The sequence below is a fragment of the Bradyrhizobium sp. WSM4874 genome, assembly GCF_055811835.1.
The window spans coordinates 22865-80535 of the sequence record NZ_JBVVPR010000016.1 but is presented as its reverse complement, the minus strand read 5'-3'; the positions used below and the strand labels follow the sequence as shown (position 1 = coordinate 80535).

Below are 57671 nucleotides of genomic sequence, written 5' to 3'. Positions count from 1 at the left end.
CGCGCGCCAGGCGCTTGCCATGCTCGATCATCTCGTGGTGCAGGATCTCTTCGTCACCGAGACCGCGTTCCACGCCGACGTCATCCTGCCGGCCTCGGCGTTTGCCGAAAAGGAAGGCTCCTTCACCAACACCGATCGCCGCGTGCAGCTCGCGCGCCAGGTAATCAAGCCGCCGGGCGACGCGCGGCAGGATCTCTGGATCATCCAGGAAATCGGCAAGCGCATGGGCCTGCCGTGGAATTATGCCGGTCCCGGCGAGGTCTTCACCGAGATGGCAGAGTTGATGCCGTCGCTGAAGAACATCACCTGGGAGCGGCTGGTGCGCGAAGGCGCGGTCACCTATCCCGTCGACGATCCGGACAAGCCCGGCAACGAGATCATCTTCACCACGGGCTTCCCGACCGCGAGCGGCCGCGGCAAGATCGTGCCGGCTCATGTCATCCCGCCGGACGAGATCCCCGACGCCGAATATCCGATGGTGCTCTCGACCGGCCGCGTGCTGGAGCATTGGCACACCGGCTCGATGACACGCCGCGCGCAGGTGCTCGACCAGATCGAGCCCGAGGCGGTTGCGTTCATGTCGCCAAAGGACATGCACAGGAAGAAGCTCGCGCCCGGCGATTTTATCCGGCTCGAGACCCGCCGCGGCGCGGTCGAGGTAAAGGTCCGGTCCGACCGCGACGTGCCGGAGAACATGGTGTTCATGCCGTTCTGCTACGCGGAAGCGGCGGCGAATTTGTTGACCAACCCGGCGCTCGATCCGTTCGGCAAGATTCCGGAGTTCAAGTTCTGCGCGGCCCGGGCCGAGCGGGCCGAGTTACGGGACGCGGCCGAGTAGGGCTGCGCGCTCGCCAGTTATTTGGCGGCACAATGGCTCCTAATATGCGGTGTCGTCCCGGCGAAGGCCGGGACCCATACCGCGAGGTGTCTCGTTAGCGGATGGTGGGCGTACCGAACGACGAGTCTTCGCCAAACTCCTGCCTGTGGTTATGGGTCCCGGCCTTCGCCGGGACGACGCTGAGGCTGTGGTGCATGTGTGCACCCGTGTCGCGTCTCTTCGCTCCTCGCGATGGTGGTGCTAGACATCGTCAATGTCCAAAGCCACCCCAGCCACACACGCGCTCATAGCCGCCAGTGTTGCCTTCACCGTCCACGCTTACGACTACAATCCCGATGCCGAAAGCATCGGCCTCCAGGCGGCTGCCGCACTCGGGGAGGATCCCGCGCGCGTATTGAAGACGCTGATGGCGCTCGTCGACGGCAAGCCGGTCTGCGTGATCGTCCCATCCGACCAGGAAGTCTCGATGAAGAAGCTGGCCGCTGCTGTCAGCGGCAAATCGGCGCAGATGATGAAGCCGCCTGAGGCCGAGCGCCTCACCGGCTACAAGGTTGGCGGCATTAGCCCATTCGGGCAGCGAAAGCCGGTGCGCACCGTGATCGAGCAGAGCGTGCTCGCGCATGACTATGTGTACGTCAATGGCGGTCAGCGTGGGCTGCAGGTGCGGCTCAGTCCAGCCGATGTCCGGGACGTGTTGAGCGCGATCGTCGCGGAACTGGTCGCCTGAGCGCCGCGCCCTGCTACTGCTTTTGCAACAGCTTCAGCCGGCAGCGCAGCGCTTCGCGGATGTGCGTGCGCGCGAGCTGCTCCGCTTTGCCGCCGTTGCGAGCCGCGATGGCGTCGATGATGGCCTGGTGCTCGCCGTGGCTGGTCGAAGGGCGGCCTAGTACGGTGAATGTGGTTGGACCGAGCAGGGCGATCCAGTCCTGCAATTCCCGCGAAGCGTTGTCGAGATAGCGGTTGCGCGCGGCGCGGCAGATCGCTTCGTGGAAGGCGCGGTTGAGCCTTGCCATTTCTCCTGTCATCCCGGCCGTGTCGGCTTCGGACGCTTTGACAAAGGCCTGCTCGATATCCCTGAGTGCATCGATCTCGGGCGCCGAGGCGTGCTCGGCGGCAAGTCGGGCAGCGGCGCCCTCCACGATCTCGCGCATGGCGTAGAGTTCGAGCACCTCGGAGATGTCGAGGTTGCGTACGATCAGGCCGCGGCCGCCGGCAGGTTCGACGAACCCGCGTGCGGCAAGCCGCCCCAGAGCCTCCCGCACCGGCGTGCGGCTGACCTTCAGCCGCTGGGCGACCTCCTCCTCGCGCAGGCGGTCGCCAGCGCGGTAGCTGCCGGCCTGCAGCGCCTCGCAGAGCGAGCGGAACACGGCTTCGCCGAGCGCCACGCCGCCGCCGCGCGCGATCGAGCCGCCTGCCTTGGTCGGGCGTCTTGCCATGCATCCTCGTGCTCGCCACGCGCATCCTGCCTATGCAGCGATGGCGCTTGCTGGATCTCTGTATATCTTTGTATACAAAAGTGCGCAATACCCAGCCGGATTGACCCAGGCCGCCGGCGAGGCAGAATGTCTCCAACTTCGTCGCATCGGGCAGACGGCATGAGCAGCAAATACGATGTGCTGGTGATCGGCGGCGGCAACGCGGCGCTGTGTGCGGCGATCAGCGCGCGACGCGGTGGGGCGTCGGTGCTGGTGCTCGAAGGCGCGCCGAAATTCTATCGCGGCGGCAACACGCGCCACACCCGCAATATGCGTTGCGCCCATGACGACGCGACCGAAATCCTGACCGGCCCCTACACCGAAGAGGAGTTTTGGGAGGATCTCCTGCGCGTCACCGGCGGGCAGACCGACGAGGTGCTGGCCCGGCACATGATCCGTGAGTCCAAGGACATTTTGAACTGGATCGTGGAGCAGGGCGTGCGCTGGCAGCCCTCGCTCGGCGGCACGCTGAGCCTCGGTCGCACCAACTCCTTCTTTCTCGGTGGCGGCCGCGCGATGCTGAACGCACTTTATCTCACCGCTGAGAAGCTCGGCGTCGAAGTCGAATACGACGCCGAGGTCAGCGACCTCGTGATCGAGGACGGCATGTTTCTCGCCGCCCGCCTCAAGCGACCGATCAAGGGCGACACCGAGATCCGCGCGACGTCGCTGGTCGCTGCGGCCGGGGGGTTCGAGGCCAACATCGAATGGCTGAAGCAATATTGGGGCGAGGCCGCGGACAATTTCCTGATCCGCGGCACGCCTTATAACCGCGGCTCGATCCTGAAGATGCTGCTCGACAAGGGCGTGCAGGAGGTCGGCGATCCCACCCAGTGCCATGCGGTCGCGATCGATGCCCGCGCGCCGAAGTTCGACGGCGGCATCATCACAAGGCACGATTCGGTCGTGTTCGGCATCGTCGTCAACAAGCATGCGCAGCGCTTTTACGACGAGGGTGAGGACATCTGGCCGAAGCGCTACGCGATCTGGGGCCGGCTGGTGGCCGCGCAGCCCGATCAGATCGCCTACATCATCTTCGATTCCGCCGTGGTCACGAGCTTCATGCCGACGCTGTTCCCGCCGATCGCCGGGCAGACCGTGGCTGAGCTCGCCGGCAAGCTCGAGCTCGATCCGGCCGCGCTGGCAAAGACCATCACCGAATTCAACGCCGCGGTGCGGCCCGGCACTTTCGATCACACCATCCTGGACGACTGCCGCACCGAAGGCATCACGCCGCAGAAGTCGCATTGGGCGCGGCGGATCGAGGCGCCGCCCTATCTTGCTTATCCGGTGCGGCCCGGCATCACCTTCACCTATCTCGGCACCCGTGTGACCAGGGAGGCGCGCATGCTGATGGCTGATGGCAAGCCGTCGGCCAACATGTTCGCGGCCGGCGAGATCATGGCCGGCAACGTGCTCGGCAAGGGATATGCCGCCGGCATGGGCATGACCATCGGCAGCGTGTTCGGGCGGATTGCAGGACGGGAAGCGGCGAAACATGCACGGAACTAGGATTCTGGACGAAGCGGACCGCCTGATGACGGTCTGCAATTCCTGCCGTTACTGCGAAGGCCTTTGCGCGGTATTTCCCGCCATGGAGATGCGCCGCGCCTTCTCCGACGGCGATCTCAATTATCTCGCCAATCTCTGCCATGGCTGCGGCGCATGCTACGTCGACTGCCAGTTCTCGCCGCCGCATGAATTCAACGTCAACGTCCCGCAGACGCTGGCGATCGCGCGCGCGGAATCCTACGCGGCCTATGCCTGGCCGCAGGCGCTGTCCGGTGCCTTCGCGCGCAATGGCCTCGTCATCAGCATCATCGCCGCGCTCAGCATGGCTGCCTTCATCTTCGGCTTCGCGGCCCTGAACGACCGCAGCGTGCTGTTCGGCGTGCACACCGGCCCCGGCGCGTTCTACAGGTTGATGCCGCACAACGCGATGGCGGCGTTGTTCAGCGCTGCCTTCCTTTATGCGATCTTCGCGCTGGTGATGAGCGTGCGTGCGTTCTGGCGGGACATCGGCCCGCCGATCGGCGGCCGTGCGGACGGCGACTCGATCTTCCAGGCGATGCGCGACGCTGGTGAGCTGCGCTATCTTCATGGTGGCGGCGTCGGTTGCTACAATGAGGATGACAAGCCGACCGACCGGCGCAAGCTTTTCCATCACCTGACCTTCTATGGCTTCCTGCTCTGCTTCGCCGCGACCTCGGTCGCCACGCTGTATCACTATCTGCTCGGCCGCGAGGCGCCGTATCCGTGGTGGGATCTGCCCGTGGTGCTCGGCACGCTCGGTGGGGTCGGCCTGATCATCGGGCCAATCGGCCTGTTCGTCGCCAAGATGCGGCGCGATCCGGCACTGCTCGACGAGCAGCGCTACGGCATGGATGTCGGCTTCATCGCCATGCTGTTCCTGGCCGGCTTCACCGGCATGCTGCTTCTGCTCTTGCGGGAGACCGCCGCTATGGGCCCGCTGCTGGCGCTACATTTGGGTGCAGTGTTCGCGCTGTTCATCACAATGCCCTACGGCAAATTCGTGCACGGCATCTATCGCTTCGCGGCGCTGGTGCGTTACGCGCAGGAGCGGCGCGGAGAAGCCGGGTCTTAAGAGTCAGACGAGAGTCAGACGAGAGTCAGACGGTGCGGAAGCGGCCGTCGCGCAGGAAAGCGATCGTCTGTTCGATCGCGGCGGCGTGACGCGGAAGTCCGGTATGGGACGCCTTTACGACGATATGGTCGGCCATGCCGGCTACCATCGTGCTTTGCACTGAGACCCGTCCGTCATTTGGCTTCGGCAGAACGATGAGACCGGCGATGGGATCGATGAAGCGGTTTCCCGCGATCACACCGACGGGATAGTCCACGGCGGGCAGGGCGTCGGTCCGGGGGGTGGACGTGGTGGTGAGCTCGAGTCCGGCGGGTCCGTAGAATGTGCTGTAGAGGCGATATCCGCTCAGGAGATCGGCGACCTCGCTGCCGCCGTTCGGCGTGCCCAGCATCACCACTCCGGCAAGCCGGTCCGGACGATATTTTGCGATGTAGGCGCGCACCACCAGACCGCCCATCGAATGCGCAACGAAGTGGAGCGGCGCATCACGTTCGGCGAAGCGGGCGACTTCTGGGTGAATATCGTCCGCGAGCGCGGTGATCGGCTTGCGGCGACTGGCATAGTCGATGTTGCGCGTTGCGAAGCCGCTGGCCCGGAGCGCCCGTTGCAGTCTGGTCAGCGACGCCGAGGTTCGCGCGATGCCGTGAAGCAGAACCACTCCCGGGCATCGCGCCTCGCCTGATTGAGGCGCTTCGTGTATCTCGCTTACGCCACCTCGCGCTCTGGCCCAGACGCCTGCTCGCGGGCCATCGTCGTCGCGGTGACGTAGTCGGTCTTGCCGGTGCCGAGCAGTGGCACCTTGTCCACCACCATGATCGCCGCGGGAACGGTCAGCTCGGACGCGCCGATCGCCTTGGCCTGGCCCTGCATCGCACTGCGCTCTGCAACCTTCTCCGTCGTCAGGAGGACGATGCGCTCGCCCTTGCGCGGGTCCGGGATCGACACCGCGACCGATGCGGCCTGCGGCCACAGCGTCGCCGCGATGTTCTCGACCGCGGACAGCGAGACCATTTCGCCGGCGATCTTGGCAAAGCGCTTGGCACGACCCTTGATGGTGATGAAGCCGGCCGGGTCGATCGCGACGATGTCGCCGGTGTCGTGCCAGCCCTCGGCGAGCGGTTCGAGCACGCCGGGGTTTTCGGCCCGCAAGTATCCGAGCATCACGTTCGGTCCGCGCACCGAGAGGCGTCCGCCGTCCTCGATGCCGGGGACCGGATCGAGGCGGCTTTCCATCAGCGGCGACAGGCGGCCGACCGTGCCGGGACGATTGGCCATCGGCGTGTTCATTGCCAGCACCGGCGCGGTCTCGGTGACGCCATAGCCTTCGAGGATGCGGATGCCGTAACGCTCCATGAACACCTGCCGGGTGCGATCCTTGACCGCCTCCGCGCCGGCGATCACCAGGCGCAGGGTGCGGAAGTCATAGGCATGCGCCGAGCGGGCGTAGCCGGTGAGAAAGGTGTCGGTGCCGAACAGGATCGTGGCGCCGGTCTGGTAGATCAGCTCGGGCACGATCCGGTAGTGCAGCGGCGAGGGGTACATGTAGATCGGAATGCCCGCGAGCAGCGGCATCATCATTCCGCCAGTCAGCCCGAAGGAGTGGAACACCGGCAGCACATTGAACACCTTGTCATTGGCATTGGCATCGACCCGCGCCAGCGCCTGTGCGGCGTTGGCAAGGATATTGCGGTGGGACAGCACCACGCCCTTCGGCGTGCCTTCCGAGCCCGACGTGAACAGCACGACGGCCGGGTCGCTCGCCTGGCGGACGACGCGCGGCGTAGTACCGGCGAGCAGGCCCTTGATCTTGTCGGCCGTGCCGATCGAGGCGCGGACGTCCTCGAGATAGACGACGCGAACTTCCGCGGAGATCGCCGCCATCAGCTTGTCGAGCTTGCCTTTCTCGATGAAGGCCCTCGACGTCAGCACGGTCTTGACCTGTGCGGCTTTCATGGCGGCGAGCACATTGACCCGGCCGGCCGAGAAGTTGAGCATCGCCGGCACCCGGCCGATGTTTTGCAGCGCCATGAAGACGACGGCGACGCCTGCGGAATTCGGCAGCAGCACGCCGACATTCTCACCGATGGCGGTGCCGTTCTCCAGCTTCCGGCTCAAGACCTGCGCGCCCAGGATGAGCTTGCGATAGGTCAGCTTGGTGCCGAGCGCGTCCTCGACGATGACCTTACCGGTGTCGCGGTCGCGATAGGCGTGTCCGAGCGCCTCGAATAGGGTGTGATCGAGCATGGCGTTTTTCACCATGGCGTCGATCATCACGTCCTGAAGTGCTGCGCCTGCGGCGTTGCGGCGCGCTTTGCCCTTGAGCGATGGATCGACCGGCAGCTTGACCGGCGGCAGGATGGTGACGGTCACCCGCGGAAACCACGAGCGCTTGATCTGGCTGCCGTTGAGATAGCTGAGATGCGAACGCTGGGCGCCTTCGATGCGGACCGGGACGACGACCGCGTCGGCCTTGTCCGCGATCATCGCGGTGCCATCATAGACCTTCATCAGCGAGCCGGAGACGGTGATGCGTCCCTCCGGAAAGATCACCACCGGCTCTCCGGCGCCGACGAGCTTGATGAGGTCGCGCGCAGCCAGCGGCTTGGTGGGGTCCATGGTGTAATGCTTGACCACTCGCAGGAACGGCTTGGCCCACCAGGCCTTGGCGATGCCGGTATCGACCGCGAAGCTCGCGTCGATCGGCAGCACGGCGTGCAGCAGCGGGCCGTCGATCAGGCTGACATGGTTGGGCGCGATCAGCATGCGCGTGCCAGCGGGCGGCAGGTTCTCCAGTCCGCGGACCTCCGTGCGGAACAGCGCGCGGAACAGCAGCCCGCCGAAGTCGCGCACGCCTTCCTTGCCCCACTTCGTCAGCACGAACCAGACCGCGCCGAAGCTGGCGACGCCGAGGCCGAAGAAGATCCAGCCTATGTGCAATCCGCCGGCCTGCAGCAGTGCGACGAACAGCGAGCCGGCCACCATGAAGGCGGCCTGCAGCACGTTGCCTGCAGCGATGATGCGAGCGCGCTCGGAGGGAGCCGACCAGGCCTGGACAGCGGCGAAGGACGGAACGACGAACAGTCCGCCGCCGAATGCGAAGGCGACGAAGTCGACCAACATGCGCAGGCCCGCGAACGAGGTTGCGAAGTCGCCCGCGGTGATGTCCTGGCCCTTGGCGGTCACGCCGATCGCCCAGGCGAGGTCGATGCCGGCAAACCCCATCATGATGGCGCCGATCGGCACCAGCGCGAGGTTCGGGCGAACGTGGCTCAGATTCGCGGCGAACAGCGAGCCGATGGCAATGCCGATTGCGAAGATGGCGAGACACAACGTCACGACGCCCTCGGTGCCACCGATGACCTCCTTGACCAGCGCCGGCAGCAGCGAGAGCACGATGGCGCCCACCAGCCAGAACCAGGAGACGATCACGGTGCCGTCCCACAGCCGGTGGTCGGCGTGCAAGGTCTTCAACAGGCCGAGCGTCGAGGTCCAGGGATTGGCGTTGACCGGCAGATCGGGTGCAGACGGGGTCGTCGCGGGAATGCGGGAGGCGAAGGCCCAGGACAGCAGGGCCAGCACGACGACGGCCGATGCGACCCAGCCCATATGCGCGGAGCCGGCCACGAACTGGCCGCCGGCAACGGTGCCGAGCAGGATAGCCATGAAGGTCGCGCCTTCGACTAGCGCGTTGCCGGTCGCGAGCTCGCCGAGCTCGAGCTGATCCGGCAGCATCGCGTATTTCACGGGACCGAACAGCGCGGCGATGACGCCGAACAGTGCGAGTGCTGCAAACAGCAACGGCACCGAGTGCAGGAAGAAGCCGGCCGCGGCAAAGCCCGCCGCAAAGATCTCGGCGAATTTGAGCCGCCTTGCGACGACGGATTTGACGTATTTGTCGGCGAGCTGGCCGCCGAGCCCGGACAGGATGAAATAGGGGAAGATGAAGACGGCGCCCGCGACCGTCACCAGCGCATCTCCGTGGCCGGTCGCGGCACTGTAAAGCAGGATGATGACAAGTGCGTTCTTGAGCACGTTGTCGTTCAGCGCCGAGAAGAATTGCGCCCAGAACAGCGGCGCGAAGCGGCGTGACGACATCAAATCCCTGATCATGACTAGTCCTGTTTTGGAAAGGCTGCCTGAAGTTTCATTGTCGGATGGACGTTGGGTCCAGAGGATATGCGACGGGCTATTGTGGGTTGACGACAGTCGCCCCGGCCTGCTCTGCGCGCTTACCTTCCGATCCTGTTGGTCTCCGCGTGGCGTGGTTTGGTTCGCAATGGTTCGGTTGCGGCCTTATCCAGGCAGGCCGCGCCTGCCAGGATATTGCCCCGGGCGATGAGCGAAACCTGAACCGCATCGTCGAAGGCCGCGGCATCGGCTCGAATGTCGAGACATGGTAAGTCCTTCCTTGCGGCTTGATATTGCATTCGGGGCGACCCGAACGTCGCGGCTGCGCTCGCCTCAGGTGAGATGGGCGAGGCGGCGAAAGGGCGAGAGGCGGCCGAGCAGGCTAAGGCGGCGGCCCTCATGACGGGCACGGCCGCGGTTGGCCCGCCACATGCGGAAGGTCGCGCGGCGCTCGGTCAGGACGCCGGCAATATCGCAGGCATTTGCGATGCGATCGATTGGCCCCATCGCGAACCGCAGGAGGCCGCGGCCAAATCCGGTCACGAGAGCTGTGGCGTCATCGACGAAGGTGGAGGCGATATCAACAGTGAGGGTTTGCATTTTGCAGGTCTCCGGGTTAACTTGAACATTGTTCAAATGAGTATCCTGAAAATGAACAATGTTCAAGACGAATCATTGCGGGACCGAAAAAAATCTCGACGGCGGCAGCAGATCGTGGAGATCGCTCGCAGCATTATTGCAACTAAGGGCCTGAAATCATTGAAAGTCCGGGATGTCGCGGACGCCGCCAGCTGCTCGGTTGGGAGTGTCTATAATGAGTTCGGCGACTTCGACGGGGTGATCCTGACCGTGAATCGGGAGACGGTTGAGGCGCTGACGGTGCGGCTCGGCCAGGTTCCTGCCGAGGATCCCGTTCGCCAGCTCTACGGGCTGGCTGCGACCTACCTCGAATTCTTCGCGGGGCACGCCAATCTGCTGCGCTCGCTGTTCGAACATCGGATGGAGGACGACCGCCCTTACCCCGATGACATCCTTCAGATGGTGATGGACGCCTTCGCGTTGATGCACGCGCCCCTGGTGCGGCTGCTTCCGAATGCAGACGACGTGCAGATCGCGCTGCTGTCACGCACCCTGTTTTCCGCCGTGCACGGGATCATCTCGCTCGGCCTCGAAGAGCGCATGCTGGCCGTGCCACCGCAGATGCTGCGCCAGCAGGTCGAGCAATTTCTGGATGCGCATCTCGCGGGGCTCGGGATTCTGCCACTACGATAAAGCGCTGAGCGCTGCTAAGCGCTGGCGGCCTTGCGCTGCCGCGAGGTGACGACGACGACGTCCGTCGTCCCGTTGTCGACCTGAACACGGTTGCGTCCGTTCTCCTTGGCGCGATAGCAGGCGGCGTCCGCGCGCCGCATCGCGTCCTCGAGCGTGGTGTTGCCGTTGGTAATGCAGGCAACGCCGATGCTGGCGGTCACTGCAAAGCAACGATCGTCCCAGGCGAAGACGGATAGCTCGAGCGACCGGCGCAGCCGTTCGGCGATATCCACGGCGTCGTACGGCGTGCATTGCGGAAGAATTAAGCCGAATTCGTCACCGCCGAGCCGGGCCACCAGGTCATGCGGCCGCCGCTCCTGTTGCAGGAGGCGCGAAATCTGGCGGAGCAGGCGGTCGCCGGCGAGGTGACCGCAGCTGTCGTTGACGTCCTTGAATTGGTCGAGATCGAGCAGGATCAGGCCTAGCGAACCCGCCGCGGTGTCGTCCAGCTCGCTTTGCAGGCGCGCCTCGAAGGCACGGCGGTTGGACAGGCCGGTCAGCCAGTCGTGTGACGCCTGCCAGGCCAGGCGCTCTTTCTCGGCATGCAGGGCATCCTCGAACGCCTGTCGTTGCAGCACCAATCGCCGCGTGTGCCAGATGAGGAGCAGGATCAGCGTCACGGCCGTGACGATATTGACGCCAGTCAGCGTCATCTTGATGGCGCGCGAACCTTCGCCGAGAACGGTGGAGAACCGGTTGGCGTGCACCGTGAACTGAGTGTTGAGCTCCGAGAGCCGCGATGACAATAATTGCAGGCGGTTGCCGTCCTGAATCGCCCCGTTCTTCAATTCTGACCGGATGACCTCGCCGAACACGCTCAGCTCCAGCAGCATCGGGTCGGTGGCAGCCCACTCGCGGATCGCTTCCTTGAGAAAGCTGACCTGTTTGAAGTAGCGAAACAGCCAGATCAATCCCGGCACGTCATCGGCATGGTTGCCGCCTTGCAGGAAGCCGATGCGGGCGGCCTCGACGTCGACCGGATCGCGCTCAAGCGCCCAGCGCGCGAACTCGTCGCCGATGGGAACGGCCAGCGAGGCCTGATATTGCGCGAACTGGCCGGCGTCGCCCGAATGCAGATAGAGATTGAGGAAATAGACGGCGTTCTTCTGCGAGCGCGACCACAGCGCTTCGCCCGCGACATAGGCGCGGACCGAGGACATCACCTCCAGGCTGAAGCCGGCGATCGCAGCCTGCAGCAGAACGACCGTGACGAAAGGCGAGACGAGCTTGATGACATGAAGGAAGCTGCGTCCCTTCGTTGACGGCGCTGTTCTGCGAAACACTTTGCGTTCCCCAAGTCGCTCAACGACCCCAGCGGAGCGATCCGCTCATAACGCGGATTACCCACGAAAGGTGCTTAACTCGACTTGAAAATGCCGGGAGACTGCGTCGCAGGGTGAAGGCGCTGTGAAGTGGATGCTTGCAGATCGTTGCAAATGCCGTCGAACCGGAACTTACGCGGCATCGGAGAGCCGATGTCTCGCATGCGCCCCCAATGGTTTACCTGATGGAGAGAGATTGGTCTGGCGCTAGACCAGGACCGGCTTGCGCACGCGGCCGGCGTCGCCGAAGACGCGCAAATAACGTTCGATCTCCGAAGGCAGGCCGGTGGCCTTCTCGGGATTGTCGGACAGCTTGACGGCCGGATGTCCATCGACCGACGACACCTTGCACACCAGCGAAATCGGATCGAGATTGAACGAGCCGTCCGGCGTGCAGCCGACGAAATCATTGGTGAGATTGGTGCCCCAGCCGAACGAGAGCCGCACGCGCCCGGTGAAGTGATGGTAGGTCTCCTCGATCGAGCCCACGTCCATCGCGTCGGAGAAGACCAGCAGCTTGTCCCTGGGATTGCGGCCCTTCTGCTCCCACCATTTGATGATCTCCTCGCCGGCCTGGATCGGCGGCGCGCTGTCGGGACGGAAGCCGGTCCAGTCGGCGACCCATTCCGGCGCATCGCGCAGGAAAGCCTTGGTGCCGAAAGCGTCGGGCAGCGCGATCAGGAGGTTTCCGCCATAGGTCTGGCGCCATTGGTCGAGGATGCGGTAGGGCGCCCAACGCAATTCCTCGTCGTCCCTGGCCAGCGCGGCCGCAACCATCGGCAGTTCATGGGCGTTGGTGCCGATCGCTTCGAGATCATTGTCCATCGCGAGCAGCACGTTGGAGGTGCCGATGAAGGACGGGCCGAGGCCCTCCTTTACGGCCTCCACGCACCAGCGCTGCCAGAGGAAGCCATGGCGGCGACGGGTGCCGAAATCGGAGAGCCGCAAGCCATCCAGCTTGCGCAGGCGTTCCACCTTGGTCCACAGCTTGGCTTTGGCGCGAGCATAGAGCACGTCGAGCTCGAAGCGGCCGCGGCCCTTCATCGCTGCGCGCGAGCGCAATTCGTTGAGGATGGCGAGCGCAGGAATCTCCCACATCGTGGTATGGCTCCACGGCCCGTGGAAGTGCAGCTCGTACTGGCCTTCGACTTTGCGAAGCTCGTATTCGGGCAGCCGGAATTCGGCGAGCCAGCGGATGAAGTCCGCCGAGAACATGTGGGTCTTGCCGTAGAAAGTATTACCGGCAAGCCAGATCAGCTCTTTCTTGGTGAAGCGGATGGTGCGGGCGTGGTCGAGCTGAGCGCGCAGTTCGCCCTCGTCGATGATTTCGGCGAGCCGGACATGGCGCGACCGGTTGATGACCGAGAACGTCACCTGCTGATCCGGGTAATATTCCCGAATCATTTGCAACATCAATAGCTTGTAGAAGTCGGTATCAAGCAAGCTGCGGATGATGGGATCCAGCCGCCAGCTGTGATTGTAGGTCCGGCTCGCAATGTCGGTCACTGTCATGGGGGAATTCTAGCGTGGCGGCCCCGGCGCAACCAGTGGGTTTGACGGGGATCAGGTTTTCGCGGGGGCGGGGTGCGAGGCCTTTGCCGCCACGGTCTCGAGCTGGCTTCTGATCCAGCGATGCGCCGGATCTTTCTGATAGCGCTGGTGCCAGACCATGAACATCGGCAGCTCGGCCAGGGTTCGCGTGCGCGAGGCCAGCGGAATCCGCACCTGCGCGAAGCCGTGCATCACGCCGGGCGCCAGCAGGCTCGGCATGCTCGCCAGCATCTGCGAGCCACGCAGGAAGGACGGCACGCCGGAGAAGCTCGGCACCGAGATCGCGATGTCGCGGTGGAAGCCGTTGGCCGCAAGCCGGCGATCGAAGTCGAGCCGCTCATTGTCAGTGTAGACCACCGTGATGTGACGCGCCGCGAGATAGGCGCCGCGCGTAGCCGGCGCGGCACGCGCTTTGGGGTCGTAGTAACAGACATAATGGTCTTGCAGCAGACGCTTCTGCACGATGTCGACGCCGGACGGCGGCAGCGGCGTGATCAGCAGGTCGCAGCGGTTTTCGCGCAGCATCGCCGGCGAGGGCGACTGCGAGGGGATCACGCGCAGGTTCAGGCTCGTCACTTGCGCGGCGACGTGATCGAAGAACCGCGGCAGCAGCAGGTCGCGCTGAAAGTCGTTCGCGGCGATTGTCAGCGAAAGCTGCGCGCTCGCCGGCGCGAACGTGACGCCGCCGGCAAAGCTCCGCATCTCGTCGATCAGCGCCCGCGCCTTTGCCGCGAGTGCCTGGGCGTGCGCCGTGGCCACAATGCCGCGGCCGGATTTGGCAAACAGCGGATCGCCGACGATCCGCCGCAGCTTGTTCAGGGCGTGGCTGACCGCCGATTGCGTCAGGCCGAGCCGCGTTGCGGCCGCCGTCACCGAGCCTTCTTCCAGCACCGCCAGAAACAGCTCCAGCCCGTGGCCATCGAGCGCCAAATGATCGATTTTGTTCATAGAATTCATTATAATCGATCTATTTATCTTGAGAATAGCCCGGGTCATCATCTCCCGATAAGCCGTGCGCCCAACGGGGCGCCAGAGGGAGAGACAACGCCGATGCATGCCCAGGCGCCAGCCTTGCGGGATCCCCGCCTCAACCGCCCCGAGCCGTTCACGCCGCCGCTCGGTGACGGCGACTTCTTCCAGCGCGACCGTTCCATGCATCCGCCGGCGCACGCGCCAGGCTACAAATCCTCAGTGCTGCGCTCGCCGCGCCAGGCGCTGCTGTCGCTTGAGAACTCGGTCTCGGAGATCACGGGGCCGGTGTTCGGGCACAACGACCTCGGCCCGCTCGACAATGATTTGATCCGCAACTACGCCAAGGACGGCGATCCCGTCGGCGAACGCATCATCGTCCACGGCCGCGTGCTGAACGAGACCGGCCGCGGCGTACCGAATACGCTGGTCGAGTTCTGGCAAGCCAATGCCGGCGGCCGCTACCGGCACAAGAAGGACACGTATCTGGCGCCGATCGATCCGAATTTTGGCGGTTGCGGTCGCGCGCTGACCGACGACACCGGCTACTATTATTTCCGCACCGTGAAGCCTGGACCCTATCCCTGGCGCAATTACGCCAACAGCTGGCGTCCCGCTCACATCCACTTTTCGGTGTTCGGCTCGGGCTTCGCACAACGCCTGATCACCCAGATGTACTTTGAGGGCGATCCCCTGATCCCGGTCTGCCCGATCCTCACGACGATCCCGGAGAAGGATGCGCTGGAGCGCCTCGTCGCGCCGGTCGACCTCAACGCATCGACTCCGTTCGATTCGCTCGCTTACCGCTTTGACATCGTCTTGCGCGGCCAGCGCTCCACTTACTTTGAAAATCGCACCGCAGGGAACTAGGTCCATGCCGCAGCCGCTCAACTACCTCAAGGAAACCGCCTCGCAGACGGCCGGGCCCTACGTCCATATCGGGCTGATCCCGGCCATGGCCGGCTTCGACATTTTCGAGAAGAATTTTTCCAACGTGCTGGTGACGCCGAACACGCAAGGCGAGCGCATCACGCTGGAGGGCAGGGTGATCGACGGCAGCGGCACGCCGCTGCGCGACGTGCTGCTGGAGATCTGGCAGGCCAATGCGGCCGGCCGCTACAACCATCCGGCCGATCGGTCGACCGGCCCGCTTGACGAGGAATTTCGTGGCTGGGGCCGCGCCGGCTCCGACTTCGAGAGCGGTCTTGTCACCTTCGAGACCATCAAGCCGGGCGCGATCATCGACAAGACGGGCCGCAAAGGCGCGCCGCACATCAATGTCTGGATCGTCGCGCGCGGTATCAACATCGGTCTGAATACGCGCCTCTATTTCTCGGACGAAGCGGCCGCCAACGCCGCCGACCCCGTGCTCAACCTGATCGAGCAGCCGGTCCGGCGCTCGACGCTGATCGCAAAGCGCAGCGAACGCGCCGGCAAGATCGTGTATTCTTTCACGATCAATTTGCAGGGACCGGAAGAGACGGTGTTCTTCGACGTGTGATCGTCTCAGGTCTCGTCGCCGTGGAGCCGCGCGCGAAAGGCGCGCGGTGACACGCCCGTGGCGGCGGCGTAGACCCGGCTGAAATAGGCGGGGTCTTCGAAGCCAAGTGCATAGGCGATCGTCGAGACCGGCAAATTGGTGTAGACGAGGTTGCGCCGCGCCTCGCGGATCAACCGGTTGAGGATCAGGTTCGAGGCGGTGTCGCCGGTTGCTGCCCGCGTCACCCGGTTGAGATGGGTCGGCGTGATCGACAGCGCGCCCGCATAGTCCGCGACGCTCCAGCGTTCCAGATGATGCTGTTCCAGCAGCGCCTCGAAGCGGCGGAATAGTCCGCTTTCAGCCGTTCCGACGTCACCGCTCTCGCTGGTGAGCGCGCGGGCCACCAGCCCGATCATGGCCGCCGACAGCGCACGCAGCACATGCGCCCGGCCGAAATCGCGCGCGGCGTGTTCGGCAAAGATCTGCTTCATGGTGGTCCGGATCTGCGGCGTGCCGCGTATCACGGCCGAGCGCGACAAGGCACCGCGCAGTCCTTCGGAGGCGAGCAGCGCTTCGTCCAATATTTCCCCGGCGATGGTCAGCACCCAACCCTGGGTATCAGGCACGAAACGGAAGCCATGGACGTGGCCGACAGGCACGTTGACGATTTGCATCGGCTTCAGCTGCACCACGCGCCCGTCGAGCGTGGCTTCGCCGCCGCCGCGCTCGATCAGCAGCACCTGGTGCAGCCGGGCATGGCGGTGCACAGCCAGCGTCCAGTCGTGCAGCACCGAGCGCGACGCTATCGTCTCGCAATGCACGACATCGGGCAGATCGCCGGACTCGCCGAACAAATTGTAGACCCGGATTGCCGGGGCGGGGGCTGCGCTTCTCATGTTCGAATAGTACAAGACAAAGACGAAAGCCTCCATCGGTCAGCGGTGCTGAATCTGCAAGAAAGCGCCGAGGAGGATGCAAAAATGAAAGTTCAGGTCTGTATCATCGGCGGCGGGCCGTCCGGGTTGCTGTTGTCCCAGCTCCTGCACCTCAAGGGCATCGACACGGTCGTACTGGAAAAATACAGCCGCGACCACGTGCTTGCCCGGATCCGTGCCGGCGTGCTCGAGCACGGCTTCGCAAGGCTGATGCGCGAGGCTCAGTGCGGCGAGCGGATGGACCGCGAGGGCGAGATCCACAAGGGATTCGAGATCGCCCATGACGGCGTGCTCTCCCAGATCGACCTCCACAAGCATTCCGGCGGCAATTCGGTGCTGGTCTACGGCCAGACCGAGCTGACGCGCGACCTCTACGAGGCGCGCGACCGCCTCGGCGGCAACGTCGTGCACAATGCCGAGGACGTGACGCCGCATGACCTGACCTCGGACCGGCCTTACGTGGCCTATCGTTCGAATGGCGAGACGGTCCGGGTCGATTGCGACTATATCGTCGGCGCCGACGGCTTTCACGGTGTCAGCCGAAAGTCGATCCCCAAGGACGTGCTGCGGGAATACGAGAAGATCTATCCGTTCGGCTGGCTGGGCGTGCTGTCACGCACGAAACCGGTGTCGCCGGAGCTGATCTATGTGAAGCACGAGCGCGGCTTCGCGCTGTGTTCCTTGCGGTCGCAAGTGCTGAGCCGCTACTACGTCCAGGTGCCGCTCACCGACAAGGTGGAGGACTGGAGCGACGATGCGTTCTGGGCCGAGCTGAAGCGTCGTTTGCCGGAAGAGGTCGGCGGTCGCCTGATCACGGGACCGTCCATCGAAAAGAGCATCGCGCCGTTGCGCAGCTTCGTGGCCGAGCCGATGAGCTACGGCCGCCTGTTTCTCGCCGGCGATGCCGCCCACATCGTGCCGCCGACCGGCGCACGCGGGCTGAACAGCGCCGCCTCCGACATCTATTATCTCTACCACGCCATGCTCGCGCACTATCAGAACGGCGATGATTCCGGGCTCCAGGGCTATTCCGCCAAGGCGCTGGCGCGGATCTGGAAGGCGCAACGCTTCTCGTGGTGGATGACGATGCTGCTGCATCGCTTCCCCGACCGGCTCGACTACGAGGACCGGCTCCAGCAGACCGAACTGGAATATCTTCTCTCGTCCGAGACGGCACAGCGCCTGCTCGCGGAGAATTATGTGGGGCTGCCGTTTTAAGGATACGAACGCGGATGCTCCCTCTCGCGCTAGCGGTGAATACCTTTATTTCCCTTCCAGCGTATTGACCGGCGTCCATTCTGGCAGGGGAGGATTTTCGATGAGCACTCTCGCGCGTTTCGCGAACTTTGACGATGGTGGATCAGTCTTGGCTACGCCCTCGAACGCGTCAGCCGCCTTCGCGAACTCCCGCGCCCGCCAGCAGGCGAGCCCCTCCGCGTAAGCCGCAGCCACTTTTTTCTGCCCGGCGCTCTCCGCGCCTTTGTCCGCGAGCGGCTCGAACACCCTGATCGCCTCGCCACGCCCCTGCACCCGGATCGCATCGAGTTCACGCCAGGCGAAGCCGTCGCCGGTCTGGGCCATCGTCGATTCCGAGGCCATGATTGCGGTGCCGTAGTATTTGTTGGCGCCTTCGAGCCGCGAGGCGACGTTCACGGTGTCGCTCATCACGGTGTAGTTGAAGCGGCGGCGGGAGCCGATATTGCCGACCACGGCCTCGCCACTGTTGAGCCCAATGCGGTGCGACAGGCCGTGGCCGGCGAAAGCGGCGCTGCCCGCGTTGAGCTCTGCCAGCTTTTCGTGACATTTCAGCGCGGCATGGACGGCGTGGCGCGCATGAGCGGGATCGTCGGCGGGCGCGCCGAACATAGCGACGATGGAATCGCCGATATATTTGTCGACATAGCCGCCATGGCTCTCGATGATGTCGGTCATGGCCGACAGATATTCGTTCATCAGCGTCACCAGTTCGCCCGGCGTCATCGTCTCGGCGATGGAGGAGAAGCCGCTCAGGTCGGAGAAGAACATGGTGACGTTGCGCATTTCGCCGCCGAGCGCCGGCATCTTGCCGGAGGCAACCATGGTGTCGATCACTTCGGGGGCGAGATAGAACGCAAAGCTCTTGCGCAGGAAACGCTCGTCACGATCGGCCAGCACGAAACGGTAGCCGATCGTCATCGCGAGCGCGGCAAGGCTTGCGAGTGCCGGCTCTGTCAGCGGCAGCGCCAAGGCATGGACGAATGCACCAACGGCCACAGCGGCGTAAACGGCGGTGAGGCCGAACCAGGCGATCAGTGCGCCACCCGGTGCGAGCACGCAGGCCGCGCAGGCCACGATCGCTGCGAATACGATGGTAAGAATGCTCCGCAATGGAAAGCCGAGCTCGGTCACCGCATCGCGTTCGATCAGATTTCGTACCGCGTTGGCATGCACGAAGACACCGGCGATGTCGCTGCGGGCCTTTTGTGCGGTGCTTGCCGGGGCGGGCTGGGCGCATCGTGGTGCCGGCGTTCCGTCATATCCGCCGGACAGTCGCACCGAGGTGAGCTTGCGATCATCGAAATTCAGGGCGGAGCCTAGCAGCACGACTTTGCCGCCGAAGGCGCGGCGAAAGAAATCGCGATCGCCCTTTTCGACGCAGGCCCGAAGATCGGCGAAGGAGAAAGTCGGGATGTCGCGGCCCAGTCCTCGAAAATTGAGCGTCAGTGTGTTTGGTACCGCGCTCGGAATTGCATAACCGGACAATTCGGTCGCTCCGGACGGTCCAATCTCGGGCCTTCCAGCGAGCGCGCGCGCGGCGAGCTCGACCGCCATCGCGGGAACCGGCTTGCCGTCGATCGAGAAGCTCAGCGGCATCCGCCGGATCACGTCGTCGGTGTCGGTATGGACGTTGAGGGCGCGGATATTGTTTCTCACCGCCAGTTGCTGCGCGCGGTCTGGCCTTTCCTGATGGTCGTTGCTCAGGATCTCGCCGAGCACCAGCTTGCCGCTGTCGGAAAGCTTCCGCAGGGCGATAAGATAGTCCCGATCGAAGCCTCTCATGCGGCTGCCCAGCGACGCGTCGCCGAAGGGAATCTCCGACTGCTCGATCGAGCTCGGGAAGATGACGTCGAAGCCGATCGCCCGGGCGCCGCCGTCGTCGATGCTGCCGAGAACCCGGCCGATCTCGCGCGTCCAGGTCTGCGTTGGCGATCCCTTGAACGGCGGAGTGTCGTAGGTCTCGCCGTCGATGGCCACGACGACGACCGGTGATGTCGCGGGATCGCGGCGGTCGCCGACGAGTTTGCCGCGCAGTGCCGTGAGGATGTCGAGCGACAGGCCCTGCAGCGTCTGCAACGGCGGAGACGTGACGACGGCGCCTGCAAGAAGCGCAATCAGGATCGCTGCAACGATGTCCCGTCTGCCGATCCGCCGCATCGCCCCGTCGCTAGCCGCCTATTCGAGCCGCAGCAGGCGTCCGACGATCGGCGTCGGCGACGACGTGGCGCTGGGATCGACCTGGAAGGCGTAACGCTTGGTGCCGAGGATGGCGAGATAGCTGCCGCCCGGCGTCAGCGACTTTCCGGCCTTGGCGAAGTCATAGAACTTGCCTCCGACCATGGTCTCGCTCTTGAGCGGCACGCTGATCGTGGGCTCCTTGCCATCGGTGCGTTCGATCACCAGGGTGCTGCCGCTCTTGGCCTGCACCAACGGTGCGACTCCGTAGAGCGTCGGCAGCTTGGCCGGAGCGCCACCCTTGGCGTCCGACCGCATGGTGCGGAAGGTCGTCGCGGCACTCTGGTTCGCCTCGCGCTCCGACAGTTTTGCCGCGTTGGCATCGCAGGGCACCTTTTCCCGCTTGACCTCGCCGAGCTGCACGGTGCTCTGCTCGGTGCCGACCATGACGACGCCTTCGCTGATGGTCTCGCGCTGGCACGATTTGAGATAGCTGAGCGTAATGGTTGCCTTGGGCCCCAGCTTGATGATCTTGCCCGGCGCCACATAATCCATGAACGCGACACCGTCGACCTTGCCTTGCACGTTCTCGACGATGGCGGCCGGGCTCTCCGCCAAAGCGGGGGCAGCAAGACAGCACGCGCCGACAACAGCGCCGATCAGGCTTTTCATGGGAATTCTCATCCAATTCGACCGATACTTGCCCGGTCCCCGTCCAGGCCCGATGCTTAGCAGCGAAACGCCCAGGCAAGTGTGACCGGAATCACTCTTAGATATTGGTGCACTCTATCAGGAAGAGGTTCAAATCAGCGACCGGAGAAAACAGTGCGCCGGGAAGCTGTTGGCCGGATGGATAATTTCATTCGGCTGGGACGGCCTCGACCGGGTGGCCCTCCGCTGCACTCTCTATATCCACAATGGGCGGGAGCGTCGCCTCGGTCTTCTGATATGGCGTCGCCTGCTGACCGGCTGCAATCTCGACCACTTCCTCCCAGCGCGACAGGAAGGCTAGCTGTCACGAACTGGCTGAGTTGATAGCGGTTATATGCAAGCTGCCAAACGAGGTCGGCAAGCCGATCGTTTTTAGCGCGATATGCACGAGGTCCAGCTTTTTTGCCCGCTGCGCGGGGGAGCGTGCGCTCGCCCGCGTCGCTGCGCGTCGGCAGCAATTTGACTGGCTCGCTTTGCAGGACGTTAACCGTGGCGGAATGCTCCCCGCGCGGGTCATTGTCGCGCCCCAGAGTTGGTTGCAAATACGTTTGAGTTTTTACGGTGGATGTTTTCATGCTGAGAGACGGCAAATATGCTGCCTGGTTCAGGACCCCGCGCGGTCAGGGCACGGGCGTCGTGCATCTGGCGGAGGGACGAATCTCCGGCAGCGACAGCTTCTTCACGTATGGCGGCTCTTACCGAATCGACGAGCAGCGCTTCACGGCGGTTCTGACCACGCGGCGACATGCCGAGGGGCCGCCGACCGTGTTCGGGCTCGACGAAGTCGAGGTCAAGCTCTCGGGCGTGTGCAGCGGCGCGATGGCGACCTGTTCCGGGACGGCCGAGCAGGCGCCCGATGTGACCTTCGAGGCGACGCTCATCTACAGCCGGGACGAGGCGCCGGCCGTTGACGCCAGAGGTGCGGTCGTGAAGCTCAATGCCGACAAGCTGCCCAAGGGGCTCGACGGCCGTTCGCGATCGCGCCATCCGTTTGCGCCGGGATCGCTCGGGTCAGAACGGAATAGACCATAAGGCCACGTCTCACCCCGCCTGATCGACTTCGACGATGTCGTCAGGGCTGCTTAAGCGGATGAGCCTTCTGGTGCCAGGCCCAAGCGGTGCGGATCACGGTCGGCAGATCCGAATGTCTTGGTACGAAATTCAGCACTTTTCGCGCTGCAGAGGGATCGGCGACCAGATAGGTGGGATCGCCGGCGCGGCGCGGTTTGACGGTGTGGGGCACCTCGCGCCCGGTCTCCTGCCTGATAGCAGTCAGGATTTCCCGCACCGAAAAACCGGAGCCGGTGCCCAGATTGAAGCTGCCGCCGGCATGCCCTTGTTCCAGCAGTTTCAGCGCCGCGACATGCGCCGCGGCGAGGTCGGTGACATGGATGTAGTCGCGGATCGCGGTGCCGTCGGGCGTGTCGTAGTCTTCACCGAACACGGCAAAATCGACATGGCCCTGTAACGCCATCATGGCGCGCGGAATGAGATGAGTTTCATTGTCACGCAATTCGCCGATGCCGCCGGCAGGATCGGCGCCGCTGGCGTTGAAATAGCGCAGACAGAACGCGCCGAAGCCGTAAGCCGACCGGTAATCGGCCAGCATGCGCTCGATCATCCACTTCGATGCGCCATAGGGGTTAATCGGCGCGCAGGGGAAGTCTTCCGGCAGTTCCTTGGAATCGGCATTGCCGTAGACAGCACCGGTCGAGGAGAACACGATACGATGGCAACCCGCATTGCGCATCGCCTGCAACAGCGACAGCGTGCCCTGCACATTGTTGATGTAGTACTTTTGCGGGTCGGTCATGGATTCGCCGACGAGGCTCGCCGCCGCGAAATGCATGACCGCCGTGATTTTGTGCTCGCCGAAGGCGCGCGCCAGCGTGGCGCCGTCGAGCAGATCGCCTGTTACCAGCGGGCCGGCGACGAAGCCGCGATGACCTGTCGACAGATTGTCATAAACGACGGGCTGATAGCCGGCGGCGGTCAATGCGCGGCAGGCATGCGAGCCGATATAGCCCGCGCCTCCCGTAACGAGGACAGTCGGTCGGTCGGTCATGTGTGCTTACCTCAAAGCGAAATCAACGATCATCCATGCAGCCGCCGCCAGCACCAAATCGGCACACGGCACGAGCAACCCAAGCGTCGGCCATTCGAAACGCCTGCCGAAGGCGGGGACATGCCGAGTGGCGCTACGGGACACGACATCACTCAAGGAGAGGGTTTCCGAAGTGATCTGTCCCAATGTGATTGCCTCAGTTCAACAGTTGATCGATCGGGTGAGCATAGATCGATCTTCGCTGTATGCAACCCACCGGGGGCTCGGCACGATTGTCCTTCTTCGTTTAGCTCGCATTGACCCTATCGCTGCGAAACAGCCGGCGCGCGCATCGCGGCAACCGAAGCTTTAAGCACGAAAAATAAGCTGAGGCCGAGTAAAGGAGTGACTGAAACATGGCACAGATCTGGATGACTTATGACGAACTCGCCGGGCTGAGTGGCTGCACGCCTGCCGAGGCCAGAATGCGGGCCATCCATTTGTCACTTGACCGCCGCAAAAGCCGCGACGGCACCACCCGCGTTAAGCTCGATCTGGCGCTGACGGCTAAATTTTTCGCCTCCGTCCGAGACGCCGATTTTGATCTGGACGGCGCCATCGAGGCGCTCCAGGACACCCATCGCCAGATGGCAGAACTCCTGACGCCGAACCAATTCCCGGGCCGGCGCCGGTCGGCTTAGCCTCCCGCATGCTCCGAACAGCTCGCCTGGAACGGGCAAAGCCGAGGCGACCTACGATACCGAAGCGAAAACCCTGACATATACGGTCAGCTTTGCCGGCTTGACCGGGCCAGCCATGGGGCACATTTCCATGCCCCGTGGACTCCGGCAAGAACGGCGGCAGCGTGCTGCCGTTCAAGACGGTGCAAAGCCCGATTCAGCGGAGCGCAACGCTCACTGAAGCTCAGGCTGCGGATCTGCTGACCGGGAAATGGTACGCGAACATTCATACGACCGCGAACCCGGGCGGTGAACTACGCGGACAAATGATGAAATAACGACGGCAACTTCCGATGCGGACGTGCTGCTCAGGCGGGCGGTCTCGGTAAGAAGGCCAGGATTGTTTGAGCGAGGAGGACCCCGACGGTCCCGCCTGCTGCTTTTTGCAGCACGTCCAGGAAACCCGGATCACGATCGGGTGTCATTGCTTGCAGGATTTCGAGCCCCATTGCGACGGCCACGACAAGCGCGCATGCGAGGGTGAGCCGACCGGGCAACAGGAAGGACAAGAGAAATCCCAGCAACCCGTAGGCGCTGAAGCGCTCGATCACGACGACCCAATAAGCCTCGTGATGACCGATAAGCACGGGTCTTCCCGCCAGTCTCGCAAGCGTGGCATAGATGATGAGCGCGAAGCAGATGCCTGCGGCTGCGATGAGGTGGTTGCGGCGCATTGGACGACCATAGCGGGATGGGAGCCAAGCCGCGTTGAAAGATGAGAGTATCGTTAAGGCTGACCAACCCGTTGAATCTCGGGAACGGCCGTGGGGCGGAGACCCTTACTTCTCCGCTCTCAAGTTCTAGCGGCCCATTCGATGGCGGAGGGAAGCGGGTGCGGGATTGTAGGGCGCAATGGGAGCCTGCCGGGTGCTGCCACCATGCTGTGGCCGGGTGGCTCGCAAACGCAAGACCACGAAGGCGATATTGATAGCCAACCAGACCAGGATGACGGAAATGGCTAGATGTGCCACGGCCAGACCTCGCGATGAAGTTGAGATTAACGCAAAGGCGCGCGTTCTGTTCCCTGGCGAACAGGGCTAAAGCGCCTAATTCAGCCGCTGGAATTCAGGCCTCCCGCGCCAGCGGCCTCATTCCTGCAAGGCCATATGGTTTACCAGCAAGGTTCAACGAAGGAGAATTGTCTGATGGTTCGGGAATTGCCGACGATCCTAAAGACCGAGCATATGGTGGTCTCCCCCTGGCTCGAGGTCGTGGCCCGGGATGTGAGGTTCTCCGCGGAGTCTGCCGTTGAAACCTATTATGCAGTTGCGCAACCTGACTATGTAGTCATTCTGGCGATGACGCCGGACTCGCGCGTTCTCCTGGTGCGTCAGTATCGTCCGGCGATCGAGCGCTTCTCGCTGGAATTGCCAGCGGGCGTGGTGGATCCTAACGAAGACCCGCCGGAAACCGCCACGCGCGAACTCCTGGAGGAGACTGGCTATCCCACGATGAGCGTCGAGCTCATCGGCAGATGCGCGACCTGCTCCAGCCGGATCAGCAATACGACTCATTCGTTCTTCGTCAGAACCGGCGGTCGCGCGCCGGGATTTGTGGAAGAGCCAGGTGTCGAGGTCAGCTCCGCCTCGCCGGATGAACTTCGCAGCCTCATCCTGTCGGGCGAATTCGGCGAGCAGACCCATTTGGGGGTGCTGGCTCAGGCATCTGCGAGAGGGCTTCTGGTCCTCTAGCCGGTTTGGCGGCCTCGCAGTCATCGAGAGATCGTTGGTCGATCGTCGCGCGGTTGAGCTGCGCCCGAGCGGAGATGGAACGCTGCGCGCTCGACGCAACGCTTTCGCTCTAGCCCTTCTTACCTGTCTTTGGTTTCAGCGAAAGACCAAGGCGCAAGGCCATGCGCTTGATCGCATCGGGCGAGCGTCCGAGCTGTTTCGCCGCCTCCTCCAATGAAGCCGAAGACTTGGCCAACTCCATCAGCCGGCGGTCTTCCTTGAACGACCAGGGCTTGCGCGCCATAACCGAAATCATCCTCTCGTCGCGACAAAGACAAAGCCGCCAAGCGGACCCATGTCGCTCGACGGCTTTGCTTGGGTGGGGCCGAGCTTGGGGGAGCCCGGTGAGACGATGGATAAGCGATCGGTGAGACTTCGCAACAAACAACGCGGATTAAGCTAACCGCTCAACCTTACCGGGACAAAATCGGGGACCCCGTATAAGCGCGGAGGTTTCGTTCAGCAGAGCTGCGGCAAGCATCCTTTGTAAATACATCGAGGCTGATGCACAGCAACGTGCGTCGGCTGCACGAACCCGGAAGCCTGATGGCCAAGCGATCAGTCCACCATTGGTCGCTTGATCACGGCTAAGTCGTGACGGCATAAACGCGATGGGGCACAGGTTCTTCGCCTACAAAGCCAAGCGTGTCAGTTACGCCATCGAAGCGCTGCAGAATGGACTGGGTCTAATTGCCCGGCACTGCCCAGCGGCGACTCATTGTTGCCGCCCGATCCCAAGTTCGCGTTGCAGTTGCGGTGTGAGCCCCATAGCGCCTTCAGTTCGTCCTTGGCCCGTCCCCAGATTTCTTGGTGTAGGTGCGGGACTGGAAGGTGAGACTGGAGATGTAGTTGTCGAGATCGTCGAACGTGGTGCGCTGCCGGCATATCCGTTGCGACTCCCGTTTGAGTAGGTCCCCTGAGCATGAGCGGATGCGGAGGTGCCGAGGAGCGCGGCCCCCGCCAGAAGCACTGCGAAACGGTTCATTGAGTTTTCCATCTGGGTGATGCGCCACCACTATGAACCCAGAGCGCGGCGATGCCAAACCATACCTGGGCCTGTTGTGGAGGGGCACCACGGCGCTGAGAGCGCGACTGCGGTGAACAAAGCTACGGTTGATTGAGCAAGTAGAAATGAGGGATCATGCTTGGTGCCCGCCTGGCGACGGCCGCCGGAATGCGCAATCCCAGAATATCCCAGCGAAACGAACGACAATAAAGCCCACCAGCCTACGCGTTGAAGCACTCAATGCAAACAGCCACCAACTCAGCTGCCGCGACGACCACCGGACGCAAGTCTTTGGAGCGGTGGAGAGTTGCGATTGTCTGAACGCACCAAAAACGACGGAGGCTTCGATGGTCGTGACGGCCGAACGTAAGGTTCCAACTTGAGATAGTTCGCCCGCCGCCGCCGCGAGATCGCTGAACGGGTGACGTACCCCGCCGCAAATGAGGTCATCGCAATCAGAAATAAGAGCAGAAGACCCAGCATTGAGGGAAACCCCGTGAACGAGTTACCGACCATTGTACGCACGCGGGTCAGCCGAGATAAGGCAATTTCGCGGAATCCTTGTGACGTTTTTCGCCACAAAGAGAGCCAGCCGATAGGAGGCGGCTCTCCACTGTTCAACAAGGTGATGGAGGCGCAAGTGGATCCATGTTCGCGGGACGGCGCCGCCTCCGGTTCGCGCAAAACCGCCCCGTCTGCTCTCTCGTTAGAAATCTGGGTTGAGCAAAGGCCAACTTGCTTCGTGGCGAGGAGAGGCGCGTTGATCGAATGAAGTCGGTGGCTTTGAAGGATTTCTCCGCAGCGTCGTTTTCTGGAGTGTGTATCTTCGGAACCTGGTTGCGCGCAGGGTTAAACACGACTCGTCTAAGATCGTTCGGGAAGGTCGCATTCACACCGAGATTCTTGCTTCGTGTCTTTCGTGTCATGAGATCGCCGAATTCAATTTGATATGCTTGAGACCGGAGAGTGCAAGCACCGACATGCTACAAGAAACACAGACAATATCGCCGTTCGCAAGGCTTCGAGACCGTATGTTCGAGGTCGGATTTTTCAGCCTTGCGATGATCGCGATGGCAGGCTGGCTGTATTTCATCACGCTGTTGCTCGTGAGGCTGTCTCTATGGTGCTTCGGTTGAAGTGCGCGCGATCAGTTTCTAAGCACTGTGCTGCCCAAGATATTATCGCCGAGATGAGAAAATCAGCGACACTCATCACGATGTCGACACAACTGCGCGACCACAATGCTAGTAGTTGGAAACGTCTTGCATATGGAAAGATTGCCCAATGGTGCTAGTTGCGGTTTTGGCTTCGATCTTCTTTGCCGGTTTCGGCGGAGGCTACGCAACCCGGGCCTGGCGATCGCGCAAACGCAACGAGCGCCGCCGGCTGTACTCGCACTATCGTTCCGCGACAGCCGGAGAGGCTACATCATTCGTCCGAGCGCGGCGTGCATTCTGAGTGTTTGCAACTTGGGATGGGCTGTTCTGTTTCCGTGACACGTGCGAGCAGAGCAAAAATAGGCTCGGTGACCTCTCACGTAACCACATTCGGTTACGTTAACGCCCGCGTTCTGTTGTTCGTGCGGTTCGCGGTCGGTACTGCATGTGGAAGCATATCGTTGCTCCGTACCCTTGAATTTGGACATTGATCGATGGCCCGTTGGGGGACACATGGGATAACGCCGACGTTCTCGAGGCCCGCGACCGGTCCGTGGATCACTAAAGGGGGAGCGCCATGACGAGCCTGAGAAACAACGCCCCGCGGCGGTATCTGCCTGATGCTGCGGGCCAGCGCGTCTTGATTGGCTTGACGGTTGAGGAAACCTTCGAATTCGAGCGCCTCGAGGGCCGGGCCGAGTTCGGTCAGGCTAAAGGTCAGGCGCTTGACGACGGCGTGCTTTGGGCGGCCACGGTGCAGGAGCGCTGGCTCGAATTGTATCAGAAGCATGAGAGTGCCTGGAAGGCCTGGATGGCACGAAGCCGGGCCGAGCAACCCAGAAGCTTTAAGGTTTATTAACCATCGCCGACCCATTTTCCAATCTGGCTTTGAACCGGAAAACGCACGCATGTTCCAGCTGTTCCTGCGGGCCCGCACGCACAATTTCCTGAAAGACCGTTTCAGCGGCGAACGGGGATTCCGCGCGCGTTCGCCTGAACGAGATGCTGAGACCGACCGGACCCGCATAGAGCCTATCCTGCTCGCGATCGAGGAAGCGCTGCACGCGGCCGAGCGGGAGCAATCGGGCCTGAACCGTCGGGTCGAAGATGTCTTGGCCCGGGCCGCGGTGACCTTCGGCAACGGTGATGATGAATATCTCGAACGCGAGGCGTTGGATAACCATCATCAGGATCTGTTCGATCGGGAGATCCAGAGCGGACAGCGCCGGTTGAAAGAACTCTGTTCTTCCATTGCGCACTACAAATTCATGAAGGCAGCCGTGCTGAGCAGGTTTCCGAATTCCCGGCCAGCGAACGAAGGGCGTTTGGCTGGAAACGTGCAGCGCTAGGCCCTCAGAACTCGTCACTCCATTGCATCAAGCAATGCCGCAGCAACGCGTAACTGCCGAATGTAACGGCCGCGCCCAGCACGAAGGCGCACGACAGCAACTGGATGGCGAACATCGAACCTAGCCCCGCTCGATGAACGAGGCTATACCGCCGCAGTTAAACGGAGCTTAAGGCTGCGTGGCAAACTAGTAGGTCAAGATCCGCTCAGGATCCAAGGGGTTCACGTAACGCACATAAGTGCGGACCGGCCCATAGTAATAGTGAGGCTCATCCCTCGTGCGCGGATCAAATGTGGCAGGGTAGGCCTGTTGCAGCGACCTGTGCCGAACCTGCGCCACCGTGGGACATCCGCAGCGGGGCCCGCAGTACGGATTGGGACCTCGGTCAATGTACGGAATACGCGCCGCTGTCCTTTGCGTAGGCACGGCGTAGTCTGCGGCGTAGGACGGTGTCACCAAGGTCCACATGCCCAGGGTGAGCGTAAGTAATCCGAGAATTGATCGCATTTGGAGGCCCCCAGTTGTCTTAATCTTAGACGCTTCGCGAGGAACGGGCAATATGCTCTAAACTGGGTCGGCTGGCCAAACTCCTCCGCCCGCAGCAGGCCCGCTCGACTAGCCCCCGAGCACGTTGAGAAGCGCGGGATCGATAGCCCGGATCGCATCTTTCAGGAATTCTTTGCCCCGGGCTGAGGCTTGCCGATATGCGAACACCAGGGCTCGCGTTTGTTTCGGCTCTCGCGTCAACATCAGGCGGATGTCACCTTGGACTAGCTCCCTCACATCGGGGCTGGCGAGGGCATCGAATCGGGTTGCAGAAGCAAGCCTCAGAGGCATTAATCGGCCTTCGCTCGGTGCCGTGAGATAGACCATCTTCAAGGATTCGATCGCTGCTGGACTGTCCGGATCCTGCCGGGCTTCCAGCACTGCCAAGGCGAGCCATAGCTCAGCATCGTATGGCGATATGGAGACAACATGCTTCAGACGCGACCGGGCAAGTTCGCTCTGGGCCCGAACCCTGTCATCACCTCTTGGCAGTTGCATTACTTGGAGCGCAAGAAATAGAGCCTGATTGCCTTCGAGGTCAGAGCGCAAGGGAGAGATCAATCCAACCCATTCGGGTGGAGCGTTCGAGCTGAGACTGGCCTTGGTTGGGTCCTCTGGAAAATCCGGCCGCTTGGAGGTGATCAGTTCTGCGGCCGCTGATACGATCCCAAAACAGCCGACGGCTGCCGCAAGGCCCAACAGGAGGACGCGAACTAGGGTCGTTGAATGCATCAAATCTCCAAAGCAAAAACGACGTGTCATTGATTTACAAGGCAATCATACTGTCGTCCTGAAGCGTTAACAGGGTCAAATTTCCGGTCGCATAGGCGCCCGTATCGATATTGACCCGATTCGGTCTTATGTCGGGCTGCTGGACGGGGGTGTGGCCGTGGACGATGTATTTCCCGAAATTTTTGTTGCTCTCCAGGAATTCGTCTCGAATCCAGAGCATGTCCTGTTCTTGTTGGTTCGCCAGGGCGACACCAGGCTTCACTCCAGCATGGACAAAAAAGAAATCTCCGCACACAAAGCGCGCCCGCAGGTTGTTGAAGAAGTGCAACTGATGAGGCGGAATTGCCTGCGATAATCGTCGAATGAGTTCGTCTTGTTCTGCCGGATCAGGATTGAGGGAAGGTCTAAGTCCATACGAGGCTAAGGTTTGGAGGCCGCCATATTGTTTCCAATCCTGAAGCTGCGAAGGGGCATGCAGAACGTCTAACAGGAAGGCTTCATGATTGCCTTTCAGGAAGATCGATTCATGCTTCATGCCGCGTTCCATCAGCAATTCGATGGTCCGATTCGAGTCAGGCCCTCGATCGATGTAGTCTCCGAGGAAAACGTGGATTGCGCGCCTTGAACCTATTGTGGTGAGATCGCGGTCGATGACGGCAAACATCTGCTGAAGCAGATCGGCGCATCCATGAATGTCGCTTATCGCATAGATGCGAATGCCCTCGGGCACCGTCGGCATTCGGCTTTTGTTCCTCGATCTCGACAATCTGAGCATTTGCCGAACTTGTCGCCTTTGCAGTCTTTGGGGCTAACGCCCGAATGATTCAGGTCAGCTCACATAGTTAACGGGATCGCAATGTCCTGCTTGGCTTTTGTTTCTAATTGAATGGCGGGATGCCGCAAAATTTCAAACCCTTCGCGTTAGCTTCCTAGCCAATAAGCATGCGGGGAGCAACTAATGCGCAGAATCATCACTATCGCCCTCGGGGTCATCGCAGCCGGCTCCATGTGGCTTGAGCCGGTCCAGGCCGGACTTGTGGGAATGCCAATGGGGCTTCAATCCGCAATCCAGCGCATCAAGCTCGAAACTCCCACTCTTCCGCCGATGGCGTTTACCCAATTTTGTCTTCGATACCGAGGCGAGTGCCGCACGCGGCCGATGTTTCGGGGCGGGCCGGTCCGGCTGACCGAGGAGCGATGGGCAGATCTCAAGGAGATCAATCAGGTGGTTAACCGCGGAATTGCCCCGGAGAGGAATGAACTCGGCGTGGCTGGCGAGCAATGGCTGATCAATCCAGCGCGGGGCGATTGCAACGACTATGCGGTCAGCAAGCGGCATGAATTGCTGGAGCGCGGTTGGCCGGCTCGCGCCTTGCTGTTGAGCGAGGTCATGGTCAATTCCGGTGAGCATCACCTGATTCTCGTGGTCCGGACCAATAGCGGAGACTTGGTGCTAGATAACATGACGCCGCAGATCAAGCCGTGGTCGCGTGTTCCTTATCGCTGGGTGCGGATGCAGATGCCCAACTCCAAGCTCTGGGCGACGATCTCGAGCGCCAGGGTCTGAGGTCGCGCTTACAGGGCGCTGGTCCGCCCGGTGCTTTGCGCAAAGCCCAGCCCGATCAATCCTGCAAGAATGATCTGGACCGCCGGGTTCAACATGCTCGTGTCGACAAAGCTCTCGCAAATTGCGACAAGCACAAGGGCGCAAGTTGTGCTGGCAAAGAACGAGTCCCGTCCGCGTCCAACGGCTCCGCGCAAGACGAAAAAGAAGACCTGAAGCCCAAATAACGCCAGGATTGGCAGGGCTAAGCGACCCCATTCGATCGCAACCAGCGCTGCGGTTGAAGGGGCGCGCGGCGCAATACCAACAGCATAGTCCTGATAGATGCGGGCAACCTGGGCGAATGTTCCGACGCCATTGCCGGTCCACGAGCTGTCCGATATGGCACGCCGTGTGATCGCTACAGAGTCTTGATTCTCGATTCGGCTCCGAGCTAGCAGATCCGCCCATGTCGCGGGTCGTTCCTGGGATAGCGTCGCTGCACCAGCCATCATGATGAGGAGGCCGGCCAGGAGCGCCGACGGCCAAGACCGATATCCGAGACGGCGGACGGCTGCAATGAACAGCATGATTGCAAATCCCAGCGCCGTTAGCATGTGGACTATTCGTTCGAGCGTTGCCAGGTAAGCAAGAGACATCATGAGACCGGCAATGCCCGGGACAATGCGCAGCAGGAATGGGCCATTCAGTGGAAAGAGAGTGCCGGCGCGACCAAGCTGGCGCTCCGCTGCCATTGCAATCGTTGCCGTGTTTGCGAGCGCTGCAATGACCCCAACGAGGGCAAGCGAATTGTTTTCTGCCAGACCGAGATCTAGCAAGGCTGTTCGGGCAAGCACGATCTGACTCAAACTCGCGAGCACGATAAACGTCGCGACGCCAGTCAGAACGACCAGCAAGACTTCCGCCCTTTTGCGATCTTTTGCCAGCAGGATGGTGGAGAGCAGCAGTGACAGGAGGGCCGAATACCACATCAAGCCGCGCAAAGTATTTCCCAGGTCGACCGTGATTCGCCCCGCCAACGACGGTTCATTTAACGCGACGGCTGTTGTGGGCCAGATGGGATTCACGAGCGAGAATGGAAGGGGAGCAATTTGCGTCACCATCCAGAGCATCGGGAAAAGCGCCGCCAGCATAAACCTGCGGAGCGGAGTGAGTGCAGTAAGATCGGCCAGGCCCGCCGCAGCGGCCGCGGACAGCAGCATGAGCGGGGCCAGCAGATACACCGTATGCTGGACGAAAATGCCATCGGTGAATGGCGTTGCGGCAGCTGCAGCCAACAGCATGATCAGAAGGGAAAACGCGAGCGGCAATGGAGAACTTCAAGGGGGATGAGGAAAGTGAAGAAAGCTGATGGCCGGGGGCGATGCTTCACTATCGCATGGGTGGTCCGCCTCGCCAAACTCTGTTTTGGGCGGGACCCCTGTCAGATATGCCGGTCGTCGTGAGCCGATGTCTGCCGATAAAGCGCGGCCACCGACGCTTTCCGAGAAACAGTTTGACGGGGTGAATAGCGAGCCATCAATGTGCCTCGTGCCAGCAGGCCGAAGGCATAGCCAAATTGTGGCGCGCAGCCCACCAAAAGTGCGTATCCGACTGCGGTTGCAAAGCCCTGATCTTGGGCAAGTTGAATCGAGAGCGTGGCAACGATCGCGATTAGGCAGAAGGGCACAAGAATCCAGACGCGAAAGCGCCACGCGAGGACCGCGCCCGTAAGAAATAGCAAGATGGCGACCGGGGTCATTGTCTGTCTCCATCGCCACCATTCCACCCATCTTCTTAAGGAATCGTCACTCGTTCCGCCCGGATTCAGCGCTAGCGGCCTGCACAGCTTTCCATCAAGGTGCGGACCGCGGCAGCCAGTCCGGTAACGGGAATGACCCCCCGGATCTGACCAGCCTTGCCGTCGATTTCGACGTTAAGCTCCGTTGCGGATTGCCAATCATTCTGCACGAGCTCTGATGCGCTCTTCGGTAGTAACAGAGCCTCGCCGGCCTGGGTGACGGATGCCTCAAATTCAGCAGCTCGGCCGCTCGCGGAGGTGAGGACGATCTTGGGACGATCCGTGCGCGACCAACGGTCCAGAAGAATCACAATCACGTCGATTCTCTGGCGCTCTTGACCACACTGAAGGCTCAGGCCAGCGAGGCCGATGTCCGACTTCCCCGAATCGGCAACGTGCATGACCGAGATGGCATCCTGTCCCCCTGTCGGGCTTTTGGTTTTCACCAGCTGCCAGCCTTGGGCGAGTGTCACAATGCCGCTGCTGCTGCGCAGCTGCTCGGAAAATTGCCTGTCGCAATTTCTCTGTTCTTCGGAGCCGAGTCCTGGACCGCACTCTCGCGTCCCGCGAGGGGGTTGACCGAAACTTTCGCCGGTTGTGGCCAGAAAGATTAACGTGAATGCCGACGCGACAGTCAGCCGGTTCAGAATGATGATAGAAAACAATGGGTTGACTCTGAGCTCATCATGTTGGCAGTAAGGGACGATTATAGAGCCTTTGATGTTAGTTTTCTGCATAATTCTGCTGCATTGCAGCGGCTAGAGTGATTCTTGGCGGCGGTGGCCTGTTTGTTTTCGTAGGAGGCGATTTTTGATCCCGCGAACTTCACTCTCAAAACGAGGCGAGGCGACGTCCTCCAAGCTGCCTGATGCCCCTGACGTCGGTGCGGCGACCGGCGGTGCATTAGACGGCCGCTGGTTTGGCTTGAAAATACCCTACTCAAGCCTCGCGTACTTCTTGGCAGTCCTGGACGCTGCCGTGATCGTATTGTCGAGCCTTGTGGGCGCCGGGATCTATCAAACGCTCGCAAACGCCGAACTTAACCTGGAGCCGGTGGTGGCTCAGGGGATTGTCGCAGCGATGCTTTATGTGATCATCGGACAGGCCACCGGTCTGTATGATCTTCGGGCGGCTCTTGCAAAGAAGCGGAGGGATATAGGGCGGATTCTTGGCCAGTGGACCCTGGTGTGCCTGCTGCTGACCTCGTTGGTGTTTTTGATGAAAAGCGGCGCGGTTTACTCGCGCGGCTCCATGATCTGCTTTGGCCTGCTTGCCCCGCTGCTGCTGGTGGTCTGCCGCCGAATGTCCAGACGGCTGGTTTTGGGTGTGGTTGCGGATGGGCAGGTCCGGGGGCGCCGTATCGTGTTGCTCGGGACCCGCGAGGAACTGGCGTCGATAGGCCTTGAAGAGTTATTGGAAAACTTTGGTCTGACCGAAGTGGAGCGTGTGATGCTCCCCACCGCGACAGGCGGCTTTGCCCTAAGCCAAGACGAGCTCGCGGCGCTAGAGCGCGCCATTGCCGCGGCACGCGCGCAAGGCGCTGAGGCTATCGTTTTGGCCTTTCCTTGGAGCGATACCCGCAAGATTGAGCTGATGCGGGATGGGCTTCGGATTTCGCCGCTGCCGGTGCAGCTGTTGCCGGATCGGCGGGTTCGCTCCCTTACTCAGAACCCGTCGTTCCGGGTAAAAAACTCGCTCTCTATCGAACTTCAGCGCGGCCCGCTCTCCCGCGCCGAGCAGCTGGGCAAACGCGTGCTGGACATTGTGGGGGCGTCGATCGGATTGATCCTTCTCGCCCCGCTGATGGCTCTCAGCGCGGTAGCGATCAAGCTGGATTCGCCTGGCCCTGTATTCTTTCGGCAGCGGCGGAACGGGTTCAATGAGAATCAGTTTTCGATCGTCAAATTCAGGACAATGACCGTCATGGAGGATGGTCCCAACGTGGTGCAGGCGAAGCGATTCGATACGCGCGTCACCCGGACCGGACGCATGCTCCGCAAGACGAGCATCGATGAAGTTCCACAACTTTTGAACGTATTGAAAGGGGAGATGTCCTTGGTGGGTCCGCGGCCGCATGCGTTGGCGCATGACGGGCATTACGGCCAGCTGCTCTGCGACTATGCGTTCCGGCACCATGTCAAACCGGGTATTACGGGCTGGGCGCAGGTCAAAGGCTATCGCGGCGAAACCGCGTTTGTCGAACAGATGAAGGGCCGGGTGGATTGCGACCTCTGGTATATTAACAACTGGAGCTTGGCGCTCGACCTGAAAATCCTCCTGCTCACGTGCTTGGAACTTACCCGCCGCAGAAACGCCTATTAGCCCCTATCGGGTTGTCTCCCCCCGGTGCTCGCCTGTAACCGCATTGCAACAACCTCCAGCTTATTCTCCCGAGGAGCCGGGTTATGAGGCGCGATTCATTGACTCCTCTCGGGAATTCGCGGAATTTGAGGTTCGTTGCAGTGGGGAACTCGGGTGGAATTTAAACGGGGCTTCGTTCTTGTAGGGGTGCTTTCCGCTGTGCTGCTCGGTTCTGCGGGCTGTGCAATCATGCCGATGTCGGGTCCTGAGGACCACGTCATCAAGAGCGAGCACACCAAGAATGGCCCGGAATATGGGTTGGTGACGCTCACGCCAACAGTGGTCGATATCCTCAAAGAATACGGGCCCGGTGCCATCGCGGGCTCGTTCCCTGACAATCGACCGCCGCCCTCCATCAAGTTTGGCATTGGCGACGTGGTTGCGGTGTCGATCTTCGAGGCGGCGGCGGGTGGTCTTTTCATACCGGCCGAAGCAGGCGTGCGCCCAGGCAATTTCGTTGCCCTGCCGACCCAAAACGTCGACTCGGCCGGTTTCATCACTGTTCCGTATGCGGGCGCGGTCAAGGCCGCGGGCCGCACGCCCAGTGAGATCCAGCAGGACATCGTCAAGGCGATCGGCAACCGCGCGATCGAACCGCAGGTGGTGGTCTCGCTAGTCACCCAGAACACCTCGCTGATTAGCGTTCTTGGTGAGGTCAATCAGCCTACCCGTCTCACAGCCAATGCGGCTGGTGAGCGGGTCCTCGACGTGATCTCGCGGGCTGGTGGTCCAAAGGGGCAGGGCTGGGAAACCTGGGTCACGCTTGAGCGTCACGGCAAGCGCGCGACGGTTCCGTTCGGTGCTCTGGTTTATACTCCCGCCAACAATGTCTGGGTCCATCCCGGCGATACCATCTATGTCTACCGTGAACCGCAGATCTTCCTGGCATTCGGTGCGTCGGGACAGCAGGGACAATTCCCGTTCGACATGTGGAAGATCAACATGGCGCAGGCGATGGCGAAGGCCGGGGGCCTCCTGGATGGCCAAGCGGAGCCGAGCGGCGTGTACCTCTATCGCCGGGAGCCGCGCGAGCTCGCCGAACGGCTAGGCGTGGATTGCTCCAAGTTCGTCGGGCCAACGGTGCCGGTGGTCTACAATGCAGACTTCCGCGATCCCGCCGCGTACTTCCTGGCGACTAAATTTGATATGCGCGACAAGGACGTTCTGTTTGCCGCTAACGCAGCCACCGTCGATACCGCCAAGTTCCTGCAGTTCGTTCGTGTCGTGATCGCGACAGCTAATGATACGGTCGTGACCGCCAACAACGCACAGATCCTACGCATCACCTCGCGGCAGTGATCGCCGTCCGCCGGAGGTTGGTGAGGCAGTAATGTCTTCTAACGCGCCGGCGGATTGGCCACCAAAGTCCCCTTGCACGCGAGCTAAGGTGTAGAGGAAGCCGACCATTCAGAGATCGTCTGTCCAAAAATTCAGGCGCGGTGCGATCGTAACTATCGTCAAAAACGTGACGCTGATCATTACAAGGCAAACGGATAGGATGGCCATATCAGCCTCCGTGACCTTGCCCCCACGTTTTATCCGGTCCTGAGTTCGCCCGTGCCGTTGGGTTTGCCCGATTGGGCGGTGGCAGCGACGGGAGCTGGCGCGGAGCCTTCGCATAGCGCAGCGCCAGATCCCGGCGCGGCTGGCAGGTCCTCGCGAACTTGGACGGGGTTCTCCATCCGAGCTGCGAGTGTGGTCTTGTATCGTTGTAATCGGCCCGCCAACATCCAAGTGTGACGCGGGCTTGTGCCAGTGACGTGAACAACGTCTCGTTCAACAGCTCATCCCGCAGCCGGCCGTTGAAGCTCTCGATGAAGGCGTTCTGCATGGGTTTGCCCGGCGCGATGTAATGTAGTGCCATTCGACACGGCTTTGGTCGGCCCACACCAGGATGGCGTTGCTTGTGAGTTCGCTGCCGTTATCGCTGACCACGTCCATCCCGCCGAACCTGGCCTTCCATTTGTAGATGCTGGCGTCGCTTACACCATCCTTGCGGCAAAGATCGGCGACCGGAACCCCCGCTTCGTGCTCCTTCAAAATCCCGATGATCTGTTCTTCCGTAAACCGCTTGCGCTTCATGCTCTGGTCCTCGGCTTGGGCCAGAACGAACTTCAATGGATTAAGCCCGAGGGGCAAGGTCAGGTCCACAGCCACGTGCCGTCGAGCGCCCCGGGTGACCCGTCACCTCGTCGGGCTTTGCGGACGAAATCATCTCAGCTTGAGAAGGAGAAGCTGAGTAGACCACTACGGCTGTGAAAAAAACCCATGAGCGCGCGCCTGAGCATCGAAAGCTCCTTTCAGTCGGCGCAAAATCTGACGATCCTTTGCCCAATCGCAAAGTCTCGCCCTATCGCGATCAAGTCGCAGCTCGCGAACAGCCGAGCGGCGCATCTGCAGTGGTTTCAAGTTGAACAAATCATACGCTTCCACTTCCTCCTAATCTCTGGGATCCGTGAGAAGAGATTTAGACTTTGAAGGACGACTTCAGAACTAATATCTCCAAGGTCTAAACTCTTGGGGCTCAACCCCTGGAACGTCCGCCATTAAGCCTTCGGCGCGCAGGGCGCGGGCTAATTGGAGACGAAAATCCAAGCTCACCGTTCCAAGCCCGGCCAAGAGGACTTGGTGATGCCTCCACCCGGCTCCTTTGAGGATTTTCACCGCGTCGCGGATCCAGCCCGTTCTAACAATGGACGCGAACTCGTTGCGGGCGTTTTCCTGAAGGTCCGGCGGAAGCGTGTCATAGATTGCCAGCACGTAGGGGCTGCGGAGCGCAATCCAGCCCTCGTAAGGCGCCAACCGGTAGGACAACCGCAAAGCTTCGAGGTGATCGCTTACATGACCGCCTTGATTAATGGCGCTCCAGTATTCGATGAACCACAATAGCCCGTCAGTCGGAACGCAGCCGAGAGCTTCTCTGACCGATGACCGAAGCGCCGTCAGGCGCTGATCGGCAAGCCGCATGTCGGGAGAATCGACGGCGGTCTCATAGAGGCGCAGGCGGATGATCGCAGCCGCTCTGATTTCGCGTGGATTGCAGATCTTGCGAGTCTCAGCGGCTGACAATGCTGCTTCGGAAACGGAACTTCGCTTAAAACCGCTCCCGGACAAAACCGCGTTGGCTACATTATTCAGTGCGACTCCCTCATCCAAATTAGAGAGGAAGGAGACCGCCCAGCCTGCCGAGCTCAAGGCGATAAGAACGGTTGTCAATCTGCCAAAAGCATTTATGACGGCCGTCATCGTTAGCTGACTAGTCCACGTATCCGTAGCGTTTGTAGTATCGGTTGCGGTAGTAGCCTCCGCTATAGGAATCGTAGCGGTTCATCGCGGCTAAGTTCACCTTGTTAAGAACGGCGCCCAGCATGTGCTCGCGAACAAGGGGATTTTCCCGTAAAACTCGCTCGACCACGTCGACCTTCGCTTTGGCCCACTCGACAATGAGAATGTAGGAGTCGACGAGACCGCCGGTGGCGCGAACGTCGATCACAGGAGCCATAGGGCTCAAGTCCAAAATGATACGGTCGTACTGTTCGCGAAGATGCTGAAAAAGCTTCTCCATTTGCGGGGACGCCAGCAGATCACTGGAGTTCGAAAATCGAGACGCCGCCACGCAGGGAAGAAAATGCAGATTTGTTTGCGGATCGACCCAGATCACGTCCTTCAGATCGGCCTTGCCAAACACGGCTTCAATCAATCCAGCATCGGCCGACCGGGCAAGCCGGTCGGTGAGGCTTGGGTTACGGAGGTCTCCGTCAATCAGAAGTGTACGTAGGCCACTTTGTGCCGTGGTCTGAGCCAAAGCTTCGCTAACGGTGGATTTTCCTTCATTGGGAAGAGCGGATGTGATGCCCAAGACTTTGTGGGGAGTCCCGAAGTTGCTCAAGTCGGCCGCCAATTTGATCGACCGGAGAGCCTCCGCAAATCGGGAAAAGGGCGAGTTGATCGCGAACCGTCCGACGCTGTTATCGATGGTGAGCAGCCGGTCGGGGCTGGATCGTGAATGAGTTCTCCCTACATCGGCGCGCAGCGACTTACCAGCTGCTTCACTGGATCGCGACCAGGCCTCTGCTCTACTCCTGGACAATGAGGACCACCGTTTGACGAGCTTCAAGGGCAGGCCCATTCCAGCTTCTGGTTCCGACCCGATCACCGGAATGGATGCCAAACAGTTGGTCTGAAGCAAGCGTTCGACCTGATGGACGGTGCGGAAGACGCGGTCCAGCATTTCGAGGAAGATCGCCACCAAGCCGGAGAGGATGCATCCGCCGACGATACCCGCGAGGAGAACCAAAGCAGTCTTGGGGGAAGTCTTCGGCGTCGACAATTGTGAGGCCTGGGTGATGACCCTTGCTTCGGTAATCGGGAATGACTGCTGCTGGACTGATACCATGTAGAGCTGAAGGAAATTCTCTGACAGCGCGCGCGCGCTCTGCGCGTTGCTCTCGAGGTCCTTCAAAACAATCTGGGCTTGGCTTGTATCATTCGAAACGGCGATCGTCTCGTTCAAGCTTTTCTGGCTGGATTCTTCACGCGCCTTGGCAATTGCCAGGTCACTCTTGTAACCTTCTGCCGTGCGCCGAAGCTCATCGATAATGGAGTGCCGAATTTCGCGCATTTGATTGCGCAAATTGACCACGGCCAAATGAGTTGGACCATATCGATTGGACCAATCCGCAGCGCGGCCCGCATAATCGAGATAGGTCTGCCTCAACTTGGTGATCACGGGATTAGCCATTGAATCGTTGACGGCACCTAAATCGTTCAGGATCACTCGCGAATCATTGTCGTCCGCGTTCAAGATCGAGGTAATGCGCTCGAGCTTGGCCTGGGCCTCGGCGCGCTTTGCGCGAGCCTCGGTCAAAGCGCTGTTGATCTCCGCCAACTGTTGCTCGGTCAGCAGACGTCCGCCTGCGTCGACGATGTTGTTTTTTGCCTTGTAGTCGACCACCGTCCGCTCCGCCGCGGAGGCCTGGGCGCGGAGTTCTTTGAGCCGGTCTTGAAGCCAGACCGCCGCACGGCGCGAAGCCTGATATTTCGATTCAAGAGAATCTGTAATGTAATTCTCTGCGACGGCGTTGGCGATCCGCGCGGCCAGCTCTGGCGAGGTGGACTGGTATGCTATTTCGATAACATAGCTAAATCCAACCCGCTTGATGGTGAGCCCGCTCTGAATCCTCCCAACGGCGGCTCGCATCAGTCCATCGTCGGATGGCTTTTCCTCAGGGAAAAAGCTCGAAAGCAGCTGCGATAGCCCGCTCAGCAGCCCAGCGTCCTCTTGCATAAAGGCCGGGGAGTCCAAGAGACGGAGGTCCCGGATGACCGCGGCGGCGATGGTCTCCGATTTCAGCACTTCAACTTGGCTGTCGACCATCGCCGAATCTATAGGATTGTCTCCACCAACCGCCGTTTGTGTTTGAAGTCCCTGCATCTTGCGGCTGTCGATCATAAGGACAGCGGTCCCGGTGTAACGCTTGGTCGCCCCCAACAAATACGTGCCTGCAAGACCCAGGCAGAGGAGCACCGTGATAATCATCACGGGATATTGCCGAGTGACGAGACCGATGGCCGAGGAAACAGTCTGTTCCAGCGAGGCTGAATCGGTGCCTTGAACCTGTGCCGGAGAGGGAGATGAAATTCGTGTCTGAAGCATCCGACCCGTCTGTCTGATGAGCTGCGCCGCGGCGGCCGAACAAAGGCTAGCCGCTCCGAGCGCAAATAAGCGTGATTTAAAGCATCACGAAGGCCAAACTGCGATGCTCAAGTGCTCAGGGACAGGTCCCTGAGACAGAGCAGATGATCGTCGTGGTGTTGCTCCCGCCTGCTGATCCCGCGCCGCCAACGCTCGAACTGAAATAGTTCGTCGGGTTGTTAGAGACGCTGTTGGATACGAAGCTCTGGAAGGATGTCCCGGAGAATGCACCCCCGGTCGGTGTCGTCTGACCGCCAACGCCGCCGGAAGATCCTGTCGTGGCCCCTGACAGAGCTACGCTTCGGGTCGGATCGTTTCCGGTAACGGCAGCGTACTGGCCGTTTGCATCGGACGACCCGGTCGCACCCAGGTCGCCTTGAATTTCCAAAGAGAAAGTCACGTCGGTCGTTTTGCAAACATTCGCCGCCTTACCGAGGCCGGTGCCGATTGCTTTTTGGAGGTCGGAGGTCGATGGTCCCTTGCCGGCCAAGTCCTTGAGGACACTAAGCACCGCCGGCAGCGCCTGAGGGTAGGAGGCGACAAAGGTCTGGACATCTGCCGCGATCTCTTCGGATGTGCGAGGTCCATTGGGTCCATTCAAAAGGGATGATGGATTGGTGGTAAAATTCGCCGCCTTTTGGGCAGCGTCAGCATCGCTTACACAGGCGGCAAGGGCGCCGGTGGGAAAGTACAATGTCAGCGCACAGAGCGTGGCCGAGAAAATGTACTTCGAAAACGCCGAGCCTTCTGGTGCCTTCATGATCAAACCATCCACTTTGTGACCTAATCACGTGTTTTTAAAAGAAAATTAGGCAAATGTACAGTACCGCAAAGCATCCTGTGAGGTTAGGTTAATGGCGGTTCACTGCTTGAAAAGGATTGAGCCATTCCCATACCCAGGATGGGGCAGATCGCCAAACTAAAGCCAGGAATTTGCAGGGGAAAATCGACCTGCGAATGAACTGCCGCCAAGGTAGCGACCCAAAAGGCCGCCGTTGGAAAAATTCCGTCGCGATTGCGCCGTGTTATTCCGCGTCCGAGAATGAGAAGGCCGACCAACCAGCCGGCTGCTACGATCGCGGTGAAGGGGATGCCCATTTCTGAGGCAATTTCCAGGGTGGTATTATGGCCCTGTTCCCACGTGCCATAGGAAGGAAGCTCTCCGCTCCGATACGCTGGAAAGATCCAGCGAAAGGTCCCAAGTCCGGAACCGAACCATGGATACTCCTTGATGATTTCGGCCATTGACACATAGGCGTGCCAGCGTCCGGCATCAAAGAAGCCCTGGGTGCCAAATCTACGGTTGACGCCGGGCGCAAAGATCGAAATCGCTCCAATAATCAATATTACGGCCGCGATCGGAAAAACCCACAACAAGTGCCGCTGTTTCAATTGATTGCGGAAGTGAGTTCCGAGAGCCCCCGCCATGCAAAGCAGGGACACAACCGAACCAGCGCGCGAGCCCGTCATCATGGTCGCAGCCAGGATGACGAAACAGGCCAGCAGGTGGAGCACTGTTCGCGCCGCCCGAAGGCGAAACCTGATCTGCTCGCGCCAAGAAAGCGGAGCCGAGCTGTTGTTCATTGAGCTCGCAAAAACCAATAACCATCCAACGCTTGCGGCTCCGAAATACGAGGCCGCAACATTTGGATTGATGAAGGTCGCTGTCACCGCATTCAAATAATTGAATTTTTGGTGCCAAAGTAAATAGTTGGGCCAAAAAATGAACGCGAACAATCCATACACCGCGTAGGCTAGTGCGGATGCTAAAAAGGCCAGCAACAGCCAACGGGCGGCACGTCTATCACGGCCGACCAGATAGCCGCAGAGCATCGACATCCAACAAGCGATCTGTGATCCCATAGCAAAAAACGGCTGATTTCGTGCTACCGAAACAGAGCCAGTTAAATCTTGCCCTAGAATAGCCGAGGCCTGCTGCCAAATCGAAGCCGTCAACCATGCGGATGGCAGCGAAGCTGTTCCCAACTGTGCGCCAACAACAAAGGTCCAAGCCAGCGAAATTGTTGCGAAGCCGATGATGAATGAAAGGTCGCGAGAGCTTACCGGTCGCAAACTCGCCAAAAGGAGCACGGCCGACAGCAAAAGTATCCAGACCGCCACAATCCGCATGTCCATGGACGCAAATGGCAGCGGTGCAAGGGCAACGACCGCGCACAAGCCAATAGTCGCCGTGAAGCGGGCGTAGCTGAGGGCCGCATTTGCGGTGGACACACTCATCACGTTGTCACGTGGTGCGAACGTAAGCTTTGTGGGTAGCCGATGGGAGCCCCCTTAGAAGAACGGCTAATCGAAATCCTTCAGAGTGGAATCTCGTCTCCATTCTGCGAGCGAGGCATCCATATCATAGGAAAACTCGAAGCCGTTCGCGACGAGGCGTTTGGGTAGAATATTCGTGGAAAACCACAATTTCCTTACCCGCTCGCGGTTGATCCCCGTCTTTAGGCCAACGCTTTGCAGGATTTCAAACGGAAGCACTGCGAGATTCATCAACCAAATCGGAACGGTGAGCTGCGGTTGGGCATAACCAGCGACCCTCGAGAAAGAAGCGCATATCTCGCTGATGGAATATCTGCGCTCAAAGCAGAAATTATAGATCGATACGCCTTCATTTCGCGCCGACATATAAATCATGGAGGAAACAAGATCCTTCACGTAGCCGCAGGATTTGATGGTGTCCGTTCTGCCTGGATAGACGAAGGCCTTCCTTTCCAGCATTCGCGAAAGACGTGTGAAATTTCCGCGCTCATAAAGTCCGTAGATCACCGCGGGGCGAACAATGGTCAGCCGCCTGTCCGATGATTCGGATTGCCAGAGCTGATGTATCTTTTCGGCCGCAAGCTTTGAGCGGCCGTAGGCGCTTACAGGCCGTGGCGTGGCGTCCTCATCAAGCGCGGCCTCGCTTGGTCCATAGATCGAGATGGAGCTCGTGAAAACAATATCCTTGCAGCCGATTTCGTCGGCAAACCTGCAAACGTTAACCGCCCCTAAGACGTTGGTGTAGTAGTAATCGCCGTCCGGGTGACCTGGCGTGACATGAACGGCTGCAAGATTGAAGATGTCGACAGGGTTCCCGTTGGAGATGCCGGGGGCAATCGTGTCACGCACATCATGGTGCAGATATTCGACGCCGGCGACGCGACTTCTAGGTTCGCTGATGTCGATGGAAACGACGCGATCATACTTGCCGGATGACACAAGGTAGCTTGTCAGGTGAGTCCCGATGAAGCCGGCACCACCGAAGATAATAGCTTGAGTACCGCTCGACATTGGATCAAGGCTCGCTGCGATCTAGGTTACGTGCCTCCTTACGGTAGGCCTCTTTCAAAACGTCGTAGTTGATTGCACGGTTTAGATCCACGGGCTCCTGAATGATACGTCGCAGCAAAAGTTGGGATGCCAGAACACGAATGCGTCTCTCATCTAGCTCGCCAAATCTCGTGCCAAAGGGGCGCAAGAAACGGCGCTGATTATCCATCAGGCGAGATGTCAAAGCGATCGGGAGAGGAGGGGAAGTGGAATTGGCGATTATAGGAATTGTTCTTCCATAATCGGCATACGCGGCACTCCAACCCTCCGCTGTACCGGTGATGAACTTCTCAAGATTGCGTCGCTTGGCAAGGGCGCGCTCCTGAACAAAGTATACCGGTCCGGCAGCATGGACGCCGTAGCCGTCGGGGCTAAGGGTCCTATAGTCGATGTTCAATTGCGACAATTGCTGACCTTCGACGTCCGCGCGCCCGAGAAGCACATCTATCTTTCGGTCCAGGAGATCCTGCAGCGCCGCTCCACTTTCGACCAAAACAATCCTGCTCTGCGCCAGGGAGTTTTTTCTGACAAACTCGTAGAAAACAGCCGAGAGTTCCGGCCCGCCCTTATATCCAATGCGTTTGCCCTCGAGGTCCGACGGCTTCAAAAGCGCGGTGTCGGGCAGCGTAAAAAACTGGACGGAGCTGACTGCAAAGCTTCCGGCGAAAGCCACAATTGGGAGGCCTTCCGATCGCGCCTTTAGAAATCCGCCGGTTGAAGCCAGGCCGATGGTATTCTCATCGGCCACGACTGCTGCGATGGCATCATTGTCCAACGAGCCTGAGTGCACGCGGATGTTGAGTCCGACTTGGGCGAAGATGCCGTCCGAGATAGCCACAATGGTTCCGGCAGTTGCGGGCGATATCGGGTCGCTCAACTGAAGCGTGTACTGGACAACAGCCTCGTTAGGTTTGAGAGCGTCACTCCGGGAGGGCTTCAACCAAAACAACAGAGCTGCGGCCAAAGCGCAGGCGACCACCAATCCGCTGAGGCCATAGGAACCAATGTGGACTTTGCCGGCGCTTCGTCGAGCTCTGTTCATCTAAATATTGGTTCTCAGGCCGGCGCCGATGAATACTTCACCAGCCGCATCGTTGGGGACAAGGAGCGCAGAACTGGCCGGGCTTCAAGACGGTTCAATAGAGTTCACGGTACTGATATTTGAAGGAAGTCGATCCTGGCGCAACTCCTAAGGTCCTTTGCAGCTTTTGGTACCCCACCAACGGCACAATAATACAGTCCTTACTGCCGGCGTAGCAAACTTCGACCCTGATCGATTGGCCACAGATGTTACTTACGAGCACGACTTGATCGATGATTTTTGGATTCACTGTTTGAGGACGCGATATCGGGTGAACCGAGATGCAGGCTTGACCATCTGAGGTCTTGTGGAATGGCGCGTAAGTCCCGGTCATCCCCTGGAAGGGATTGGCGCGTTGTGCCGTAGCTCCGGCGCCGCCGAAAATTGGTGCGGTTGCTTTTCCGGAGGTCGGAGCTTGAGCGTGCGTTTGGTCCGTGACAATCGCAATTAGAACTATCAGTACGGCCGCGCTTTTCAGCATTGAACTAACTCGAAAGTGAAGTCTTGCTTTTTGGGGGGCTCTTCGTCAGTTCACCAAATGAGAACCTCCAAGCCTCATATCTATCTAACAAATGTCTTGCCCGCAGGCATGGTCTCTCGACGAGCCACCAGGAACATAAGGCGACAGCAAATGCTGCCGGAACAGCAAGAAGCAAATTCCAGTACCATTGCCGGAGGTTTGGGGCGGCGTCGACGATGGCTTGTTGTATTGGATAGCCGTACAAATAGAGGCCATAAGAATAATCCCCGCTCAGCAAGGCATTATTGCGCGGAGGATTGAGCAAGCCAACATAGACTGTCAAATACGCAAGGGGAAGTCCAGCAAACCTCATGCCGTTGAGAACAAAGTTGTTGAGCGCTAACGTTGCGATGAGGCAACCCAACGCAATCAATCCGGACCAAGGTATTCTCGCTCGGAATCTATACATAAAAAGTCCACACACGAACATCGTTACAATGGTCGTTCCACCTGCTCCCCTGAATTCGTGGTTAGGTCTAATTATCGTATTTCCAATCTGAAAAAGGTAGCATGCAACTATTACGAGCGTGAGCGCGCGGGAATTTTTATATGCTCCGATCAGCGCGACTATCGCCAACAATATGTAGCAAACGAGCTCGTAAGGTACCGTCCACAGCTGTCCGTTCACCAGATGGTTTGGATTCTGTTCGAAGACGCCCGGTAGCACATACTGAATGTGGCCGATGAGATTGAAGAAATACCGAACAAAGAGGCTATCCCGATAGTATTCGCTCAAATCGAGTGTTGTGAAGATACCGCCAAGAACTATGGCGGACAGAAAAACTTCTACTGAAAGAGCGGGCATTATGCGAAGCACTCGCAAGCCCAGAAATTTCAGTAGCGTTTTAGATCGCTCCAGACTCCCGGCGACAAGAAAGCCGCTCAGCGCGAAAAACATAGGAACGATCATGGAAACGGCTACGCCAAGAACCGTCCAAGCATTTGTTTTGTAAATCTCTGTTTGCCCGGTCAGGAAAACACTATGGGCGGCCATAACGCCAAGTGCCAGGCAAAGCCTCATATAGTCGAAGCCGCTTGGCCGACCTCTTGTTTGCTCCAGGCGCTCTTCTAAGGACGGAAACGAGCCAAGTTTGTGCACTGGGTGCTCCAAGTGAGTTTCAAGCATTTCAACAATCACGGGCGGTTTGAAAATCTAAGTGCGGGTCAGCCCTCGCTTGCACTGACGGAGCGTTGTGGCCTCTCGAGCGCAGATCCCTTCGCATCCTGGAACGGACAAGCCGTCGGCGATCGACGTTGTGACCGATACTCGCCTTTCATTTTCGGCCGAATGATGATCGACGATGCCATAGACATACCCTCTTAGCCGAATCCGCCCAGATGTGTAGCGCGGGGGCGGCTGAAAATTCGATTCCAAATCCGCTACCGGAAGCGTCAATAAGATGGATGTTTACCGTACGCAAGATTCAGAATACACTAGTATATACAAGATGTTGGTCGCAATTCGACAGCATCATGGCTTCCCGGGTTCACCCATTGAGATAATATATGCTTGACGTAAGGTAGGTATCCGAGTTCGGACGTGAGTCTTCATTAATGCTAAGGTTCGTGAGGCGCAGTTGGCGAGCGAGTTAACCCTGTCGGTCGTCATTCCAAATTACAACTACGCGAAATACGTGGGTGCGGCCATCAATAGTGCGCTAAACGTTTCTTGGCCACGAGTTGAGGTGATCGTCGTGGATGATGGATCAACCGATAGCTCGGTCGAGGTCATTAGCGAATTTGCCGACCGGATCGTTTTCGTCAAGCAAGCGAATGCCGGCCAGATGCAGTCATGCGTAAATGGTTTTCGCCGCTCCACGGGAGATGTGATCATCTTCCTTGATTCGGACGACGCGCTGCACCCAGAGGTAATGATTGAAATTGCGGCTCGGTGGTCGGAGAAAGTTAGCAAGTTTCAGTTTCAGATGCGAACCATTGATGCCGATGGCAACCCGACGGGCAATATATTGCCCCAATTTTTCGTTTCTCCTACCCCCCAGCAAGTTCGAAAATGGGTTACCGCCGCCGGTACATATCCGACACCTCCTGGATCTGGGAACGCTTATTCGCGATTCGTTGTCGATCGCGTGTTCAGATTCGAATCCGACTTCGTGGATAGAGCGCCCGACAGCTATTTAGTGACGGCAGCGCCGGCCTACGGTGATGTCATCACCATTCCCAAGCCCTTAGTAGACTACCGTGTTCATGGGCTCAATCACGGCGCGTTTCTAAACCTGGAGGACAGCCGATTTGCACGCGAGGTTGATGTTACACAGCGCCGTCATAAGTTCCTCACCCAGGTGGCCGACAGCGTCGGGTTGCGAGTTGCGGCGGACGCGTTAAGCAAAAATATGCAGTTTCTTTGTTTGCGCGCAGCGTCATTTGCCTTGCGACCAGACTTGCATCCCATCGCGGAGGATCGCGCGACACGAATTTTTTCTGACAGTTTCCGGGCGCTTGCCTGTCCGCAAGGATTTTCGTATTCCCAACGAGCGTCGCTATTCTTATGGACAATGTTCGTGCTGTTGGGACCCCATGGCCTTTCACGCGTCTTGGCGAGCTGGCGCTACGCGCCAACTAGTCGGCCAAAATGGATAAAGCGCGCGCTCAATGTGCTGCGTGTCGTTCGGTAGGGACCAGCGACTTTAGAATTTGCAAGCAGAAACGTTAGGGATCAGCCGACGATCTGCTGCGAGCTGGTGGCACGAGGGTCAGAAGCCAGATGATTAGAGCATAGCCTGGTTTCAGCACGAACGCCAAACTAATCCACCCGAACATTAAGAAGTTGCATAGCTCCATTCGTAATGAGCTCGAATATAGTCTCACTATCAGAAGGGTAAGAACGAGAACGGATCCAGCGAGACCATATTCATAGGTGAGTTTTGCCCAAGTCGGATCGGCTACCTCATAGCCAAACCTTCCGATCGAAAGGTCCCGGAAATAACTGCCCGCACCATTGCCAAGCCAAGTCGTAAAAAAGCCCTTCTCAAAGCCAAGTTGGACCATCTGCATCGGTGCAATAAACCGGGCGTAAGCACTCGTATTCGGGGTGCTGAATTCAGAAAGGCGACCGAACCATATGTTGAGCAAAGGGTTGTCGAGGCTATAGAGAACGACTAGCAGTAGCACAAAGCCGGCTGTATAAGCAACAAAGGCCGGAACTCGTCCCAATGATCTCGGCAGCAGTAACCCTGCTATCAATGCTATCACGCCGGAGCCAGACATCGAGAACAGTAATGCTGCCCCCAGCAAAACTAAGATGTGCAGCCTCTTGCGTAGGCGATACTCGATCAGCAAAGCGAGCGCGGTAACAAACGAAAGATCTGCCGATTCGCGCAGAAAAAACCCGTTAGCCTTTACGATTCCTCCTCCGCCTTCTCGTAGGAACGTGTAGGTGCCAGCTCCGCGAACTGCCGTGGGAAGAACAAAATAAATGTTTGCAAGGGCCGAGAGCTTCAGAGCATTGACGAGTACGATCTGAAGGATTGCCACCCCCGCAATAATGGAAGCGCCCGTAACAAAAGCGTTCAGGATGTAGTTCTGAGTAGGTTGGAGATCAGCCCTCTCTACAAGACGGAAAATGAACGGTGCATAGAGGGTACAAAGCAGCAGGAACGAGCTCCAGGACGTGGCGGACTCAGCAAAGGGAATTCTGATGGCCGCGAGCGCGACGAAGCAAGCGAAAATAAAAAGAGAGGGAACGCTAACCGCAGCATAGCCCGACACCAATAGGTAGGCCGTGAACATGCCATATGACACGAGGTCACCCGCAAGGGGAAACTCCCCAATGTTGTAGGCAACTTGCCCGAGAAAAAGAACCGCAACTATCGAAACCCAAATCGCGCGCTTTCCCATCGGGGAAAGCTCCACGGTTGGTTCGCTAATTTGTGATGCTCTTTCGACCGTGGTGGAAGTCATAAGCTTATCCGACGAGGGGACCTAGCCTAAAATGGCCAGCTAAACGTTTGTTTTCGTTTTATTGTCACTTGGATCGACGGACGAGAACGACGTCAGAAAGACCTCTCTGAGGCGCCTTATGCCCGCCTCAAGTCCGAAACGGGCGGAAAACAACTTGAATAAGGTATTCTGGCGTCGGTTAAGTGCTTCGAGATTGTCGATGTCCTGGATAATTGTTTCTCCCAACCTATCAAGGCTGCCGGCGAGGAACATCGCTGCCTGTTGTTCGCTCGTGGTGCCAGCCATTGCCTGCTTTAACCCGAAGATGGGCAATCGCTGAAATGCGTAATCTAAGACTTTAAGCTTGAAGCCTCCGCCAAGCAAATCCGCGACTAAGCCTCCACGCGCTGAGGACAGGAAGGGGGTGACGTCATCGATGCGACCGTGGAAAGTTAGCTGGGGACTGAAGTGGCGATATCGCTCCCGTATTGTTTCCGGAACCGCGCCGACCACATTTAGCGATACGTTGGTCCGTTGAAGACTGGGAAGAAGGCTGTCAACAATCAGCTCGAGGTTCTTCTGTTTAGCTATCCACTCGAATGACCCGAGGAGAAGGAGCGCCCGTGGGGACTTCTCGTCGATGTGACGAGCCTCAATCACATTTCCAAGATAGACCGGAGGGACCACGTGGACGTTGTCCGAGAACTGAGCAAAATAGGAAGCATCCGCCTCGGTGATACACATGATTGCATCCGCAGCTTTGACAATGCGCTTTTCCAGTGAGCCATATTTGGCAGCATCGAGCCGCATGACGGTCTGTCGCAACGGATTGCTGAAGCTACTCGCAATTTCAGTCCGGATTACGCCCTCCGCATTGTGAGCAACGTAGCAGATCGATGCGCCATTGCGCTCCCGCAGAATTGCTGAAAGCGTTCCGGCGGAGTAGGCGTGGTCGACCACGATCCAATCCCAGTGTTGCTTCAGTAGCTTTCCCAAAGTTTGCTTGAGTTCCGGCGACCTCAAATTGTAGGCGTCTCGAGGCAGAGAGGAGATTAGACTGGATAGCGCTGACGAACGAGCTGGAGGGGTCCCGACGCAGACGGTATTGGGAAGGCCGAGAATATGGTCGCCAATTGGAGCTTCTGTTCTGTGCGTCCCAACTAGTGTGAGCGCGACGTCGTTGGTCTTGGCGAGCGCCTTCAACAAGCCCGCAGAGTAAAGCGCGTCTCCACTGAATAGAGGCGACGGTAAGCGGCCGCAAATCCAAAGTATCTTCTTCATCTTGTGCCTCTATCGGAATCGTGGCTGCTAGAGTCGGGGTCCGATGGCAAGCATTTTTCACAGGCTGGTGACGACAAGTCTAGGAATTGCATCTGGCAGTTCGCTCCGCCTAGAATTCGAGCGGCCCTTTCATCAGTGCACGTCGAATGGTCCGATCGCGCTGCCGCAGATAAACGTTCGTCACAAAGCGCCGAACCGCTTCCCTCGATTTCCATGCGACCCAGGCGACCCTGTCAAGTGCTGACGGCTGTCTGTCGGCCTCTGCCTGCTTCCTGATGGAAGAGGCCGTTGTCAGTTCGATACAAGGGAACGGAAACAGGGCGTAGTTCGCTAGATTGTTGTGCCAGAAGCGATCCATCTCCCAGTCTATGGGACGGCATATTGCCGTTATGGATCCGACGAAAGACCGAGCTTTGCTGCTGGAGATCAGATAGGCTTGCGTTCCCATCGGAGCCTTCTCGAATCTTATCAATTGGCGTTGTCCGAGCCACGTTACGTTCCTCAAGCACGGCAGGTGGCGCGCATACAATCTCAGATATCCAATTTGGCCGATCCTGCAGAGCGACAAAAGGGCGTTGTAGTTGAACCCTGCGTCCAGCGCGACGTCGTCCTCAATCACCAGCGTCCAAGTCTCTTCACTCGACGTTGCGAGCTGGCTAAGCACAGCAAGGTGACTAGCAGCGCAGCCGATTTCCGATCCCGAAAGCGTCCGGCCCCAGTAGCGAATGGACCGGGCTTCGTCATATTGCGGCAGGTGCGCGGGCGGGTGGCGAAGTGCGTCAAAGTATCTCCATGGAAGGCCCAACGCGTTCAAGTTGGCCCCCATGCGCTCCCGGCGTGGAGAATCTGGTAAGCTGATAACGATTACTTTAACGTCTGAATTCATGGAGGCTCGGGTCGATCCAGGGCATCTTTCTGACGCAGTCCCGGCTTATGGCACGCTTTGCTTTTTTCTCCAATCGCGGCGGACCTGGTGCATGCGAACGAAGTTAGATGGATGGATGGATTGCCTTGTCGCTGCGGCCGTCAAGTTACGGGCAGGCTTCCGGGAAAGTTGGTTGAGGATGATATTTTCGCGAGACTCCACGACTTTTGCGAGAAGATACAGGCCGCTCCTTCTGGTAGTGCTGATAGTATCGGCTATCTTGCCCACAAAAGCTGCATGGTCCGCCGGCTGGGAGCTGGTGTTCTCGGACGAATTCAACGGCGCGAAGCTCGATCGGACGAAATGGGCCACGCGTTACATTTACGAAAACGAGACGATGGACCACTTCAACGACGAGAACCAGCGCTATCGCGACAACCATGTGTTGTCTGATGGCGTGTTGAGCCTGGTCGCGAAGAAACTGGAGGGAACGAACTTATTCGAGTCGGCGATGATCCGAACTCATCAGACGTTCTATTATGGCTACTACGAGACGAGGGTCTTTTTGCCGAACGGGAAAGGCGTTTGGCCGGCGTTCTGGCTCGAGGCTGACTATGACATCAACGGCAAGACCTGGCACCCACCCGAGATAGATATCTTCGAGTTTGTCATCAACGGTGTGGAGGACAAGGCCAATTCTCTGCACTCTAATATGTCTGGATCCTGGAGCGCGCAGTCCTACACCTATGTCGACAAGTCCTTCTTTCTCAAGTTTCAGAACATGTATGGAAGCGAGGATTTGAACCGGGGCTGGCATACCGCGGGATTTGTTTGGGCCCCCGACAAGGTGTCCCTCTTCTGGGACGGCAAGCTGATTTATACGCGAAACTACCAATGGTTGCGCAATGACGGCAAGCTCGGCCCACCCGCTCATGTGGACCTTAATTTCGCTGTTGGAGGAAGCAAATGGGCCGGTCGACACGGAATCGACGAGGCCGCGTTCCCGCAGGCCTTCAAGATCGACTACATGCGCGTCTGCCAGTTCACCGAGTCTGACAAGGGCCAACGCCAATGCGGTCCCAGCGAGGTGACGCCTGACCCCGGGCAATTCGGGTACACGGCGACGATCAACGACATGCCGAAGCCCGTCTTCCTACGCGGCGGCTTGGTGGGCGGGCGAGGACTCATTGCCGGCGTAACGTCCTTAGGAACGGCTGATCCTGTGAAGATTGAGCTTCCGCTCAAGTTGCCGAAAGATTATCCGCCGAACAGGACCCTTCAACTCTTGGTTACGGACGAGGCCACGGGTACAACGATTAGGACCACAAGCACGAAATTAGAGCAGAGCGCTCTGAAGAAGAGTTCCACCGGCTCCAGCATTGTGGAGCTTTCGCTACCGGCCATCGACCGTGTCGGATCCTATATCGTGTCCGCCCGGCTGACTTCAGAGGTGACTGGTAACAAGGGTGATAGATCCGCCCTTCCGAGCCCGGTCACCTGCAGTACAGAGATGATACAGCCGGTGAAGGCACTATCCTGTCAGCTAGTGCGACTGAAAGTCGTCATGCCATAGCATTCGGTAGACTGAAAGCTACGCTCTCAGCGAGCGCGCGAGCAACGCTGCAAGGCCCCGCGGATAAAAGCCCATTCGAACGAAGTAGGCAAAATCTGCGGGCCTCGGCCGGATGCCATAATATGCCGAGAACATTTGAAGCATAAGCTGCTGCTTGCTCCTTTGATCGCCCGCGCAGTGCCTGTCGGACACTAGTTTATAAGCAGCTCGGACCTTATCTTGCTTCGATGAAATCCGACTTCGTGACGGCGTCACGTCGAATCGATACAGAGGGATGTCAAGCAGTCGCGCAGGGCCAAATCCCTTGACGATTCTCATGAAGAGTTCAAGGTCTTGCCAGGCCGGCAATCGCTCGTCGAACAGCCCAGCTGCTTCAAACGTGCTCTTCGGCGCGAAGATCTGGTTGCCTATCTGGTTCGATTTTACGAGGTCGAAGAAGTCGACGGAACCGTGCTTCTTAGTAATGCCAACTTCTCGCTCGTCGCTGATCAGAACATCTTGTGTGTAGATGCAGGACGTGGCGACGTTGCAACGTGAAAGAGTACTCCAGTATGCATGCAATTCGCCAAGCCGCTGAGGGGCGAATTGGTCATCATCATCTAATCCGGTAACAAATTCACCGCAGGCTTGGCTGATCGCCTTGTTTCTGGAGACTGGCGCGCCGCAAGGTCTGTGATTGCGAATAAACCGCACTCTCCGATCCGACGCAGCAACGGATTCTAAAAACGAAGCAGTGCCATCGGTCGAGGCATCGTCCACGACGATCAGTTCAAAATCTGTGAACTGCTGAGCAAGCACTGACCTAATGGCGGCGGCCAGTAGCTCGACCCTATTGTGGGTGGGGATATAGACAGAAATGAGCAATATCGTCATCGCGCCCGGTCGTGCCTTCTGCCAACCGTTTTTTATGCGCGCCTCCAGTTATGTTAATCGGTAGCCTTCTGAACTCCAAGCGTTGCCACCAATTACGTGCAACTGTTGTGCGATAAGCCTGTCCAAAGTGCTTTCTATTAGGTGAGTTCTATACTAGTGACCGTAGTTGAATTGGGAAAGTAGTTTCCACGAGCCGGAGCACTGCCTGCCTAAAATTGGTTCATATCAACAGCGCGAGTCCTTCATTTGAATATGAGACGCCGACGAAGCGGGCGAACTTCTTTCGACATAAGTGAGTTCGTGAGCTGCTTGGGCGGGTCTTTGCTTTCGCGCGTACAAACTTACGAGTTTCGATGATTAGGAAATCCAGCTCTGCCGTCTCCAATGTTCGGTGGGCAGCCGCCGCGCAAATAGGGCGGGTCGCTATATCGCTGGCTAGCTTAACAACTTTGGCGAGGATACTTCCGACCTCGGACTTTGGCCTTCTTGCTATGGCCACCATCGTGACGAATTTTGCGATGATCATTCGGGATATGGGCACTTCGGCCGCATTGATACAGAAAAGCGAGCTATCAGGCGAGCTCCTTGACACCGTCTTCTGGTCAAACGTGATGTTTGGGGTCGGGTTGGGAGGGGTAATAGCTCTTGCGTCTCCCCTTGTTGCCGCAGCATTCCGCGAGCCGGACATCCAGCCGCTTCTGGTATACTTGGCGCTCGCCTTCCCGATAGGAGCGGCGGGCGGTTCCCACCTTGCGCTCCTTGAAAGAAATAGTCAGTTCCGAAGTATCGCATCGGTTGAGATCGTTTCGGCAGTAAGCGGAGCTGCTGCTGGTATTGCTGCTGCGTTATCTGGGTTTGGCGTACTCAGCCTTGTTTTCCAGACGTTACTCGGAACGGCCCTCTCAACAAGCTTGTACTGGGTAATCTCGTCCTGGCGGCCTACACAGCGATGGAGTCGAACTGAATTTATTGGAATTCTGGGATTCAGCGCTAACCTTGTAGGGTTCAATTTGATCAACTATTTCGCCCGCAATGCGGACGGGATCTTGATCGGGCGATTTCTCGGTTCAGGTGAGCTAGGACTCTATAGCATTGCATATCGCATCATGCTTTTTCCCCTCCAAAATCTTACCTTCGTTCTTAATCGAGCATTTTTGCCGATTTTTAGTGGACAGCAGCACAACCCGGCCCAAATAGGCCGAAATTACCTGAAGATGCTGCAATTCATCAGCGTAGTAACGGCTCCGTTGATGCTGGGGCTTTGGTCTGTCCGGGAGACCTTCGTGCTTGTTTTGCTGGGTGAAAAATGGCGTGCTTCGGCCGATATAATCGCCTGGCTTGCTCCGACGAGCTTTCTTCAATCCGTGGTATCGACAACCGGAACGGTCCTAATCGCGACGGGCAAAACTCGCCTGATGCGAGATCTTGGCTTCATCTGTTCGCTTATCTATGTTTCGTCTTTCCTGCTCGGGCTCTCGCAAGGTGTCGTCGGCGTTGCAAGAGCATACTTTTTTGCCAACCTAGTGACATCTGCGATCTATCTTCACTACACGCTCATACAGGTGGAAATGGGTCTGACAGATGTTGTGAAGGGACTGTGGCGGCCTTCACTGATTGCTATCGTTATGACTGCGCTGTTGCTCGGAGCCCAGCACACGATCTTGCCCGAGGAGATGGCGCCAACGACAAAACTCGTGTGCCTTGTTCTGGGCGGCATGGCCCTCTATAGCGTGCTGCTGATGGTCGGGCTCCGCGATGTTCTTGCGGAAATGCGAACCGCTATATTTCGATAGAGCTGTGAACTCTGGAGACTCATAATGGCTGTAACCGCGCCTCTAAGGCAGATTGTTCGCCGGCTGGACGCCGGAAGTCGTGCGGCGAGTATGGAGTCAGTGTACCAAGGTATTTTCGAGCGTGATCTCGCGCTCATCGGCTTGGCGGAAACAAGATTCTATCCGGTCGGATCAGCTGCAAACTACGGATTGCTATATATCCTGCTGAGGGCAGCGCTCGATTTTCCCATAGGGGAAGTGTTGGAGCTGGGGGCGGGGCAGACCTCGCAACTATTCAATCATTTGGCTAAGGTGGGTGTATTAAAAGCGGTCGTTAGAACCGTCGAGCACGACGAGCTGTGGGCCAATCGAGTTTCTAGCGCCGTTTCACATGAAGTGATCAATACGCGCCTGGTTCCGAAGCGTTTCCAGGGAAAACGCTTCAATGGCTATGATTTCTCAACTGTCAGCAGAGCCAGTGTTGAGCTGCTGGTAATCGATGGCCCTCCTGCTGGCGATGTGTCTAACCGGTTCGATCGACTTGGTGCAACGGAGTTAGTTGAATGGATCAATCCATCACGTTTCATCATTATTATCGACGACGCAGAGCGCGAAGGAGAAATGCTACTAGTTGCCTCGATTCAATCTAAGCTCAGGGACAAAAAAATTTCTTATAAGAGCTGTTGGGTAGTCTCCAATAAGACACAGGTCATAATCGCGGGGGGAGAGTACGTTGCTGCGGGTTACTATTAGGCTCCTGCATCTCGCCTAAAGCGACAGAGAGCTTTTCACCTCGAAGCAGACCAAGTTTTAAGTTTTACGCTTGTCAATCCGTCTGAGGTAATTCCTCAGTCTCGAAGCCTGCTCGTCGAATGCGGTCACGGATATTCGCGCCGCAATACCGAACATAATCCTTCTGACCGAAGTGTATTTCTCGCTCGTTCGGTCGATGATGGCCGGGTTCTCATAGGTGTCGGGCCATCCCTCAATTATGGGAGTCATCAGTAGCGCTACTCCGTTC

The 57671-nt window shown here is 59.2% G+C and carries 51 protein-coding genes and 2 pseudogenes (1 of these 53 cut by a window edge); 21 read left to right on the top strand and 32 right to left on the bottom strand.

Features of this window, described 5'->3' with window-relative positions:
- Together fdhF and ybaK are read left to right on the top strand one after the other, a co-directional pair.
- A protein-coding gene (gene fdhF, locus AC0L3P_RS18425; protein WP_473303672.1) for a formate dehydrogenase subunit alpha crosses the window boundary here: on the top strand, positions 1-838 show its final stretch. 1931 nt of this gene lie to the left of the window's left edge; only the last 838 of its 2769 coding nucleotides appear in the window; its start codon lies off the left edge, out of view; its stop codon occupies positions 836-838.
- A 253-nt stretch (positions 839-1091) separates the two neighbouring features.
- Entirely contained in the window at positions 1092-1565 is a 474-nt protein-coding gene (ybaK, locus tag AC0L3P_RS18420; protein WP_473303669.1) for a Cys-tRNA(Pro) deacylase, read from the top strand.
- 13 nt (positions 1566-1578) lie between these two features.
- On the opposite strand, the gene AC0L3P_RS18415 is transcribed toward ybaK, so the two are convergent.
- Positions 1579-2274 (bottom strand): GntR family transcriptional regulator, encoded by a 696-nt coding sequence (locus AC0L3P_RS18415; protein WP_473303667.1) that lies wholly within the window; start codon positions 2272-2274, stop codon positions 1579-1581.
- A gap of 159 nt (positions 2275-2433) precedes the next feature.
- Between AC0L3P_RS18415 and tcuA the strand changes: the two genes are divergently transcribed.
- Together tcuA and tcuB are read left to right on the top strand one after the other, a co-directional pair.
- Complete coding sequence (gene tcuA, locus AC0L3P_RS18410) at positions 2434-3825, top strand: FAD-dependent tricarballylate dehydrogenase TcuA (RefSeq protein ID WP_473303664.1); 1392 nt, start codon at positions 2434-2436, stop codon at positions 3823-3825.
- Complete coding sequence (gene tcuB, locus AC0L3P_RS18405; RefSeq protein WP_473303662.1) at positions 3812-4918, top strand: tricarballylate utilization 4Fe-4S protein TcuB; 1107 nt, start codon at positions 3812-3814, stop codon at positions 4916-4918. The genes tcuA and tcuB overlap by 14 nt, the downstream gene beginning before the upstream one ends.
- A gap of 25 nt (positions 4919-4943) precedes the next feature.
- Here tcuB and AC0L3P_RS18400 read toward each other — a convergent pair whose 3' ends face one another.
- Positions 4944-5618 carry an esterase/lipase family protein gene (locus AC0L3P_RS18400; RefSeq protein WP_473303836.1) on the bottom strand — a complete coding sequence of 225 codons (675 nt, stop codon included), beginning with the start codon at positions 5616-5618 and terminating at the stop codon, positions 4944-4946.
- Between the two features lie 5 nt (positions 5619-5623).
- Positions 5624-9028: an acyl-[ACP]--phospholipid O-acyltransferase gene (locus AC0L3P_RS18395; protein WP_473303659.1), complete on the bottom strand. Its 3405-nt coding sequence runs from the start codon at positions 9026-9028 to the stop codon at positions 5624-5626.
- 669 nt (positions 9029-9697) lie between these two features.
- On the opposite strand from AC0L3P_RS18395, the gene AC0L3P_RS18390 reads away from it, so the two are divergent.
- Positions 9698-10318 (top strand): TetR/AcrR family transcriptional regulator, encoded by a 621-nt coding sequence (locus AC0L3P_RS18390; RefSeq protein ID WP_275172223.1) that lies wholly within the window; start codon positions 9698-9700, stop codon positions 10316-10318.
- Positions 10319-10332: 14 nt separating this feature from the next.
- Here AC0L3P_RS18390 and AC0L3P_RS18385 read toward each other — a convergent pair whose 3' ends face one another.
- From AC0L3P_RS18385 to AC0L3P_RS18375, 3 genes are all read right to left on the bottom strand, one after another.
- Positions 10333-11640 (bottom strand): GGDEF domain-containing protein, encoded by a 1308-nt coding sequence (locus AC0L3P_RS18385; protein WP_473303656.1) that lies wholly within the window; start codon positions 11638-11640, stop codon positions 10333-10335.
- A 246-nt stretch (positions 11641-11886) separates the two neighbouring features.
- Entirely contained in the window at positions 11887-13191 is a 1305-nt protein-coding gene (pncB, locus tag AC0L3P_RS18380; protein ID WP_473303654.1) for a nicotinate phosphoribosyltransferase, read from the bottom strand.
- 51 nt (positions 13192-13242) lie between these two features.
- Complete coding sequence (locus tag AC0L3P_RS18375) at positions 13243-14187, bottom strand: LysR family transcriptional regulator (RefSeq protein WP_473303651.1); 945 nt, start codon at positions 14185-14187, stop codon at positions 13243-13245.
- 93 nt (positions 14188-14280) lie between these two features.
- Here AC0L3P_RS18375 and pcaH point away from each other — a divergent pair, with 93 nt between their 5' ends.
- Complete coding sequence (pcaH, locus tag AC0L3P_RS18370) at positions 14281-15069, top strand: protocatechuate 3,4-dioxygenase subunit beta (RefSeq protein WP_473303649.1); 789 nt, start codon at positions 14281-14283, stop codon at positions 15067-15069.
- Between the two features lie 4 nt (positions 15070-15073).
- Positions 15074-15700: a protocatechuate 3,4-dioxygenase subunit alpha gene (gene pcaG, locus AC0L3P_RS18365; RefSeq protein WP_473303646.1), complete on the top strand. Its 627-nt coding sequence runs from the start codon at positions 15074-15076 to the stop codon at positions 15698-15700.
- A gap of 5 nt (positions 15701-15705) precedes the next feature.
- On the opposite strand, the gene AC0L3P_RS18360 is transcribed toward pcaG, so the two are convergent.
- Positions 15706-16611 carry a helix-turn-helix domain-containing protein gene (locus tag AC0L3P_RS18360; RefSeq protein ID WP_473303643.1) on the bottom strand — a complete coding sequence of 302 codons (906 nt, stop codon included), beginning with the start codon at positions 16609-16611 and terminating at the stop codon, positions 15706-15708.
- Positions 16612-16659: 48 nt separating this feature from the next.
- Between AC0L3P_RS18360 and pobA the strand changes: the two genes are divergently transcribed.
- Positions 16660-17832 (top strand): 4-hydroxybenzoate 3-monooxygenase, encoded by a 1173-nt coding sequence (gene pobA, locus AC0L3P_RS18355; RefSeq protein ID WP_473303640.1) that lies wholly within the window; start codon positions 16660-16662, stop codon positions 17830-17832.
- Between the two features lie 45 nt (positions 17833-17877).
- On the opposite strand, the gene AC0L3P_RS18350 is transcribed toward pobA, so the two are convergent.
- Positions 17878-20028: a CHASE2 domain-containing protein gene (locus tag AC0L3P_RS18350; protein WP_473303638.1), complete on the bottom strand. Its 2151-nt coding sequence runs from the start codon at positions 20026-20028 to the stop codon at positions 17878-17880.
- A gap of 18 nt (positions 20029-20046) precedes the next feature.
- Positions 20047-20718 carry a hypothetical protein gene (locus AC0L3P_RS18345; RefSeq protein ID WP_473303634.1) on the bottom strand — a complete coding sequence of 224 codons (672 nt, stop codon included), beginning with the start codon at positions 20716-20718 and terminating at the stop codon, positions 20047-20049.
- 612 nt (positions 20719-21330) lie between these two features.
- On the opposite strand from AC0L3P_RS18345, the gene AC0L3P_RS18340 reads away from it, so the two are divergent.
- Entirely contained in the window at positions 21331-21789 is a 459-nt protein-coding gene (locus tag AC0L3P_RS18340; protein WP_275172079.1) for a hypothetical protein, read from the top strand.
- A gap of 40 nt (positions 21790-21829) precedes the next feature.
- On the opposite strand, the gene galE is transcribed toward AC0L3P_RS18340, so the two are convergent.
- Positions 21830-22822, bottom strand: coding sequence for a UDP-glucose 4-epimerase GalE (galE, locus tag AC0L3P_RS18335; protein ID WP_473303631.1), 993 nt, complete (start codon positions 22820-22822; stop codon positions 21830-21832).
- 395 nt (positions 22823-23217) lie between these two features.
- Between galE and AC0L3P_RS18330 the strand changes: the two genes are divergently transcribed.
- Together AC0L3P_RS18330 and AC0L3P_RS18325 are read left to right on the top strand one after the other, a co-directional pair.
- Complete coding sequence (locus AC0L3P_RS18330; RefSeq protein ID WP_473303629.1) at positions 23218-23502, top strand: hypothetical protein; 285 nt, start codon at positions 23218-23220, stop codon at positions 23500-23502.
- 137 nt (positions 23503-23639) lie between these two features.
- On the top strand, positions 23640-23819 hold the full coding sequence (locus tag AC0L3P_RS18325) for a CHRD domain-containing protein (RefSeq protein WP_473303626.1): 180 nt from the start codon (positions 23640-23642) through the stop codon (positions 23817-23819).
- Positions 23820-23849: 30 nt separating this feature from the next.
- Here AC0L3P_RS18325 and AC0L3P_RS18320 read toward each other — a convergent pair whose 3' ends face one another.
- The gene (locus AC0L3P_RS18320; protein ID WP_473303622.1) at positions 23850-24215 is read right to left on the bottom strand and encodes a VanZ family protein; all 366 of its coding nucleotides are present in this window, start codon (positions 24213-24215) and stop codon (positions 23850-23852) included.
- 471 nt (positions 24216-24686) lie between these two features.
- On the opposite strand from AC0L3P_RS18320, the gene AC0L3P_RS18315 reads away from it, so the two are divergent.
- Positions 24687-25232, top strand: a complete 546-nt coding sequence (locus tag AC0L3P_RS18315; protein WP_354101387.1) for an NUDIX hydrolase — start codon at positions 24687-24689, stop codon at positions 25230-25232.
- A gap of 109 nt (positions 25233-25341) precedes the next feature.
- Here AC0L3P_RS18315 and AC0L3P_RS18310 read toward each other — a convergent pair whose 3' ends face one another.
- The gene (locus AC0L3P_RS18310; RefSeq protein ID WP_275172072.1) at positions 25342-25515 is read right to left on the bottom strand and encodes a hypothetical protein; all 174 of its coding nucleotides are present in this window, start codon (positions 25513-25515) and stop codon (positions 25342-25344) included.
- Positions 25516-28011: 2496 nt separating this feature from the next.
- On the opposite strand from AC0L3P_RS18310, the gene AC0L3P_RS18305 reads away from it, so the two are divergent.
- Both AC0L3P_RS18305 and AC0L3P_RS18300 read left to right on the top strand, forming a co-directional pair.
- The gene (locus tag AC0L3P_RS18305) at positions 28012-28293 is read left to right on the top strand and encodes a hypothetical protein (RefSeq protein WP_275172070.1); all 282 of its coding nucleotides are present in this window, start codon (positions 28012-28014) and stop codon (positions 28291-28293) included.
- Between the two features lie 49 nt (positions 28294-28342).
- Complete coding sequence (locus AC0L3P_RS18300) at positions 28343-28783, top strand: hypothetical protein (protein WP_473303618.1); 441 nt, start codon at positions 28343-28345, stop codon at positions 28781-28783.
- A gap of 615 nt (positions 28784-29398) precedes the next feature.
- Here the strand turns inward: AC0L3P_RS18300 and AC0L3P_RS18295 are convergent.
- Positions 29399-30061 (bottom strand): hypothetical protein, encoded by a 663-nt coding sequence (locus AC0L3P_RS18295; RefSeq protein ID WP_354210377.1) that lies wholly within the window; start codon positions 30059-30061, stop codon positions 29399-29401.
- 34 nt (positions 30062-30095) lie between these two features.
- Complete coding sequence (locus tag AC0L3P_RS18290; protein WP_275172064.1) at positions 30096-30800, bottom strand: metallophosphoesterase family protein; 705 nt, start codon at positions 30798-30800, stop codon at positions 30096-30098.
- Positions 30801-31019: 219 nt separating this feature from the next.
- Between AC0L3P_RS18290 and AC0L3P_RS18285 the strand changes: the two genes are divergently transcribed.
- Complete coding sequence (locus AC0L3P_RS18285) at positions 31020-31628, top strand: transglutaminase-like cysteine peptidase (RefSeq protein WP_354065132.1); 609 nt, start codon at positions 31020-31022, stop codon at positions 31626-31628.
- An 8-nt stretch (positions 31629-31636) separates the two neighbouring features.
- On the opposite strand, the gene AC0L3P_RS18280 is transcribed toward AC0L3P_RS18285, so the two are convergent.
- The 3 genes from AC0L3P_RS18280 to AC0L3P_RS18270 form a co-directional block, all read right to left on the bottom strand.
- Positions 31637-32935 carry a hypothetical protein gene (locus tag AC0L3P_RS18280; protein ID WP_473303611.1) on the bottom strand — a complete coding sequence of 433 codons (1299 nt, stop codon included), beginning with the start codon at positions 32933-32935 and terminating at the stop codon, positions 31637-31639.
- Between the two features lie 113 nt (positions 32936-33048).
- Positions 33049-33366 carry a hypothetical protein gene (locus tag AC0L3P_RS18275; RefSeq protein ID WP_473303609.1) on the bottom strand — a complete coding sequence of 106 codons (318 nt, stop codon included), beginning with the start codon at positions 33364-33366 and terminating at the stop codon, positions 33049-33051.
- A gap of 71 nt (positions 33367-33437) precedes the next feature.
- The gene (locus AC0L3P_RS18270) at positions 33438-34142 is read right to left on the bottom strand and encodes a hypothetical protein (protein WP_473303607.1); all 705 of its coding nucleotides are present in this window, start codon (positions 34140-34142) and stop codon (positions 33438-33440) included.
- 73 nt (positions 34143-34215) lie between these two features.
- On the opposite strand from AC0L3P_RS18270, the gene AC0L3P_RS18265 reads away from it, so the two are divergent.
- A complete protein-coding gene (locus tag AC0L3P_RS18265) occupies positions 34216-35727 on the top strand; it encodes an undecaprenyl-phosphate glucose phosphotransferase (RefSeq protein ID WP_473303604.1) in 1512 nt (503 codons plus the stop codon).
- A gap of 153 nt (positions 35728-35880) precedes the next feature.
- Entirely contained in the window at positions 35881-37065 is a 1185-nt protein-coding gene (locus tag AC0L3P_RS18260) for a polysaccharide biosynthesis/export family protein (protein ID WP_354101380.1), read from the top strand.
- 236 nt (positions 37066-37301) lie between these two features.
- Here AC0L3P_RS18260 and AC0L3P_RS18255 read toward each other — a convergent pair.
- The 10 genes and pseudogenes from AC0L3P_RS18255 to AC0L3P_RS18210 form a co-directional block, all read right to left on the bottom strand.
- A pseudogene (locus AC0L3P_RS18255) lies at positions 37302-37701 on the bottom strand (integrase core domain-containing protein); the annotation flags it as partial.
- A 36-nt stretch (positions 37702-37737) separates the two neighbouring features.
- Positions 37738-37848 (bottom strand): annotated as a pseudogene (locus tag AC0L3P_RS18250) (transposase); the annotation flags it as partial.
- Positions 37849-38259: 411 nt separating this feature from the next.
- Positions 38260-39012 carry a hypothetical protein gene (locus AC0L3P_RS18245; RefSeq protein WP_473303602.1) on the bottom strand — a complete coding sequence of 251 codons (753 nt, stop codon included), beginning with the start codon at positions 39010-39012 and terminating at the stop codon, positions 38260-38262.
- Positions 39013-39022: 10 nt separating this feature from the next.
- Entirely contained in the window at positions 39023-41422 is a 2400-nt protein-coding gene (locus AC0L3P_RS18240) for a polysaccharide biosynthesis tyrosine autokinase (RefSeq protein ID WP_473303599.1), read from the bottom strand.
- Positions 41423-41537: 115 nt separating this feature from the next.
- Positions 41538-42221 carry a hypothetical protein gene (locus AC0L3P_RS18235; protein ID WP_473303595.1) on the bottom strand — a complete coding sequence of 228 codons (684 nt, stop codon included), beginning with the start codon at positions 42219-42221 and terminating at the stop codon, positions 41538-41540.
- Between the two features lie 86 nt (positions 42222-42307).
- Entirely contained in the window at positions 42308-43699 is a 1392-nt protein-coding gene (locus AC0L3P_RS18230; protein WP_473303592.1) for an O-antigen ligase family protein, read from the bottom strand.
- A gap of 66 nt (positions 43700-43765) precedes the next feature.
- Positions 43766-44749, bottom strand: coding sequence for an NAD-dependent epimerase/dehydratase family protein (locus AC0L3P_RS18225; RefSeq protein ID WP_473303589.1), 984 nt, complete (start codon positions 44747-44749; stop codon positions 43766-43768).
- Between the two features lie 4 nt (positions 44750-44753).
- Positions 44754-45830, bottom strand: coding sequence for an ABC transporter substrate-binding protein (locus AC0L3P_RS18220; RefSeq protein WP_473303584.1), 1077 nt, complete (start codon positions 45828-45830; stop codon positions 44754-44756).
- Positions 45831-45924: 94 nt separating this feature from the next.
- Complete coding sequence (locus tag AC0L3P_RS18215; RefSeq protein WP_473303579.1) at positions 45925-46350, bottom strand: hypothetical protein; 426 nt, start codon at positions 46348-46350, stop codon at positions 45925-45927.
- Positions 46351-46354: 4 nt separating this feature from the next.
- Positions 46355-47488, bottom strand: coding sequence for an acyltransferase family protein (locus AC0L3P_RS18210; protein WP_473303576.1), 1134 nt, complete (start codon positions 47486-47488; stop codon positions 46355-46357).
- Between the two features lie 478 nt (positions 47489-47966).
- Here AC0L3P_RS18210 and AC0L3P_RS18205 point away from each other — a divergent pair, with 478 nt between their 5' ends.
- Positions 47967-49022, top strand: coding sequence for a glycosyltransferase family 2 protein (locus tag AC0L3P_RS18205; protein WP_473303574.1), 1056 nt, complete (start codon positions 47967-47969; stop codon positions 49020-49022).
- 34 nt (positions 49023-49056) lie between these two features.
- On the opposite strand, the gene AC0L3P_RS18200 is transcribed toward AC0L3P_RS18205, so the two are convergent.
- The 3 genes from AC0L3P_RS18200 to AC0L3P_RS18190 all read right to left on the bottom strand — a co-directional run bounded on the left by AC0L3P_RS18200 (position 49057) and on the right by AC0L3P_RS18190 (position 52453).
- Positions 49057-50307, bottom strand: coding sequence for a hypothetical protein (locus AC0L3P_RS18200; protein ID WP_473303571.1), 1251 nt, complete (start codon positions 50305-50307; stop codon positions 49057-49059).
- Positions 50308-50346: 39 nt separating this feature from the next.
- Positions 50347-51567, bottom strand: coding sequence for a glycosyltransferase (locus AC0L3P_RS18195; RefSeq protein WP_473303569.1), 1221 nt, complete (start codon positions 51565-51567; stop codon positions 50347-50349).
- A 109-nt stretch (positions 51568-51676) separates the two neighbouring features.
- Complete coding sequence (locus AC0L3P_RS18190; protein ID WP_473303566.1) at positions 51677-52453, bottom strand: glycosyltransferase family 25 protein; 777 nt, start codon at positions 52451-52453, stop codon at positions 51677-51679.
- 259 nt (positions 52454-52712) lie between these two features.
- On the opposite strand from AC0L3P_RS18190, the gene AC0L3P_RS18185 reads away from it, so the two are divergent.
- Entirely contained in the window at positions 52713-54005 is a 1293-nt protein-coding gene (locus AC0L3P_RS18185) for a glycoside hydrolase family 16 protein (protein WP_473303563.1), read from the top strand.
- 18 nt (positions 54006-54023) lie between these two features.
- Here the strand turns inward: AC0L3P_RS18185 and AC0L3P_RS18180 are convergent, their stop codons facing one another.
- Positions 54024-54878, bottom strand: coding sequence for a glycosyltransferase (locus AC0L3P_RS18180; protein WP_354101366.1), 855 nt, complete (start codon positions 54876-54878; stop codon positions 54024-54026).
- A gap of 353 nt (positions 54879-55231) precedes the next feature.
- On the opposite strand from AC0L3P_RS18180, the gene AC0L3P_RS18175 reads away from it, so the two are divergent.
- Complete coding sequence (locus tag AC0L3P_RS18175; RefSeq protein ID WP_354101365.1) at positions 55232-56671, top strand: MOP flippase family protein; 1440 nt, start codon at positions 55232-55234, stop codon at positions 56669-56671.
- Between the two features lie 24 nt (positions 56672-56695).
- A complete protein-coding gene (locus AC0L3P_RS18170) occupies positions 56696-57403 on the top strand; it encodes a hypothetical protein (protein ID WP_354101364.1) in 708 nt (235 codons plus the stop codon).
- Positions 57404-57460: 57 nt separating this feature from the next.
- Here AC0L3P_RS18170 and AC0L3P_RS18165 read toward each other — a convergent pair.
- The coding region (locus tag AC0L3P_RS18165) for a hypothetical protein (protein WP_473303553.1) at positions 57461-57671 on the bottom strand (211 nt) is incomplete at its 5' end.

Coding starts and splice junctions, on each gene's coding strand:
- pncB (WP_473303654.1), bottom strand. CDS start 13,191: ATGACAGTGACCGACATTGCGAGCCGGACCTACAATCACAGCTGGCGG.
- pobA (WP_473303640.1), top strand. CDS start 16,660: ATGAAAGTTCAGGTCTGTATCATCGGCGGCGGGCCGTCCGGGTTGCTG.
- AC0L3P_RS18340 (WP_275172079.1), top strand. CDS start 21,331: ATGCTGAGAGACGGCAAATATGCTGCCTGGTTCAGGACCCCGCGCGGT.
- AC0L3P_RS18350 (WP_473303638.1), bottom strand. CDS start 20,028: ATGCGGCGGATCGGCAGACGGGACATCGTTGCAGCGATCCTGATTGCG.
- AC0L3P_RS18395 (WP_473303659.1), bottom strand. CDS start 9,028: ATGATCAGGGATTTGATGTCGTCACGCCGCTTCGCGCCGCTGTTCTGG.
- AC0L3P_RS18190 (WP_473303566.1), bottom strand. CDS start 52,453: ATGAATTCAGACGTTAAAGTAATCGTTATCAGCTTACCAGATTCTCCA.
- AC0L3P_RS18170 (WP_354101364.1), top strand. CDS start 56,696: ATGGCTGTAACCGCGCCTCTAAGGCAGATTGTTCGCCGGCTGGACGCC.
- AC0L3P_RS18345 (WP_473303634.1), bottom strand. CDS start 20,718: ATGAAAAGCCTGATCGGCGCTGTTGTCGGCGCGTGCTGTCTTGCTGCC.
- AC0L3P_RS18195 (WP_473303569.1), bottom strand. CDS start 51,567: ATGAAGAAGATACTTTGGATTTGCGGCCGCTTACCGTCGCCTCTATTC.
- AC0L3P_RS18330 (WP_473303629.1), top strand. CDS start 23,218: ATGGCACAGATCTGGATGACTTATGACGAACTCGCCGGGCTGAGTGGC.
- AC0L3P_RS18200 (WP_473303571.1), bottom strand. CDS start 50,307: ATGACTTCCACCACGGTCGAAAGAGCATCACAAATTAGCGAACCAACC.
- tcuA (WP_473303664.1), top strand. CDS start 2,434: ATGAGCAGCAAATACGATGTGCTGGTGATCGGCGGCGGCAACGCGGCG.
- AC0L3P_RS18215 (WP_473303579.1), bottom strand. CDS start 46,350: ATGCTGAAAAGCGCGGCCGTACTGATAGTTCTAATTGCGATTGTCACG.
- pcaH (WP_473303649.1), top strand. CDS start 14,281: ATGCATGCCCAGGCGCCAGCCTTGCGGGATCCCCGCCTCAACCGCCCC.
- AC0L3P_RS18275 (WP_473303609.1), bottom strand. CDS start 33,366: ATGACCCCGGTCGCCATCTTGCTATTTCTTACGGGCGCGGTCCTCGCG.
- AC0L3P_RS18245 (WP_473303602.1), bottom strand. CDS start 39,012: ATGACGGCCGTCATAAATGCTTTTGGCAGATTGACAACCGTTCTTATC.
- AC0L3P_RS18375 (WP_473303651.1), bottom strand. CDS start 14,187: ATGAATTCTATGAACAAAATCGATCATTTGGCGCTCGATGGCCACGGG.
- AC0L3P_RS18295 (WP_354210377.1), bottom strand. CDS start 30,061: ATGCATTCAACGACCCTAGTTCGCGTCCTCCTGTTGGGCCTTGCGGCA.
- AC0L3P_RS18175 (WP_354101365.1), top strand. CDS start 55,232: ATGATTAGGAAATCCAGCTCTGCCGTCTCCAATGTTCGGTGGGCAGCC.
- AC0L3P_RS18415 (WP_473303667.1), bottom strand. CDS start 2,274: ATGGCAAGACGCCCGACCAAGGCAGGCGGCTCGATCGCGCGCGGCGGC.
- AC0L3P_RS18290 (WP_275172064.1), bottom strand. CDS start 30,800: ATGCCGACGGTGCCCGAGGGCATTCGCATCTATGCGATAAGCGACATT.
- AC0L3P_RS18390 (WP_275172223.1), top strand. CDS start 9,698: ATGAACAATGTTCAAGACGAATCATTGCGGGACCGAAAAAAATCTCGA.
- AC0L3P_RS18285 (WP_354065132.1), top strand. CDS start 31,020: ATGCGCAGAATCATCACTATCGCCCTCGGGGTCATCGCAGCCGGCTCC.
- AC0L3P_RS18220 (WP_473303584.1), bottom strand. CDS start 45,830: ATGAACAGAGCTCGACGAAGCGCCGGCAAAGTCCACATTGGTTCCTAT.
- AC0L3P_RS18225 (WP_473303589.1), bottom strand. CDS start 44,749: ATGTCGAGCGGTACTCAAGCTATTATCTTCGGTGGTGCCGGCTTCATC.
- ybaK (WP_473303669.1), top strand. CDS start 1,092: ATGTCCAAAGCCACCCCAGCCACACACGCGCTCATAGCCGCCAGTGTT.
- AC0L3P_RS18235 (WP_473303595.1), bottom strand. CDS start 42,221: ATGAAGGCACCAGAAGGCTCGGCGTTTTCGAAGTACATTTTCTCGGCC.
- tcuB (WP_473303662.1), top strand. CDS start 3,812: ATGCACGGAACTAGGATTCTGGACGAAGCGGACCGCCTGATGACGGTC.
- AC0L3P_RS18320 (WP_473303622.1), bottom strand. CDS start 24,215: ATGCGCCGCAACCACCTCATCGCAGCCGCAGGCATCTGCTTCGCGCTC.
- AC0L3P_RS18305 (WP_275172070.1), top strand. CDS start 28,012: ATGACGAGCCTGAGAAACAACGCCCCGCGGCGGTATCTGCCTGATGCT.
- AC0L3P_RS18315 (WP_354101387.1), top strand. CDS start 24,687: ATGGTTCGGGAATTGCCGACGATCCTAAAGACCGAGCATATGGTGGTC.
- AC0L3P_RS18270 (WP_473303607.1), bottom strand. CDS start 34,142: ATGCAGAAAACTAACATCAAAGGCTCTATAATCGTCCCTTACTGCCAA.
- galE (WP_473303631.1), bottom strand. CDS start 22,822: ATGACCGACCGACCGACTGTCCTCGTTACGGGAGGCGCGGGCTATATC.
- pcaG (WP_473303646.1), top strand. CDS start 15,074: ATGCCGCAGCCGCTCAACTACCTCAAGGAAACCGCCTCGCAGACGGCC.
- AC0L3P_RS18240 (WP_473303599.1), bottom strand. CDS start 41,422: ATGCTTCAGACACGAATTTCATCTCCCTCTCCGGCACAGGTTCAAGGC.
- AC0L3P_RS18310 (WP_275172072.1), bottom strand. CDS start 25,515: ATGGCGCGCAAGCCCTGGTCGTTCAAGGAAGACCGCCGGCTGATGGAG.
- AC0L3P_RS18300 (WP_473303618.1), top strand. CDS start 28,343: ATGTTCCAGCTGTTCCTGCGGGCCCGCACGCACAATTTCCTGAAAGAC.
- AC0L3P_RS18360 (WP_473303643.1), bottom strand. CDS start 16,611: ATGGAGGCTTTCGTCTTTGTCTTGTACTATTCGAACATGAGAAGCGCA.
- AC0L3P_RS18180 (WP_354101366.1), bottom strand. CDS start 54,878: ATGACGATATTGCTCATTTCTGTCTATATCCCCACCCACAATAGGGTC.
- AC0L3P_RS18230 (WP_473303592.1), bottom strand. CDS start 43,699: ATGAGTGTGTCCACCGCAAATGCGGCCCTCAGCTACGCCCGCTTCACG.